A 57084-nucleotide genomic window follows, 5' to 3' on the forward strand; every position below is an offset into this window, starting at 1 on the left:
GCCAGCGCGACATGGCCGCGCTGCATGCGGTGTTCCTGTCGTTCTCCGCGCAGACGCGGATGAGCGGCGTCGATCTGCCGGGCCGCGAAATCCGCAAGGGCGCAGCCGACGCGATCAAGCGCTATATGGAGGCGCGCAATGGCAGCGTGCCCGCTGAAGTCGACAGCATCGTCAACGAAATCGCACGCCGTGGCAGCACGCCGCTCGTCGTCGCCGAGTTGCGCGACGGCATCTCGCGCGTGCTCGGCACGATCGAGCTGAAAGACATCGTGAAGGGCGCCATTAAGGAGCGCTTCGCCGAGCTGCGCAAGATGGGCATCAAGACCATCATGGTGACGGGCGACAACCGGCTGACGGCTGCGGCGATCGCTGCGGAAGCCGGTGTCGACGATTTCCTGTCCGAAGCGACGCCGGAAACGAAGCTGACGACGATCCGTGCGCATCAGGCGGAAGGGCGGCTCGTCGCGATGACGGGCGACGGTACGAACGACGCGCCGGCGCTCGCGCAGGCCGACGTCGCGGTCGCGATGAACACGGGCACACAGGCCGCGAAGGAAGCCGGCAATATGGTCGATCTCGATTCGAATCCGACGAAGCTCATTGAAGTCGTCGAGATCGGCAAGCAGATGCTGATGACGCGCGGGTCGCTGACGACGTTCTCGATCGCGAACGACGTCGCGAAATACTTCGCGATCATCCCAGCCGCGTTCGCGACCACGTATCCGCAACTGAGGGTGCTCGACGTCATGCGCTTGACGTCGCCGTCGTCGGCGATTCTGTCTGCAGTGATCTTCAATGCGCTCATCATCGTCGCGCTGATACCGCTCGCGCTCAAGGGGGTGAAGTATCGTCCGCTTGGCGCATCGGCACTGCTGCGTCGCAATCTGCTGATTTACGGACTCGGAGGCATTCTCCTGCCGTTTCCGTTCATCAAGCTGATCGACGTCATCCTGAGCGCGCTCGGTTGGGCATAACGGGAGACCGATATCGTGAGGACGCTGATTCGACAGGTGCTCGTACTATTCGCCGCTCTGACGGTGATCACGGGTGGTTTGTATCCGCTCGTCGTGACCGGAATCGGGCAAGTCGTGTTTCCGTGGCAGGCGAACGGGAGTCTGCTAAAGCGAGACGGAAAGGCGGTCGGCTCCGCCGTCATCGGTCAGCAATTCGACGCGCCGCAGTATTTCTGGGGACGTCTGTCGGCGACCACGCCGAATCCGTACAACGCGCAGAGCTCGAGCGGTTCGAACCTGGGGCCGACGAATCCGGCGCTTGCCGACGAGGTGAAAGGTCGGATCGATGCGCTCAAGGCCGCAGGAACGGACGTGTCGAAGCCTATACCCGTGGATCTCGTCACGTCGTCGGGCAGCGGGCTCGATCCGGACATCACGCCAGCCGCAGCGGCCTATCAGGCGGAGCGGGTGGCGAAGGCGCGAGGCTTGTCGGTCGATCACGTCAGTCGCCTGATTGCCGACAACACGAGCGGACGCCAACTTGGCGTACTGGGCGAGCCGCGCGTCAACGTGCTGAGGCTGAACCTGGCACTCGACGCAGTGCAGCCGATGCGCTGACGACCGATGGGGGCAGCCGAGAACGATTCGGCGGATGCCAATGGAGAGGTACCGCGATTGCGTGATTGTCCTGCGATCTGTCTCCCGGTGAGCGGCGCGTTTCGGAAGCCGGTTCATTGTAGGCCGGCGGCGGCTATGTGAGCCGAAGTCGGCGGTGGCTGGCTCGACAAAACGGCGTTTGCCGAGCGTGAGCCGAGGGAGGAGGCAACGAGATGGCATTTTCGTCTGCTGCAAGGCACGGACGATCGATTCGAACCCATCGGCAAGGTCGGCCATGATCGAACCGGCCGTTACTGTCGTGCTGATCGATGACGAGACGTGCATTCGACATTTTGTAAGCACGGCGCTCGCGCGAGAGGGCTTGGCTGTCTTCGATGCCGGCACGGACGCGCGGGGATTGGATGAGATTGCGCGGCGACATCCGGATCTCCTCATCGTCGACATCAATTTGCCGGACATCGATGGCGTGGATCTGATCAGGGAGATCCGCTGCTCGTCGCGTGTACCGTTGATCGTTTTGTCGTCGCGGGATCGGGAATCCGACAAGGTCGCCGCGCTGAATGCAGGAGCGGACGATTATCTGACGAAACCGTTCGGGTTACCAGAATTGGTCGCACGAATCCAGGCGCGCCTGAGGCGGCTGGCTAGCAATCCGCGCCATTGGGAGGGTATCGTGCGTTTCGGATGCGTCACGATCGATCTCGGCGAGCGGAGAGTGATGCGCGAGGGCGGAACTGTCCATTTGAGCCGTACGGAATATCGACTGATCGCATTGCTCGCGCAACATGCCGGACGACTGTTGACGTATGACCAGTTGCTGACGGAGATATGGGGACCGTCGCATACGCAAGGCCAGCATTATCTGCGCGTTTATGTCGGGCATTTACGTCAGAAGCTGGAGCGTGACCCAGGGCAACCGGAGCACATCTTGACGGAAGCTGGCGAGGGATACCGGTTGGTCGGGGTGCAGTAGCTGCGCGTTGTGGATGATGGGCGGCTTCTGGGGGGCGGTGCATCCCGATCGTTTCTTGTCGTGCAGGCTCTTGAGGGTGGCTTCTCGCCGTCGCGCAGGCCACGCATTTTGCCCAATCCAGTACGTTCTCGATTCGGCTGCGCAGGCGCGATGCGGTCTCGTTTTTCGTTAGCCAGATCGGCCTCAAGCACTCGACGCACGAGGTCCGTGTGGATGTCGGCCGGGCGCAATGCGCCGATGATGGAATAGGCGTAGGTCGCGAGGGTGTTCCGTCCACTGTTGCATGTGCTTCGGATTCACCCATCCGCACTGCGTGCCTCGATAAACGCCGTGGCGTACTGCTTGAAGCGCGCGGGCTGCGTCGATCTTGCGGCGGGCCTTCTCCTGCTTGCGCAGCATCGCAGGATCGTTGCCGCCCTGCACGGCCGCGCGATGCTCGTTCCGTGCCGCTCCGCTCTTGCGGCCTCTAGCGTGACGCGTGGGTACGGGCCGATCTGTATCAAGCCTTCGCGGCCGTCCGGCTTCATGTACCGGAACTGCCAGTACTTCAATCCGTTGGGCTTGACGAGCAATGCGAGACCGCCGCCATCGCTAAGGCGATAGACGCGTTCGCGCGGCTTGGCCGCGCGGCATTGCAGGTGACGTAAGAGGCTCTCAGGCATTGTCGTTATAGGTCCAAAAAGTACCCGGAAAAGTACCCGGCAAAATTTGGAATTTTACGACTTTTCTTGGACGCTCACGAAAGCTTGGATGGCCAGCAAACCCTTGTCTGGCTTGGCTTTGCGGCATTTCTTGAGAGGCGGGGAAAGCGTGTCCTGGCGGAAGCGGTGAGATTCGAACTCACGGACGGTTGCCCGTCGCTGGTTTTCAAGACCAGTGCCTTAAACCACTCGGCCACGCTTCCAAGGCAGTGCATTGTAACCGAAATGACGCGCGAATCGATCGCGGCAACCCGGCCGATTCGCGCCGCCGCGCGGCCGCTCGCTCGTCGGTTATCCGCCGATCATTCGTCGCGCAAGAAGAGCGCCTGGAGATCGTTGAGGAAGCGTTGGCCGAGCGGCGTCGGCGCGATGCGCGTGTGATCGTGCACGATGAGGCTGCGCCGCTCGGCTTCCGCGAGCGCGGGCCCGATCGCGGCGAGCGACAGGCCGGTGCGCTCCGCGAAGCTGTGCGTGGGCACGCCTTCGACGAGCCGCAGCGCGTTCAGCATGAACTCGAACGGCAGATCGCGCGGCCCGACCTCGCGCTCCTCCTGCACGGCCGCGCCCGCTTTTGCCTGCTCGATGAACGTCGCAGGATGCTTGTAGCGCGCCTGGCGCAGGATCCGGTTCGGAAACGACAGTTTCGTGTGCGCGCCCGCGCCGATCCCGAGATAGTCGCCGAAGCGCCAGTAGTTCAGGTTGTGCTTGCACTGCCGATGCGGCTTCGCGTAGGCGGACACCTCATAGCGCTCGTAGCCCGCCTGCGCGGTGCGCTCGTGCAGCCAGTCCTGCATGTCGGCCGATGCATCGTCGTCCGGCACGACGGGCGGGAATTTCGCGAAGTACGTGTTCGGCTCGAGCGTCAGGTGATAGAGCGACAGATGCGGCGGCGCGAACGACAGCGCGGTCTCGAGATCCGTGCGGCATTCGTCGAGCGTCTGGTTCGGCAGCGCGAACATCAGGTCGAGATTGAAGTTGTCGAACGTGCGTGCGGCGATTTCGACCGCGGCGCGCGCCTGCGCGGCGTCGTGGATCCGGCCGAGCGCCTTCAGATGAGCCTCGTTGAAGCTCTGGATGCCGATCGACAGGCGGTTTACGCCGCTCGCGCGGAATTGCGCGAACTTCGCCGCCTCGAACGTGCCGGGATTCGCTTCGAGCGTGATCTCGGCGTCCGCATCGAGCGGCAGGAGCGCGCGCACGTCGGACAGCAGCCGGTCGAGGCCCGCCGCCGACAGCAGGCTCGGCGTACCGCCGCCGATGAACACCGTATGCACCTGGCGCCCCCAGACGAGCGGCAGCGCCTGCTCGAGGTCGGCGCGCAGCGCGTCGAGATAGCCGTGCTCGGGCAGCGCGCCGCCGTCCTTCCATTCGTGCGAGTTGAAGTCGCAATACGGGCACTTGCGCACGCACCACGGGAAGTGCACATACAGCGCGAGCGGCGGCAGCGACGCGAGCCGGATCTTGCCGGGCGCGGCGAACGTCGCGACGACGCGCGCGCCGTTGGCGGCGTCGCTCATCGAATCTCTCCCAGCCGCGCGACGAGCGACTTCAGCGCGAGCGCGCGATGGCTCACCGCGTTCTTCGCGGCCGGATCGAGCTCGGCTGCGGTCGCGCCGAGCGCCGACACGAGGAAGTGCGGATCGTAGCCGAAGCCGTGCGCGCCGCGCGGCGCGTCGACGATCTCGCCCGCCCAGCGGCCTTCGGCGATGATCGGCTCCGGATCGTCCGCGTGGCGCACGAGCGCGAGCACGCAGCAGTAGTACGCGCGCCGGTCTGCGACGTCGCGCAATTGTTCGACGAGATACGCATTGTTCGCCGCGTCGCTCTTTTCGCGGCCGGCGCGCTGCGCGTAGCGCGCCGAATAGACGCCCGGCGCGCCGCGCAGCGCGGCCACGCACAGGCCCGAATCGTCGGCGACGGCGGGCAGACCCGTCGCGCGCGACGCATGGCGCGCCTTCGCGAGCGCGTTCTCGACGAACGTCACGTGCGGCTCGTCCGCTTCGGGCACGCCGAGTTCGCCCTGCGGCACGACGTCGATGCCGGCCGTCGAGAAGAGGGCGGCGAACTCGCGCAGCTTGCCCGGATTGTTCGAGGCGAGGACGATACGCGAGCGCGCGGCGTCGGTCGATGCATGCGACATCTCAGGCCTCCAGCGCCGCGCGCTGCAGACGCACGAGCTCGCCGATGCCGGCTTGCGCGAGGTCGAGGAGCGCGTTCATCTCGGCGCGCGAGAACGGCACGCCTTCCGCGGTGCCCTGTACCTCGACGAAACCGCCCGAGCCCGTCATCACGACGTTCATGTCGGTGTCGCAAGCGGAGTCTTCGTCGTAGTCGAGATCGAGCACCGGCGCTCCGCCGAACACGCCGACCGAGATCGCCGCGACGTAGTCGGTGATCGGCGAGCGCGCGATCTTGCCTGCCGCGACGAGCTTCGTCACGGCATCGTGCGCGGCGACGAACGCGCCCGTGATGCTCGCCGTGCGCGTGCCGCCGTCGGCCTGGATCACGTCGCAGTCGAGGTGCAGCGTGCGCGGGCCGAGCGCGTCGAGATCGAATACCGCACGCAGCGCGCGGCCGATCAGTCGCTGAATTTCCTGCGTGCGGCCCGTCTGCTTGCCGCGCGCCGCCTCGCGGTCGCTGCGCGTGTGCGTTGCGCGCGGCAGCATCCCGTATTCGGCGGTGAGCCAGCCCTGGCCGCGGTCGCGCAGGAACTCGGGCACGCGCTCGGCGACGCTCGCCGTGCAGATCACCTTCGTGTCGCCGAATTCGACGAGCACCGAGCCTTCGGCATGCTTCGTGTAGCGGCGCGTGATGCGCACGTCGCGCAGTTGGTCGGCGCGCCGGCCGCTCGGGCGTGGGGAGGAATTCGTCATCGGGAGCAATGTGCTTGAGGGGAAATCAGGATTTTACCGCGCGCACGGCGCGTCGGTCCGGCGGGTCCGGCCCGCAAAAATGGGATAATGACCGTTTCGCGCCCCGCGCCTCGTAAGCGCCGGGCGTCTCGAATCCTCCTGGCCCGCTGGGCCATCAAACGACGGGACGAACGATGATCTACAGCATGACGGGCTATGCGAGCGCGACGCGCGATCTCGCGACGGCCTCCGGCAACGGCGGCACGAGCGTATCGGTCGAATTGCGGACCGTGAATTCGCGGTTCCTGGACCTGAATTTCCGGATGCCGGACGACGTGCGCGCGTGCGAGCCGGCGCTGCGCGAGATGCTGATGAACAAGCTGTCGCGCGGCAAGGTCGACGTGCGCATCAACCTGCAGCGCGGCGACCAGAACGTGAACGCGGGCGCGCTGAACCAGGCGGCGCTCAACCAGCTTGCCGAGCTCGAGCGCGCCGTGCTCGACGCGTTTCCAGGCGTCGGCCGCATGCGTGCGGGCGAGATCCTCCGCTGGCCCGGCGTGCTCGCCGAGAGCGGCGTGTCGGCCGACGCGCTGCGCGACGCGGTGCTCGCGTGCGGCAAGGAAGCGATCGGCGAGCTCGTCGTCGTGCGCTCGCGCGAGGGCGCGCAGCTCGCGACGATGTTGCTCGCGAACGTCGCCGAGATGGAGGCGATCGTCGCGCGCATCATGCCGCTCGTGCCGGAGCTGATCGAGAAACATCAGCAGAAGATCGTCGAGCGGCTGCAGGAAGCGCTCGGCATCGCCACGCCGGAAGGCAGCGCGCCCATCGCATCGCGCGAGGAGGCAGCCGAGCGAATCCGTCAGGAAGTGACGATGTACGGCATCCGCATCGACATCGCCGAGGAGCTGTCGCGCCTTACCGCGCATCTGAACGAGACGCGCCACGTGATCGAGAAGGGCGGCCGCGTCGGCAAGCGTCTCGACTTCATGATGCAGGAGCTGAACCGTGAGGCGAACACGCTCGGCTCGAAGGCGGCGGCGAAGGAGCTCGCCGACGCGTCGATGGCGCTCAAGCTGCTGATCGAGCAGATGCGCGAGCAAGTGCAAAATCTGGAGTAGCGCAACATGACTGATTCGAACCGCGACGGCGCGGCAGCGCACACGCTGCACGCCGGCGTCTATCCGGGCAATCTCTTCATGGTCGTCGCGCCGTCGGGGGCGGGCAAGTCGACGCTCGTCAACGCGCTCTTGTCGAAAGATTCGGAGATCTGCTTATCCATTTCGTACACGACGCGCAAGCCGCGTCCGGGCGAGCAGGACGGCGAGCACTATCACTTCACGACGGTCGACGATTTCCGCGAGCGTCACGCGCGTCACGAGTTTCTCGAGAGCGCCGAAGTGCACGGCAACTACTACGGCACGTCCCGCGTCTGGATCGAAGAGCAGATGAAGAACGGCCACGACGTGCTGCTCGAAATCGACTGGCAGGGCGCGCAGCAGGTGAAAAAGCAGTTCCGCAACGCGGTCGGCATCTTCATCCTGCCGCCGTCGCTCGTCGCGCTCGAGGAGCGCCTGAAGAAGCGCGGAAAGGACGAGCCGAACGTGATCACGCGGCGCCTGCTCGCCGCGGGCAGCGAGATCGCGCATGCGGCGGAAGCGGAGTACGTCGTCATCAACGAAACCTTCGAGCATGCGCTCGCCGAGCTCGAATGCATCGTCGCCGCAACGCGCCTGCGCTTCACGTCGCAATATGCGCGGCACGCCGAACTTTTCATCGAGCTCGGCATTCATCTGCCGCATGCCGAGTGACGGCGGCGCACGAAGCACATAAGGTAGAATAAGCAACATATTCAGAAGGAACGACCCAACATGGCTCGCATTACCGTTGAAGACTGCCTGAAGCAGATTCCGAACCGCTTCGAACTGGCGCTCGCCGCCACTTATCGCGCGCGGCAGCTCGCGCAAGGCCATACGCCGAAGATCGAAAGCCGCGACAAGCCGACGGTCGTCGCGCTGCGCGAGATCGCGGCCGGCCAGGTCGGTGTCGAAATGCTGAAGAAAGTGCCGGTTTAAGGCACACTCGGATTTCTTCAGCCATGTAGTCCCCGCGCAACCGACGTGCGAACCAAGGAGGCGAAAATGAGCACCACACCATCGTCCGCCTCCTCGGAGGCCGGCCACGCCGAGGCCACCGCACCGTCGCCCGCGCGTCAATACATCGACGCGGTCCTCGAACAGTCGTTTCGCCATCTGTTCGGGCCGACCGCAACGCCGGAACAGCCGCGCAAGCACGGCGTCGTCTCCATCGCGAAACTGACCGCCGCGCTTGCCGACTACCTCAGTCCCGAGGAAATCAAGGAGGTCAAGGCGGCGTTCCACTTCGGCGACGAAGCTCACCTCGGTCAATATCGCCAGAGCGGCGAACCTTACATCACCCATCCCGTCGCCGTCGCGGAAATCTGCGCCGGTTGGAAGCTCGACGCCCAGGCGATCATGGCGGCGCTTTTGCACGACGTGATGGAAGACCAGGGCGTGACGAAGAGCGAGCTCGCCGAGCGCTTCGGCCCGAAGGTCGCCGAGCTCGTCGACGGTCTGTCGAAGCTCGACAAGATGGAGTTCAGGAGCCGCGAGGAAGCGCAGGCGGAGAACTTCCGCAAGATGCTGCTCGCGATGGCGCGCGACGTGCGCGTGATCCTCGTGAAGCTTGCCGACCGCCTGCACAACATGCGCACGCTAGGCGCGGTGCCGGTGGAAAAGCGCCGCCGCGTCGCGCGCGAGACGCTCGACATCTATGCGCCGATCGCGCACCGCCTCGGCCTGAACAATACGTATCGCGAGCTGCAGGACATGAGCTTCGCGAACTTCAATCCGAATCGTTACGCGACGCTCGAGAAGGCGGTGAAGGCCGCGCGCGGCAACCGTCGGGAAGTGATCGGCAAGATCCTCGAGTCGGTGCAGCGCGCGATGGCGGATGCGAAGATCGGCGCCGAGATCACCGGCCGCGAGAAGACGATCTACAGCATCTACAAGAAGATGCGCGACAAGCAGTTGTCGTTCTCTCAGGTGCTCGACGTGTACGGTTTCCGGATCGTCGTCGAGCATCCGCTCGACTGCTACACGTGCATCGGCGTGCTGCACGCGCTCTACAAGCCCGTGCCGGGCAAATTCAAGGATTACATCGCGATCCCGAAGGTCAACGGCTATCAGTCGCTGCACACGACGCTCGTCGGCCCGTTCGGCGCGCCGATCGAGTTCCAGGTGCGCACGCGCAAGATGCACGAGATCGCGGAAGCCGGCGTCGCCGCGCACTGGCTCTACAAGAACGGCGGCGCGGATCTGAATGATGTGCAGAAGCGCGCGCACCAGTGGCTGAAGTCGCTGCTCGACATCCAGAGCGAGGCGGGCGATTCGAGCGAATTCCTCGAGCACGTGAAGATCGATCTGTTTCCGGATGCGGTCTACGTGTTCACGCCGAAGTCGAAGATCATGGCGCTGCCGCGCGGCGCCACCGCGCTCGACTTCGCGTATTCGATCCACAGCGATCTCGGCAACCAGTGCGTTGCCGTGAAGATCAACAACGAGCTGCTGCCGCTGCGCACCGAGCTGAAGAGCGGCGACATCGTCGAGGTGATCACTGCGCCGTACTCGAAGCCGAATCCCGCGTGGCTCGGTTTCGTGCGCACCGGCAAGGCGCGCTCGGCGATCCGGCATTACCTGAAGACGATGCGCCTGAACGAATCGGTGCAACTGGGCGAGCGGCTCGTCGACCAGAGCCTCAAGGGCTACGGGCTCGCGCTTGCCGACGTCACGCCCGAGGCATGGGAAAAGCTCGTCCAGTGGACGGGCAACAAGAGCCGTCAGGAAATCTTCGCGGACATCGGCCTCGGTCGCCGCGTGGCCGCCGTGATGGCGAAGCGCATCGAAGTGCTGATGAGCGGGCGCGACGCCGACGACGATCTGCCGCGCGCCGAACGTCATGCGGCGAACCATGCGCCGCCCGTCGTCATCACCGGCACGGAAGGAATGTCGGTGCAGCTGTCGGCGTGCTGCCGGCCGATTCCGGGCGACGACATCATGGGCTACATCGGCATCGGGCTCGGGATGGCGATCCATACGACCGCGTGCCGTGTCGCGCAGCGGATCCACCGGCGCGATCCGGGCCGCTGGATCGACGTCGCGTGGGCGCCGCAGCCGGGACGTCTGTTCGACGTCGCGGTGAAGGCGCTCGTGAAGAACGCGAAGGGGATCTTCGCGCGCGTCGCGGCCGACATCACGTCGGCCGACGCGAACATCGTCCATATCGCGATGGACGAGGATCTGACGCACGAATCGACGGTGCTGCGCTTCGTGATCCAGGTGAGCGACCGCGTGCACCTCGCGAACGTGATGCGCCGCGTGCGCACGAATCCGGACGTGATGCGGATCATGCGTGAGCGTTCGAACGACGACGTCGTGCATGCGCGGCACGACGGCGGAATGCGGATCGATCGCGAACGGCAGGACTACTAGCGCGAACCGTGCCCGAGAGGCGAGTGCGGCGTGTCGTCGACGGCGGCCTTGGGCCGCCATTTTCATTGTGCGCCCAGCATGGGCGCAATCTTGTGGGTGCAAGTCCCACCATGAGTTGACCACAGCGAATGAAGCGAAGCGCAACTGCGTGCGGGTGACCAAGCGTGGAGCGAAACCGCGAGCCGATGGACAAGAACCGGATAGAAGGCGGTGCCGATCAGGGCGAGCAGGCAATGAACTGTAAAGCGCTCGTGGTCAAGGGTCGGCGGCGTAAATCCGGCGGTTGTGAGGAGATCCGACGTTCACAGCTACGGCTTCCGCCCGGGACGCCGGGCGCGTGACGCGGTGCTGATGGCACAGCGGCACGTGCGGCGGCTAGCGGGTGGTGGTTGATGTGGATCTGGAGAAGTTCTTTGATCGGGTCAATCACGACATTCTGATGGAAAGGCTGTCGAGTCGGATCGACGACAAGGCCGTGTTACGGCTTGTTCGTCACTACCTTGTAGCCAGGATCATGGATGGCGGGGTGGTCATGGAGCGTCACGAAGGTACGCCGCAAGGCGGGCCACTATCGCCGCTGCTGGCCAATGTGCTGTTGGACGAGGTGGACCGGGAACTGGAGAAGCGAGGCCGCCGCTTCGTGCGCTACGCCGACGACTGCAATGTGTATGTGCGTAGTCGCAGCGCGGGCGAACGGGTGCTGGACGGTTTGCGCAGGCTCTACGACCGACTCCACCTGCGGGTCAATGAGGCCAAGACGGCGGTTGCTCAGGCGACCGGTCGTAAGTTCCTGGGCTACGAACTGTGGCGCAGTGCGGACGACCGGATCAAGTGCGCGGTTGGGGGGGGGAGGTGAGCGGGCGGCATATGCCGGCTCCGTAGCGGGCTGGTGACGCGGCAGCGCACCGCGCGCGTACAAAAACAAAAGGCCTTCCCGGAGGAAGGCCCTTCATAAATGGTGCGGCTGGCAGGATTTGAACCCACGACCCCTTGGTTCGTAGCCAAGTACTCTATCCAACTGAGCTACAGCCGCACGCAAAGCGGTACAACTTTGAACTGCAAAAGACTCTCTCGGGAGAAAGCCCTCGAAAAAGTGGCGCGGCTGGCAGGATTTGAACCCACGACCCCTTGGTTCGTAGCCAAGTACTCTATCCAACTGAGCTACAGCCGCACGCAGAAGAAAGATTATAGCAAACAAATTTAAAAAGGGAAGTCTTTCGCGGCGATTTATCGGATGAAGCTGTTCGTGTAACCTTACAGCATCCGATAGCCGTTGAAATTGCGTCATGAACAAAGCGTTTGTGAAGGAGTCGGACGGAGACGACGACGACCTCGAACACGCGCAGGCAGCCATCCCGCCTGGCGCGAAGAACTACATCACGCCGGCGGGCCACAAGCGCCTGCGCGACGAGCTGCTGCACCTGATCGACGAGGAGCGCCCGGAGGTGGTGAAGCTCGTGTCGTGGGCGGCGTCGAACGGCGACCGCTCGGAGAACGGCGATTACATCTACGGCAAGCGGCGTCTGCGCGAAATCGACCGCCGCATTCGCTTTCTGACGAAGCGGCTCGATCTTGCCGAAGTTGTCGATGCGAGCCGCCAGGAGAACGCGGACCAGGTGTTCTTCGGCGCGACCGTCGATTACGCGACGCAGGATGGCGCTGAGCATACGGTGACGATTGTCGGCGTCGACGAGGTCGATCTGGATCGCGGACACGTAAGCTGGATCTCGCCCGTTGCGCGCGCGCTGCTGAAGGCGCGCGTCGGCGATACGGTCACGCTGCTGACGCCGGTCGGTCCGGAGCCGATCGACGTGCTCGACGTCCGCTATCCGGCGCCGGGCGCGGCATAAGCGTAGTCGAGGGAGGGCGCTTCGCTTCTCGTGCGTCTGCGGCGAATGCGGATCGGCCGATGCGCTGTTCGCGAGCGGGGGCGGCGGAGGTTGTGCCGACAGCGTGACCGCGGCTGCGTAGCGCGTCTGCTCTACGCGACAGAGCATGAAAAAAGCGCCCCATTCGAGGCGCTTTTGATTGGTGCTGAACCGCGATCGATTAGAAGCGGTGACGCAGGCCGGCCGTGACAGCGACCTGCTTTTCGCTCGACGACATGCCGCCGATGCCGTTGATGTAAGCACCGAGGCCCGTGCCGTCGCTGTTGACCTTCTGATACACGCCTTGCAGGTACACGTCCGTGCGCTTCGACAGCGCGTAGGCCGTTTGCAGGTTGAACTGGTTCCAACCCGGGTGTTGGTTCTCGATGAAGCCCGCAGTGTACGTGTACGAGCCCGAGACCGTCCAGGCCGGCGTGATCGCGTAGCGTCCGTTCACTTCATAGTTGTTGAAGCGCATGAACGTGCCGTCGAGCGCGATGCCATCCGCAACGCCCGATGCGCCCGCGCTGATCGCCGTCGCGCGGTTGACTCGCGATTGCGTGAACACGAAGCCGGCCGTCGCCGGGCCGTACGTGTAGTTCAGGCCGCCGCCGAACACGCGCTGGCGCTTGCCGACGAACGTGTTGTCGAGTGCGACGGCGCCCGACGCGTTGGAAACCGCCGGACCGAAGTTGTTGTTCAGTTGCAGGTAGCCGGCGCCGATGTTGAAGCCGGCGTAGCTGTACGACACGCCGGCGCTATACGCCCGGTTGTTCGTAAACTGGTCGCTGTTCGAGAAGCCGTACAACGCGCCGAACTTCAGGCCGGCCCAGTTCACGCTTGTATATTTGACCGCGTTGTTGATCCGGAACGAATTGTTCAGGTTGTCGTTGTCGAACGGATGGGCGAACTGCGTACCGCCGAATTGCGTGCCTGTCAGCGACAGCGGCCCGATGTAGTCGACGACGCTGTCGTATTGACGGCCGAGCGTCAGCGTGCCGTATTGGTCGTGCGACAGGCCGACGAACGCCTGGCGGCCGAATTCGCGACCATTCTGCTTCAGCGTGCCGTTATTGATGCCGAAGCCGTTTTCCAAGACGAAGATCGCCTTCAGGCCGCCGCCGAGATCTTCGGCGCCGCGCAGGCCCCAGCGGCTGCCGTTGACCGAGCCGGTGGATTGCGACCACGCGCTGTGGCCGCCTTGGTTGTTCGTGTAGGTGATGCCGGCGTCGATCAGGCCGTACAGCGTCACGCTGCTTTGCGCGTGGGCGGCCGTCGCGAAGACGCCAGAGAGAGCGGCAACGATGAGGGTCTTTTTCATTGGGTTTATCTCCGTCCGAAACAGGGTGGATGACGATATCTGACCTGTTCTTCGATGTTCCCGGCCGCTGCTGCGAGAAATGGAGCCGGGGCATGTGTTGGGCGTGCACCGACGCCCGTCATCAAGCTATCCGCAGTGTAAAAGAGCGTTGCCGAAAGTCGAGGAATTCAGTTTAAGAAATAATGTATTTTCTTTTCGGCAATAATAGGGGTATCGGCGAAAACCCTTATGAGGCAAGGCTTCGAGCCTCATCGGGGGAATATTTTTCCGCCCCCGAACCTGCGATAGCGTTGCGCGACAGCGACAATGTGCGGGGAGACGACCGGGTGTGCGTCGCGTAAGAATGTGATTGTTGACGCTTCGACAATAGAGGTTTGTGGGGAGTACGACTAATGAAAGGGAGTCAACTCGTTATACTGCAGCTTCTGCTTACCTAAGCAGACTTTTTCGTTGACGGAAAAGATCTCCAAACCTTTGTCGGCGCGACTTTCCGGTCGCGCTTTTTTTTCGCCTGTCTATTGTTCGTACCAACGCCTGCGGCGCTTGGGCGACTGCGTGTCGGCTTGTTCCTCTCGCACCGGCATGGTGGGTTGCGCCCAGTCTTCCATTACATAGTGACGCGCATCGAGCGGTGACGCGAGCAGGTTTTGCCAGTGATCGCCGTGCCATGTCGCATCGAATTCGCTGGCGAATGTTGTGGACGCCGCTGGTGTGCGGCCCGCCGAATTGCTGCGGCGCGCAATGCCGAGCCGATGTGCGAAACGTTTGATGCCGTTCAGCATGACAGTCTCCCGCGCCCTTAGAGGCGACGGTCAGCATTGCAAAGGTTTTTGCTCGCCGCAACCCGGACAAATACCGAGCCAAGGCCGATTCGCTTGATCGCGGTAGATTTTTCTTTTGCGGAATTAAATGGCGAACTGCCCCGGTAATAATGACAGGTGTTGTTGCGGTTAATTAATTTCTCGCTTCGAGTGTACCGATTCCAGTTGTATTTGTATCAAATCGCATAAGAGGTCATCAAAAATTTTCTTGACTGAATTGGATTCCCCCATTTATAAAAGCACCACCAAGCTTGCGATGCTTCCCGTACGTCGAATGAGGGGGTTGAGGAAGTGCCGGGGCTTTGTGTGACGATATAAGGGCGTAGCCCGTGTTTATTTTTATTTAGTGGGGAACTAGGAATATGGATACCGGTATCGTGAAATGGTTTAACGATGCTAAGGGCTTCGGCTTTATTACGTCGGACAATGGCGGCGAGGATTTGTTTGCCCATTTCTCCGAAATCAAGATGGACGGCTTCAAGACCCTTAAAGAGAATCAGCGTGTTTCGTTCGAAGTGAAAACCGGTCCGAAAGGCAAGCAAGCCGCGAATATTCAGGCGCTTTGAACGCCTGAAACGCACCGAGGGCCGTGCAAACCCCCGCCTATGCGGGGGTTTTGGTTTTTCGGGTGGGTAGAATAGGGATTGCTAGCGCCGCGGGCTGTCCCCCCGCGTCCATCCGACAAAACACGAAGCACCGTCTGCCCGCCATCCATGTCCGCCTCGCCGCTGCTCCACCCTGCAATCGACGCGCCGCTCGCGTTCGTCGATCTTGAAACCACCGGCGGCTCGGCCGTCGAGCATCGCATCACCGAAATCGGTGTCGTCGTCGTGAGCGCGGATCACGTGTCGACCTGGGCGACGCTTGTCAATCCACTGCAGGCAATCCCGCCGTTCATCCAGCAACTGACGGGCATCACGGACGACATGGTGCGCGACGCGCCGACGTTTGCCGACATCGCGTCCGCATTATTCGAGCGACTCGACGGCAAGCTCTTCGTGGCGCACAACGCGAGCTTCGACCGCGGTTTTCTGCGCGCGGAATTCGAGCGGGCGGGCTTTGCGTTCAATCCCGACGTACTCTGCACGGTGCGGCTGTCGCGTGTGCTCTTTCCGCGCGAGCCGCGCCACGGGCTCGACGCGCTGATCGAGCGCCACGCGCTCACGCCATCGGCGCGCCACCGGGCGCTCGCCGACGCGGATCTCATCTGGCAGTTCTGGCAGAAATTGCACGACGCGATACCGGGCGAGCGGCTGCGCGAGCAAATCGAGCGCACGACGCGCCGTTTCAGGCTTGCGGGCGAGTTCACGGAAGCGCACCTGGAGCGCGCGCCCGCCGGTTGCGGCGTCTACGCACTGTTTGGCGACGACGATGTGCCGCTCTACGTGGGCCGCAGCGTCCGGGTCCGGCAGCGGCTGCGCGCGCTGCTGACGGGCGAGCGGCGCTCGTCGAAGGAAATGCGGCTGGCGCAGCTGGTTCGGCGAGTCGAGTGGCGCGAGACGGGCGGCGAGCTCGGCGCGTTGCTGGTCGAGGCGGATTGGATCGCCTCGCTCACGCCGTCGTTCAACCGGCGGCCCGACCGAAGCGCGGCGCGCCCGGTTCGCGACGCGAACTGGCCGTTCGACGGGCCGGTCGCGTTCGAGGAGCGCGGTGCATCGAGCATCTTCCACGTGGTCGACCGCTGGCGCTATGTCGGCGCCGCTTTTTCCATCGAGCAGGCTGCGGCGGTCGCGGCTCAAGCGCGCGAAGCGAGCGAACGCGGAGCGGACGCCACACCGGCAGTGCGCCGCATTCTGCAAACGCATCTCGCGCGCGGGCTGCAGCTGATTCCGCTTGCGGGCACGGCGCCCGCCGACGCTCAGCCGACGGCGCTTGCGCCGCCCGCCGTGCAGACCTGCGACAGCGCGGTGCCGAGCGCGTCCTTCTGGCCGGAATCGTAGCGCGTCAGTGTTTTCCAGTTCGCGACGCTGCGTGCGAGACGCGACGGACAATCCGGCGCGTCTCGCAGCGGCGCGACGCGAACGAGCGCAGCGATCAGCGATTGCGTCAGCCGATCGAGCTGTGGCCGCGTGCTCGTCGCGAGATCGGGCGCGGGGCGTTCGGGACCGTGCGTCGCGCGCCAGGTCGCAAAGAGCGCGTTCTGCACCTGCTTGCTCGCCGTGATTTGGTCGTCGAAAAAGGCGCGGGCGTAGGTGGGATCCACGCCGTTCGCCGCCGCGCGTCGCTCGACGTCGGCAAGGAGCGCCGCTTCGCGTGGTGGATCCGAGATCGGCTTCTTGTTGATCCACTTCCAGTGAGCGACGGGCTCGGCGAGCGCGAGGCGCTGCGACGCGAGTGCGACGAGGTTCGTGAGCGCGGTGTCGTCGCCGTCGGCGGCGGCGATGCGAGGTCCGGTCAGCACGGCGAGGCCGAGCGCGGCGGCGGCCAAGCTTGCGCGAAGCGACAGTTTCATGGCGAAAAATGACAATGCCGGCTTGCAGGAGCCGGGCGATGAAAAAACAGAAGAATAAGCGAAGACGTTGCGCGGCGACGCGGCGCAAGCAGGAGATCAGCCGACGCAACAACTCCGACCCGGCTGGCCGATGCGGCCCGGGTTCAGCGCGGCTTGCCGAGACGAGGAAGCGGTGGAGCGCACGGAAGCGTTCGCGAGCACGCGACGGTTCACCGGCCCGAGCGCGCCGTCAGCGAACGCACGGTCACTTCGGCGTGCACAGCTTGTGCTGTTCGTCGAAGAACGCGCGCACATGCTCGGGCAGCTCGGCGAGAAACTCGACGGCCACGGGCTCTGGGTCCGGGCTCATCACTTTCTCGGGCGGCGGGATGCGGGTTGGCCTTTCGTCCATAATCTCTCTCCTTGGGTAGGATGATTATCGATCGCAAGCTTTGCTTTGTGCCAGCGTTCAATCGTTAGATTTTGTCTATGTTGCTTAAACGGCACATGCGTTTGCGTTGATCGGCAGCAATGCGCGATCCCGCACGGATGCGCATCCTACGCAGCGCAATCGCGAACTGCCTTGTTATACTGCGCGCCTCTTTTTATCGAGCTGCGATGAAACGTTCGACGCGATGGATGAGCCTCGTATGGCTGGCGCTGGTACTCAACGTACTGTCGCCCGTCATCGGCTACGCGCGCGCCGCCGCGAACGCGTCCGACGCGCCGTTCGCGCTCGATTTGTGCAGCGCAGCGGGCGCAAAGCGCATCGTCGTCGACGGCGGGACGCGCCAGGACAACGGCTCGCTCGCGCACGGCGCGCATTGCGTCTACTGTCCCGGCTTCGCTGCCAACGTCGCGCTCAGCTCGAGCGCGCCCGCGTTGCCGGGCTTCGTCCGCGCATTCGCGTATGCGAGCCGCGTCGAGCGGCCCGCCGTCTTCTTCCGCCGCGGCGTGCGCATCGCGCAGCCGCGCGCCCCGCCTGAAACCGTCCCGGTCTGATCCCTGCAATTCGCTCGCGCGTCACCACGCGTGAGCGCCGTCGCGCGCGCGGTACCCCCGCGCCATGTCCGCACTTCTTCTTCGCGAAGACCGGCATGGCGCGCGTTCGCGTTCGCGGCGATTCGTCGACCCCGTTTTCAGGATTTGCTTGTCCATGTCCAATGCTCTTGCCGCGTACGTCGCGCGCCGGCGGCTTGCGGCCGCCTGCCTCGCGTCATTCGCCTGGCCCGTCGCCCATGCGGCGCCGACGGGCACCGCGCCTACCGATTCAACGTCCGACGCCGCCGCGGCGACGACGACATCCGGGAAAACCTTGGATGTCGTCACCGTCACCGCGCAGCGTTCCGCATTCGCGCCCGACACGCCTGGCGTCGTCGAGGCGCTCACACGCGAGCAGATCGACTCGCACGTCAACGTGACGACCGAAGACGCGCTCAAGTACGCGCCGAACCTGATGGTGCGCCGGCGCTACATCGGCGATCGCAACTCCGTGTTCGCAGGCCGCGACTTCAACGAGTTGCAGAGCGCGCGCGGGCTCGTCTACGCGGACGGCCTGCTGCTATCCAATCTGCTCGGCTCGAGCTATTCGTACCCGCCGCGCTGGTCGCTGATCCAGCCAGACGACATCGCACGCGTCGACGTGCTGTACGGCCCGTTCTCCGCGCTCTACCCGGGCAACGCGATCGGCTCGACCGTGCAGATCACGACGCGCAAGCCGGAGCGGCTCGAGGCGTCGGTGTCGACGCAGTTCTTCACGCAGCGCTACCGCGACGGCTACGGCTTCGCCGACAGCTTCGGCGGCAACCACCAGACCGCGCGGATCGCCGACCGGATCGGGCGCTTCTGGTACGCGCTGTCGCTCGACCGGCTCGAAAACGACGGTCAGCCGATGCAGTACGCGAGCCCGAACGGCGCGTACGACTCGAGGCTCGGCGCGCCGGTGCCGGTGACGGGCGCGGTTTCCGACGTTGGCCCGAACGGCCGGCCGCGGACGATCGTCGGTGCGCAGACGATCGAGCGCACCGAGCAGCTCAACGAGACGCTGCGCTTCGGCTATGCGTTCACCGATCATATCGACGCGACGGTCACGCTGGGACATTGGGAGAATCACTACAGCCAGCACGGCGACACGTTCTTGCGCGACGCGGCGGGCAACCCCGTATATGGCGGAAACGTGTCGTTCGGCGGGCGCAATTACACGGTGTCGCCGACCGCGTTCGCGCCGCAGAACGGTGACCAGGAGAACTGGCTGTACGGACTCGGGCTCGACGCGCGGCTCGCGTCGGGCTGGAAGCTGTCGGCGAGCGCGTCCGCGTACGATGTGTCGCGAGACGTGCTGCGCGCGGCGTCGAGTGCGCCCCCCGCCGCGTGGGACGGCGGCGCGGGCACGGTGTTCCGCGGCGACGGCACCGGCTGGCGCACCGTCGATCTGCGCGCGGAATCGCCCGACGTGCGCGGGCATCGCTTCTCGTTCGGCTATCACTTCGACACTTATTTCCTGCGCAACGCGACCTACAATACGGCGAACTGGTTGAACGCGGTGCCGACGACGCTCGCGAGCAGCTATGGCGGCAACACACGCACGCAGGCGCTGTACGCGCAGGACGCGTGGCGCTTCGCGCCCGGCTGGCTCGCGACGCTCGGCCTGCGCTATGAGCGCTGGGACGCATACGGCGGCGAGCTCGGCAACGCGAACGCGACGCTCGGCTATGCGGATCGCGGCGCGACTGCGCTGTCGCCGAAGCTCGCGCTCGAATGGCAGCCCGCGCACGCGTGGCGCTTCCGGTTGTCGTTCGCGACGGGCACGCGCTTTCCGACCGTCTCCGAGCTGTTTCAGGGAACGATCTCGAACAACGCGATCGTCAACAACAACCCGAACCTGCAGCCGGAAAAGGCGATCGACTGGGACTTCACGGCCGAGCGCGACGTCGGTTTCGGCGTCGTGCGCGCGAGCGTGTTCCAGAGCGATCTGCGCAACTCGATCTACAGCCAGACGACGGTCGTCGGCGCATCGACGTACACGAACATCTCGAACGTCGACCGCGTGCGCGTGCGAGGCGTCGAGCTCGCGTTTTCGGGGCAGGACGTCGGGATCAAGGGACTCGACGTCGACGCGAACGTGTCCGCGACAAATGCGCAGACGCTTGCCGACACGGCGAATCCGAACTATGTCGGCGCGCGCTGGCCGCGAATCCCGCGAATGCGCGCGAACCTGCTCGCGTCGTACCGCTTCGACGAGCACTGGATGACGAGCGTCGGTGTTCGCTATTCGGGGCGCCAGTACAACACGCTCGATAACAGCGACGTGAACCCGAACGTGTACGGCGGCACCAGCTCGTTTACGGTCGTCGACCTGAAGGCGCGCTATCGGTTCGATCGCCACTGGCTCGCGTCGTTCGGCATCGACAACGTCACCGACCGCCGCTACTACGTGTTCCACCCGTATCCGGGCCGGACGTTCTATGGAGAGTTGAAATGGTCGCTGTGAAGCACTTTCTCTCGGGCGGCGCGCTGTTCGCGTTCGCATGCGGTGCGCTCGCGCACGATGTGCAGCCGGCGGCGGGCGCGTCCGTGCCGCATGCCGCGCACATGGCGATGGACTCCATGACAGCGGGCTCGACGCAAAAGGCGCCGCTCGCGACGGGGGCCGCATTCGATGCGCGTCATCGGCTGTGGATCACATGGGTCGAAGGGCAGCACGTCGTCGCCGCGCATTCGGACGACGCCGGGCGCACGCTGTCCGCGCCCGTGACGGTCAACGCGCTGCCCGAACCGGTCTACACGAGCGCCGAGAATCGGCCGAAGGTCGCCGCGAGCCCGGACGGACGCGCGATCTACGTCACGTGGTCGATGCCGCTCGACGCGCCGTATACCGGAATGGTGCGCTTCTCGCGCTCACTCGACGGCGGCGCGACGTGGTCGGTGCCGATCACCGTGCATCGCGACCGGCAGGCGATCACGCATCGCTTCGACATGCTGACGGTCGATCCGCAAGGCCGAATCTTCGTTGCGTGGATCGACAAGCGCGATCTCGTCGCCGCGCAGCGGGCAGGGCGCTCTTACGACGGCGCGGCGATCTACTACGCGGTGTCGACCGACGGCGGCGCGACGTTCGAGCCGGAGCGCAAGGTGACGGATCACACGTGCGAATGCTGCCGGATCGCGATGGCGATCGATCCCGGCGGCCGCGTGCAGGCCGCGTGGCGCAACGTGTTTCCGGGGCAGATCCGCGACCATGCGCTCGCGATGCTGCCCGCATCGGCGGATCGCGCGATCGAGCCCGTGCGCGCGACGTTCTCGAACTGGCACGTCGAAGCGTGTCCCGATCACGGGCCCGCGCTTGCGATCACGACGGACGGCGTGCGCCATCTCGCGTGGTTCGGCGTGGTCGACGGCAAGGCCGACGTGTTCTATTCGAGGCTCGACGCGAACGGTGTGCCGCTCGGCACGCCGTTCGCGTTCGGCGACGATCCGGCGACGCCGAACGAGCAGGCGTCGCACGCGGCGCTCGTCGCGCAACGCGACACGCTGTGGCTCGCGTGGAAGGCGTTCGACGGCGACGCGATGCGCATCAGGCTGCGCCGCTCCGACGACGGCGGCGCGCATTGGGGCGCGCCGCGCACGCTCGCGGAAACGTCGGGCGCGAGCGACAACCCGCAATTGCTGCTCGACCGCGGACGCGTCTATCTGTCATGGCGCACGCGCAACGACGGCTATCGTTTGATCGATGTGGAGGAAAAGCGATGATGCGCATCGTCTTCTTGTTCGCGGCGCTCGTCGTCACGGCGTCGAGCGCCGCGGCCGAGCCGCAGCCGCTGCGCGCGGCGGACGTCGCGCCGCTTTATGCGAGCGGGCGCGGCGCGCCGCTCGTCGTCGAAGTCTGGTCGCTCGACTGCGGCTATTGCCGCGAGAACGTCGCGCATCTCGTCGAATGGCAGCGGCGACATCCGCAGGTGCGAATCGCGCTCGTCTCGCTCGATTCGCTCGACGAGCATGCACGGCAGCTCGTCGACGCGCTCGCGCAGATGAAGTTGCCCGAGAGCGTCGCGCAATACGCGAACGCCGAGCCGATGCCGGAGCGGTTGCGTGCGGCGCTCGATCCAGGCTGGCGCGGCGAGCTGCCGCGTACGCTATGGATCGGTGCGGACGGCGCGCGGCGTGCGAAGAGCGGGCTGCTCGCGCCGGGCGTGCTCGATGCGTGGCTGCAACGTCGGGATAACTGAAGATCGGCGTGCTGAAAGCGCTGTCGTCGGCATGCCGGAATCATTTCGGCTTGCCGACAGTTTACACGGCGGCGCGTGGCGTCTTGCGCGTGAATGCGCGATCGCGTACGAAGGCTTTTCGAGCAAGGGGGCGATCGAAAGATCGGTGCGCGTGGAGGAAGAAGACGCGGCGCGGCCGCGGAGATGGAGGGAAGGCGGGGAAAGCGCCCGGCGGCCATGCGGCGCGCCGGGCGACGTACACGTCAGGCTCGCTTGAATAGCCGGATCACGAACAACAGGATGACGGCGCCGATGACGGCGACGATGATCGAGCTGATGAACCCGCCGCCGATGTGAATGCCGAGAATGCCGGCGAGCCAGCCGCCGATGACTGCGCCGACGATGCCGACGATGATGTCCACGAGCAGCCCGAAGCCGCCGCCCTTCACGAGCAAACCGGCAAGCCAGCCGGCAATTGCGCCGATGATGAGCCACATAATCAAGCCATGAGCCATGGTGGTCCTCTCCTTTGTTAACTTCCACGAATTAACCGACGTCGGGCGATGCCTGTGACGTGACGCGGATCACACGCCGATCCCGGAGCGTCGCACACGCAATTTACTGCAATAGACGGGTCAGGATCGTTAAGTAATGTTACGCACCTCGTCCGGATTGACCAACTATTTTTTTGCGAGCCGGATTTTGGTGAGCGGATTGAAATAAAAACGTAAGGAAAACTTGCGATCGATTCTCTTGCAGACATTCGATCGCATCAGCGAACGATACGCATGCGGCATCGCAGCGAGCTGCCGAATCGTTCGCGCTGCAAAGCGTTCCAACGGTAGCGGGTGCGGGACGGGCGCACCGTGCGGTGCGTCACTGTTCATGGGGCGAACGAATCGCGGGCGCGATCCTTTAGATCGAGACGCTTTGATGCGGAGCCGTTTGATGCTGTGCTGAACGTGCCGCTTTCAAACGGATGGGATCGCGGCGAAGGGCGGCATATCCGGGACGGCGCTGAAGATGCGGGAAGGGGACGGACGAGCGACTTCGCCGACGATCTTCGGCCGTCTCGGACGAATACGTTTTGTCGATTCATGAAGATCCTCGCTCGCGTTGAGTTGTGCTCGAGCGCCCGACAAGAAAAAGCGAAGTTGTGGAACTCCGTCTTTCCTTGTCCTTTGGCGATCTTCGCGTATTGGCCGGATGTCGGGGGGCGCAGATCTATCGTCGTCGCGGAGATATTGGTCTTGGGATCGCTCGTCCGAGGATGCGCGCGACCGGCGCGTCGCTTCTTCGTGACGCGATGCCGTAGGTGCAAGGCGTATCCGGAAGCCGGCATCGAAGTCGTTCGCTCATCTTCGCCGGAGGTCGTCGTGCTCGAAACCCGTCGCTCGCCGGATGTCGTATCGATCGCGGTCACGCTGGTTCTATGCCTTTGCTGGGGCTCGCAGCAGGTCGTCATCAAGATGACCGCACTGCGCGGCGATGCGCGCTTGTCAATGGCGTCGCTGCGGCGAACGCGATGCACGCACGGCTACGGGAAAGCGGACGCACAAATCGAAAAGGGCCGCGACGCTTTCGCGTCGCGGCCCTTGAATCTGTTGGTGCCGGAGATAGGAGTCGAACCTACGACCTTCGCATTACGAATGCTCGTATGAAATGACTGTGCGTTACAAAACAAAGGCTTATCGAGAGTCGGGTGCTGCTCCTGCACGAGTGCCAATTGCGTCGTCGCGCGCCTCTGTGACTTCGGCTGACGAATTGGTGTTCTCGGGCGAGGCGTCGGAGATTCGTGATTTGAAAAAGGTGCTCGCTGAACTGGATCGCGTGCCGGGCGAGGTCGTGGTGCGTGGGTGGGTGTATGAGGTGTCCAACATCAATTCACGCAATTCGGCCTTCAGCATCGTGGCGAGCCTGTTTGGCGGTATTCCGGGTTGGGGCGGCAAGCTGAGTTTGTCGAACGGTTCAACGGATGCCGATCCTACGGCGCTGCGCTTTTCGAGTTCGATGCTCGATGTGGCGATTTCGGCGCTCGATGCCGACAGTCGATTCAAGCAAATCAGCGATCCGCACGTGCGTGTGAGCCAACCGCGGATACCTTTTCGGCCGACATGTTCGCGAGCTATCGAGCTAAGCGACTCGAAGCTGGTATTAGTGCGTCGAATATGAACCGGGAGCACGCTACGCTGCGGGCCGTGTTTAACGAGCTTTCCCGCCTTGGCTTGTGGGAGCGCGAGAATCCGCTGGGAAAGCTGCGACAGTTCAAGGTGCAGGAGCGGGAGCTATCGTTTCTCGATGCCGAGTCGATCCGTGTGTTGCTTCGCGAGTTGCAGGCGTCCAGAAACCCTGGGGCTGAGCTGATTGCGATCGTGTGCTTGTCTACAGGCGCGCGGTGGTCTGAGGCTGAGACGTTGACGCGCAGTCAAGTTCGGAACGGCCAGATACAGTTCTCCAGGACGAAAAGTCGGCGTACTCGTGCGGTTCCGATCGACGACAGGTTGCAGCAGCGTATGTTGGCTCATGCGGATGCACATGGGCGCGGTGTCCGGATTTTTTCGACGGCGTTCTCGGCGTTCCGCGAAGCCGTCGAGCGGGCTGGGTTAGAGCTTCCGGCCGGGCAGTTGACGCATGTGTTGCGGCATACCTTCGCGAGCCATTTCATGATGAACGGCGGTAACATTTTGACGCTGCAGCGAATATTGGGGCACGCTAACCTGACGATGACTATGAGGTATGCGCATCTGTCGCCGGAGCACCTTCAGGAGGCGAAGATGCTGAATCCGGTATCTAGGTTAGATGGTCGGTTGACGGCTTTCGGGGCGAAGGATGGGGACGAACAATATGAAGCGAAGAGACCTGTATGCGCAAGCGCTGAGCAATATGGAGGCCACGACGCATGACCTGTGCGGCCGTATTGATCCACCTGTGATGACCACTTTTGCGCGAACGGCTCACGGTTTTCGCTACGCGGAGCAGGGCGCCCGGCAGGCGATTGTTCAGAAGATGGCGAGGGTCGTGAGCGGACTTAGGGCGGTGCTGCTCCTGCTCGATGAGGGCTACATTCAAGAGCAGGCTGCGGTTTGCCGCATGGTGGATGAGGCTTGCGAGGATGTTAGCTTTCTGGCGCTCGGGCTGCTTCTCGGGGAAACGGACTTACACCGCCAGTTTCTCGAAGAGTTTTTCCTGGAGGACTTCGAGGACGCTGATAGGCCGCACGACACGCGGATCAAACGGCCAAGTATCCGTCGATCGCGGATTCACGCTTACCTTTCGAGTAATCCTGTTGCCGGGCCGAATCCGAGCGGCGGTGTGGCGGCGATGCAGGCGATTCACAAGACGAATTCGGGGTTCGTGCACGGGGCGTCGCCGCACTTGATGGAAATGTATGGCGGTCAGCCTGCCCGGTTTCATATGGCGGGAATGCGTGGAACGCCGTTTTGGGGTGATCACGCTGCTGACGTCTGGAACTATGTGTATCGAGCGATCGTAAGCTTTGCTATGGCCGCACGGGCTTTTGGTGACGACGCGCTGTTTGCGAAGATTTACGCGTACTCGAAGGAGTTCGAGAAAAGCGAGCCTAGGTAGCGGGAGAGGGTTGGCGGTGCGCTTGTCCGCGCGTTGACACTTCGTTGACAGGCTGGAAGTAAAAAGGGCCTAGCCTTGCGGCTAAGCCCTTGAATTACTTGGTGCCGGAGATAGGAGTCGAACCTACGACCTTCGCATTACGAATGCGCTGCTCTACCAACTGAGCTACACCGGCAACAAAGAAATAAAATTATAGGGAGCTAGCGGCGGGCTGGCAAGAGGGTTTGGCAAAAAAATCGGTATTTTTTGTCGATGCCGGTAACTGCCTGATTCGACGGGCATGCGGGCGATCGATTCAGGCCGGTTTGCCGGCATTCGACTGGCTCGCATCGATCAAAACGCGTGCTCCCGCTGCGAAGGGCATCGTGCGAGCGACGCCTTGTTCACGCGTCACCCGGCCGAGCGGGCCCCGCATGCCGCACAGATCGCATGCGAAAGAGCGGGGCGGCGCCCGACCGGCGCGATTCCGCGTTACGGCTGGGCGTCTTCGTGATAGCGCGTGACGCGCTCGACTTCGTTCTTCGAGCCGAGGATCACCGGCACGCGCTGGTGCAGGCCGGTCGGCTGCACGTCGAGGATGCGCTGCAGGCCCGTCGTCGCCGCGCCGCCCGCCTGCTCGACGATGAACGACATCGGGTTCGCTTCGTACATCAGGCGCAGCTTGCCCGGGCGGTCCGGCGTGCGCTTGTCGGCCGGATACATGAAGATGCCGCCGCGGTTCAGGATCCGGTGCACGTCGGCGACCATCGACGCGATCCAGCGCATGTTGAAATTCTCGCCGCGCGGGCCGTCGGCGCCTGCGTTCAGCTCGTCGACGTAGCGTTTCACCGGGTCGTACCAGTGGCGCGCGTTCGACGCGTTGATCGCGTATTCGCGCGTGTCCTCCGGAATGCGCAGGTTGCTCTGCGTGAGCACCCACGAGCCGACTTCGCGGTCGAGCGTGAAGCAGTTCACGCCGTTGCCCGTCGTCAGCACGAACACGGTCTGTGGGCCGTATACCGCGTAGCCCGCGGCGACCTGCTCGGTGCCCGGCTGAAGGAACGACTGCTCGGTCGCCTGATGGCCGTCCGGACAGCGCAGCACCGAGAAGATCGTGCCGATCGACACGTTCACGTCGATGTTCGACGAGCCGTCGAGCGGATCGAACACGAGCAGGTATTCGCCGCGCGGGTAGTTCGACGGGATCGGGAAGAACGTCTCCATTTCCTCCGACGCCATCGCGGCGAGGTTGCCGCCCCATTCGTTCGCGTCGAGCAGGATTTCGTTCGACAGGATGTCGAGCTTCTTCTGCACTTCGCCCTGGACGTTCTCGCTGCCGGCCGTGCCGAGCGCTTCGCCCAGCGCGCCCTTGCTCACGTTGTAGCTGATCGCCTTGCACGCGCGCGCGACCACTTCGATCAGAAGGCGTAGGTCGGCGGGGAGGTTGTTGGTCTCACGCTGCTGCTCGATCAGATACTTGGACAGCGTGGTGCGTCGGGTAATGGACATGGGGACTCCGAGAGGCTGACGAATGCGTTCGATGTTGGGATAGGAATAGGCTCGATTTTACCCGCCGTGCGCGGCGGCCGACGGTTTTTCGGCGAAAGCGGGTCGGAACGGCGCGCCGCGCGCCGCCTACAGCAGCTCGATCTCGGGCAGCGACGCCGCGCTCGTCTCGCGCATCGTCGCGACGAAATCGGCCGCGTACGGGCGCGGCGAGAACGCGGGCAGCGTCGCCGCGTAGAGCTCGCCCGACAGCGTCGAGCCGTTTGCGCGCAGCACCGGGCGCGCGCTCACGTAGCGCTTGTCCAGGTAGGTCGCGACCGCCCACAGCGGCAGCGCCGCGACGCCTCGCCGGCTCGCGACGAGCTGCAGGATCGCGACCGTCAGCTCCGACGTGCGCCGCTTCGGCTCGATGCCGGCGGGCTTCAGCACCTGCCTTACGATGTCGAGCATCTCGTCGGGCACCGGATACGTGATGAGCGTCTCGTCGCGGAAGTCGTCCGCGGCGAGCGACGCGCGCTGCGCGAGCGCGTGGTCGTTGGCGACGAGCCCGACGATCTGGAAGCGAAAGAGCGGGTGATAGTCGACCGCCTCGCCGGCGTCGGCCTCGGCGACGATCGCGAGATCCGCGCGGTCCTGATGCAGGAGGCCGATCGGGTCCGCGTGAAAGCCCGACACGATGTCGAGCTCGACTTCCGGCCAGCGCTGCCGGAACGCGTCCATCGCGGGCATCAGCCAGTCGAAGCACGTGTGGCATTCGACCGCGATCCGCAGCGCGCCATCGGTGCCGAGCGCGAGACGCGCGATGTCTCGCTCGGCCTCCTCGATCGCGGGCACGACCTGCTCGGCGAGTGCGAGGAGGCGCTTGCCCGCCGCGGTGAACGTGAGCGGCGCGGACTTGCGAACGAAGAGCGGCAGCCCGAAGTGCGTTTCGAGCGCCTTCAACTGATGCGACAGCGCCGACTGCGTCAAGCACAGATACTGGGCGGCGCGCGACAGGTTGCCGGTGTCGCGCAGCGCGACGAGCGTCTGCAGATGCCGGAATTCGAGCGGGGAACGGATCATTGCGGAAAACTTGGCCGGTGACGATGTTGAAAAATATTCATGTTGTTCGGCAAAAACTTTCGTTTGAGTAATGATAGGGCAAATCCGATACTACCGGTCACTTCTGGAGGATCGAGATGAGCACTGCACACATCCTGGGTTTTCCGCGCATCGGCGCGCAACGCGAATTGAAGTTCGCCCTCGAGCGCTATTGGCGCGACGGCGCCTCGGCCGACGCCGAACGCGCGCTTGCCGACACCGGCCGAGCGTTGCGCGCCGCGCACTGGCGGGCGCAGCGCGACGCCGGGCTCGATTGCATGACGGTCGGCGACTTCGCCTGGTACGACCACGTACTGACGACGCTCGCGCACGTCGGCGGCCTGCCGCCGCGGTTCGGCTTCGACGCCCGCGCGCTCACGCTTGCCGACTACTTCGCGGCCGCGCGCGGCAACGCCGCGCAGCCGGCGATGGAAATGACGAAGTGGTTCGATACGAATTACCACTACCTCGTGCCCGAGTATTCGCCGGCGACGTCGTTCGGGCCGGGCGTCGAGTGGCTGTTCGACGAGGTGCGGGAGGCACGCGCGCTCGGCCATTCGGCGAAAGCGGCGCTCGTCGGCCCACTCACGCTGCTGTGGCTCGGCAAGGCGCGCGACGGGCTCGCCGATCGCCTCGAGCTGCTGCCGCGCCTGCTGCCGGCGTACCGTTCGCTGCTCGCGCGGCTGAAGGAAGAGGGCGTCGATTGGGTGCAGATCGACGAACCGATCTTCGCGCTCGATCTGCCCGCCGCGTGGCTCGACGCGGCGCAGCCGACCTACGAAGCGCTCGTGCCGGACGCGCCGAAGCTGCTCGTCGCGACGTATTTCGACGATGCGAGCGAGCATGCGGCGCGCTTGAAGGCGCTGCCCGTCGCGGGCCTGCACATCGACCTCGTGCGCGGCGACGCGCAGCTCGACGCGTTCGTCGCCGATTATCCGGCCGACAAGGTGCTGTCGTGCGGGATCGTCGACGGCCGCAACGTGTGGCGCACCGACCTCGACCGTTCGCTCGCGCGGCTCGCGCCGGTGCGCGACGTGCTCGGCGAGCGGCTGTGGGTCGCGACGAGCTGCTCGCTGCTGCACGTGCCCGTCGATCTCGCACACGAGCCGAAGCTCGACGATGAGCTGAAGTCGTGGCTCGCGTTCGCGGTGCAGAAGACGCGCGAGGTCGCGGCGCTGCGCGACGCGCTCGTGAAGGGGCGCGCGGCGGTCGCGGCGGAATTCGACGACGCGGCGGCGGCCGCCGCCGCGCGGCGCACGTCGGCGCGCATCCACAACCCGCTCGTGAAGCGCCGCGTCGAGGCATTGACCGGCGCCGACGCGCGCCGCGCGAGCGCGTATCCGGCGCGCGCGGCCGCGCAGCGAGCGCGCTTCGACCTGCCGCCGTTGCCGACGACGACGATCGGCTCGTTCCCGCAGACGCAGGAGATTCGCCGTGCGCGCGCGGCGTTCAAGCAGGGCGTGCTCGATCATCTCGGCTATCTGGAAGCGATGCGCGAGCAGGTGCGCATCGCGATCGACAAGCAGCTCGCGTACGGACTCGACGTGCTCGTGCACGGCGAGGCGGAGCGCAACGACATGGTCGAGTACTTCGGCGAGCTGCTGTGGGGCTTCGCGATCACGAGCAACGGCTGGGTGCAGAGCTACGGCTCGCGCTGCGTGAAGCCGCCGCTCGTCTACGGCGATGTCTATTTGCCGGAGTCGATGACGGTCGGCTGGGCGACCTATGCGCAGAACCTGACGACGAAGCCGGTGAAGGGGATGCTGACGGGGCCCGTGACGATGCTGCAATGGTCGTTCGTGCGCGACGACCAGCCGCGCGCGACGACCGCGCTGCAGATCGCGCTCGCGCTGCGGCAGGAGACGCTCGATCTCGAGAAGGCCGGCATCGGGATGATCCAGATCGACGAGCCGGCGCTGCGCGAGGGGCTGCCGCTGAAGCTGCGCGAGCGCGCCGCGTATCTCGACTGGGCGGTGCGCGCGTTCAAGGTCGCGTCGTCGGGCGTCGCCGACGCGACGCAGGTCCACACGCACATGTGCTATTCGGAGTTCGGCGACATCCTGCCGTCGATCGCCGCACTCGACGCCGACGTGATCTCGATCGAGACGACCCGCTCGAACATGGAACTGCTCGACGCGTTCGAGACGTTCGAGTATCCGAACGAGATCGGGCCGGGCGTCTACGACATCCATTCGCCGCGCGTGCCCGGCGCGGACGAGATCGAGCGGCTCATCCTGCTCGCGCTCGAGCGGATTCCGGCGGAGCGCTTGTGGGTGAATCCGGACTGCGGATTGAAGACGCGCGAATGGCAGCAGGTCGACGCGGCGCTCGCCGCGATGGTCGAAGCGGCGAAGCGCGTGCGCGAGACGGTCGCGCAAACGGCGCTCGTGTGATTCGACGCGGCAGCGCGTAGCGATGGGCGCGCGGCGCATGTGCGCGCCGCGCGTCGACGCGTTCATGCCGCGTGGACGTTGCGCGATTCGTATCGATTCGAATCGATTCGCCGGTTCGACGAAAAGGCCGGCATCGCATGACGCGATACCGGCCTTTTCGTTTTCGTCTACCGCTGGAAAATACGGCGCGCCGTCAGGCGAGCGCCTTCTCGACGATCTCCCGCACGTCGCGCGACTGCGCGTTCGCGGCGACGCGTTCGAGCGCGTCGCGCATCTTGTCGCGCAGCGCCGGCGTGAAGCGCCGCCACATCTCGAGCGCGCGCGCGAGCCGCGCGGCGACCTGCGGATTGAGCGCGTCGAGCGCGAGCACCTGGTCGGCCCAGAACGCGTAGCCCGAGCCGTCGGCCGCATGGAACTGCGCGGGGTTCGCCGAGCAGAAGCCGAAGATCAGCGAGCGCGCGCGGTTCGGATTCTTCAGGTTGAATGCCGGATGCGCAAGGAGCCTGCGCACGACGTCGAGCGTCGGATGCTCGGGCGTTCCGCGCCGCGTCGCCTGCATCGAGAACCACTTGTCGATCACGAGCGCTTCCTTCTCGAAGCGGCGATAGAAGTCGTCGAGCGCGTGATCCGCCGACTGCGCGGCGTCGGCCGAGCCCGCGGCCGACGACAGCAGCGCGACGAGCGCGGACGCGCGGTCGGTCATGTTGTTCGCGGCATCGTATTGGGCGTTCGCGAGACGGATCGCATCGGCCGGCTCGTCGAGTTCGGCGAGGTACGCGAGCGCGAGGTTCTTCAGCGCGCGGTGGCCCGCGTCGTCGGGCGTCGGCGCATACGCGCCCGGCGTCTGGTGGCGTTCGTGGACCGCGAGCCAGTCGCCGCGCAGCGCCGTGGCGAGCCGGCGGCGCACGAACTGGCGTGCGCGATGGACGGCGGCCGGATCGGCTTCGGTCATCTGATCGGCGAGGTAAGCCTCCGACGGCAGCGTGAGCGCGAGCTCGCGGAACGCGGGCGACAGCGTGTCGTCGGTCAGCACGCGCCTGAACGCGGTGATGAACGCATCGTCGAGTGTGAGCGGCTGTTGCGCAGCCGCGCGCGCGGCGAGCGTCAGCAGCGTGCGCGTCGCGAGGCGCTGGCCGGCTTCCCAGCGGTTGAACGGATCGCTGTCGTGCGCGAGCAGGAACGCCAGTTCTTCGTCGCGGTAGTCGTACTCGACGATCACGGGCGCGGAGAAGTTGCGCAGCAGGGACGGCAGCGGCGCCTCGTCGACGTCGACGAACGTGAACGTCGTCTCGGATTCGGTCAGCTCGAGCACGCGCGTCGTGCCGGACGCGGCCGCCTCGCCTTCGACGCGCAGCGGCAGATCGCGGCCGTCGGCGCCGATCAGACCGATCGCGAACGGGATCAGGAGCGGCCCGTTCTGCGTTTCGCGCGCCGCGGGCGCGGCGTCGCCGTAGCCTTGCCGCAGCGTCACCGAGTAGCGCTTCGCGGCGGCGTCGTACGCAGTCCGGACCGTCACGCGCGGCGTGCCCGCCTGGCTGTACCAGCGCTCGAACTGCGCGAGGTCGCGGCCGTTCGCGTCGGCCATCGCGTGACGGAAGTCGTCGCACGTGACCGCCTGCCCGTCGTGACGCCGGAAGTACAGATCCATCCCCTTGCGGAAGCCATCGCGGCCGAACAGCGTCTGGTACATCCGCACGACTTCCGAACCCTTCTCGTAGACAGTCATCGTGTAGAAGTTGTTGATCTCGACGTAGCTCTCTGGCCGCACCGGGTGCGCCATCGGGCCCGCGTCCTCGGCGAACTGAAGCTGGCGCAGCACGCGCACGTCCTCGATCCGCTTGACCGCGCGCGCGGCCGCGTTCTCGCCGCCGCCCGCCGACATGTCGGCCGAGAATTCCTGATCGCGAAACACGGTCAGGCCTTCCTTCAGGCTCAACTGGAACCAGTCGCGGCAGGTCACGCGGTTGCCGGTCCAGTTGTGGAAATACTCGTGGCCGACGACCGATTCGATGTTCGCGAAGTCGACGTCGGTCGCCGTCTCCGGATTCGCGAGCACGTACTTCGTGTTGAAGATGTTGAGCCCCTTGTTCTCCATCGCGCCCATGTTGAAATCGCCGACGGCGACGATCATGAAGCGGTCGAGATCGAGCTCGAGGCCGAAGCGCTTCTCGTCCCAACGGATCGAGTGGATCAGCGAATCCATCGCGTGGCGGGTCTTGTCGAGATCCTGCGGCTCGACCCATACCTGCAGCAGTTTTTCCTTGCCGCTGCCCGACGTGATCTTTTCCTCGAGCCTGACGAGCTTGCCCGCGACGAGCGCGAACAGGTAGCTCGGCTTCTTGAACGGGTCTTCCCATTTCGCGAAGTGGCGGCCGCCCGGCAGTTCGCCGGAATCGACGAGGTTGCCGTTCGACAGCAGCACCGGGTACGCGGCCTTGTCCGCGCGCAGCGTGACCGTGTACGACGCCATCACGTCGGGGCGGTCGACGAAGTAGGTGATGCGCCGGAAGCCTTCCGCCTCGCACTGCGTGAAGAAGTTGCCGCTCGACACGTAGAGGCCGGACAGCGTCGTGTTCGATTCGGGCGCGCATGCGTTCTCGATCGTCAGCTCGAACACGTCGGGCACGTTCTCGATGGTCAGGCCGTGCTCGTGCGCGCGCACGGCGTCGTACGGCTCGCCGTCGACGCGCGCGCCGACGAACTCGAGCGCTTCGCCCATCAGCTCGAAGTGCGGCGCGGGCGCGGCGTCCGGGTTGCGGCGCACGCGCATCGTGTTCTTGACGATCGTGCGCGCGGGCTCGAGATCGAATTCGAGCGCGACGGCGTCGATCAGGAACGCAGGCGGCGTGTAGTCGCTACGGCGGATCACGGCGGAGGGGGCGGCGGTATCGGACATGTCGATCGTGGGCGTAAGAAAGAGAGGGGGCGCGCCGATCGGGCGGCGCGGCAACAAAAACCCATTGTACAAAGCCTTTGCACGCGGTGCGCGGGACGAACTTTTCGGCGGCGCGAACGGTCTTTGTATTATCGGCGCGGCGCTCGCGCGACGGCGTATGATCCGGTCATCGCGACGTCCGGCCAGCCCGCGCGGTGCCACCGACTAAGAGGACGAACATGAAACGCAATCCCATCATCCGCGGCGCGGCGCTCGTCGCGGGTGCCCTGATCGTGCTGCTGTCCGGCTGCACGTCCTATGTCGCGACGCAGGTCACGGCGTTCTCGAACTGGAGCGGCAGCGACGCGACGCGCAGCTACGCGTTCGTCCGGACCGCCGAGCAGCAGAACAGCCTCGAGCAGTCGACTTACGAGCAGATCGTCGGCAACGAGCTGTCGACCTACGCGTTCACCCGCGTGCCGACGAAGGACGCGCGCTACCTCGTCGGCCTCGCGTACGGCATCAAGAGCGACTGGGTGTCGGTGCCGCAGCCCGTCTACTACGACCCGTGGTTCGGCCCCGGCCCGTACTGGCGCGGCGGCCCCTGGGGGCCGTTCGGCCCGTGGGGACCGTTTCCGGCGGGCTACGTGAACCAGAGCTACCAGATCTTCCAGCGCTCGCTCGAGATCCGGATCACCGAGCGCGCGACGGGCAAGGAGGTCTACAACGTCGCGGCGCGCAACGCGGGCGACGGTTCGTCGCTGCTGCAGGCGATGCCGTATCTTGCCCGTGCGGCGCTCGCCGACTTCCCACTCGGCAACGGCACCGTGCGTACGGTGCGGCTGCCTGTCGACAAGAACGGCGCGCCCGCGCCGATGCCTTCGAACGAGCGCGCGGCGCCGGCCGCGCCCGCATCCGGCGCCGCTACGGTGCCGGCGCGTTGAACGGACGACCTGGCGAGGCGGAAAGCCGATGAAGCGGCAAGTCACGATGCGGCACTCGGCAGCGGGCGCTGCGCCGGGCCGGCAGACAACGGGCCGCAGCCTCCGCTGTGAGCCGCTGCAGTGCGCCGTGGGGCTGCGCCAGCGAATGTTCCGCCGGCCTGATGCGGCTTTCGTGCCGTCAAGCGCCGCCGTGGACGAACGCGAGCGCGCCGAGCACGATGAACAGGACGGCCGCGATGCCGTGGACGAGCTTCGTCGGCAGCCGGTGCGCGAAACGGTCGCCGAGCAGGATTGCCGGCACGTTCGCGAGCATCATTCCGAACGTCGTGCCGGCGACGACGCCGATGTAATCCTGGAAGCGCGCGGCGAGCGCGACGGTCGCGATCTGCGTCTTGTCGCCCATTTCCGCGAGGAAGAATGCGACGAACGTCGCGCCGAACACGCCGAGCCGCGAGCGGTTCGCGTTCGCCTCGTCGGCGTCGAGCTTGTCCGGCACGAGAATCCACAAGCCCATCCCGATGAACGAGATCGCGAGCGCCCAGCGCATCACCGACGGCGTCAGATACACGCCGAGCCACTCGCCGAGCGCGCCGGCGAAGCCGTGGTTGATCAGGGTTGCGGCGAAGACGCCGACGATGATCGGCAACGGCTTGCGGTAGCGGGCGGCGAGGACGAGGGAGAGCAACTGGGTCTTGTCGCCGATTTCGGCGAGGGCGACAGCGCCTGTCGAGATCAGGAAGGCTTGAGTCACGGAACGGATATCCCTGGGCCTGGTTGAACGCGAGCGACGATTCGCCGCGCGCCGGGCCCATCTACGGCGTGCGGTGAACCATCGGTCTCGCCAGGCCTTGCGGGCTGCGTCCGCCATGGCCGCGACGGCCAAGTCTGTTGACGGACGCCTCCGTCACGAGCGCGCCGGGCGGCGTCGGCTCGGGCGGAGCGGCTACTCCCCAATGAGGAGCGGATTCTAGCACGCCTTTTTTGCATGAAGGGATGCATTGTTGCGGTTCGTCGCCTCGGGCGGAGCAACGCGTGCAATTGATGCGGTGGGGGATGTCGCAGGCGCAAGCGTGTGTCGACGGACGCGGGCGGCATGGGCGAAAGCGGAGCAAACGTGGGCGACGCGCGGTCGTGAAAGAAATGCAGGGACGCGCCGGTCGCGTTCGATTCGAATTCGAGGGCATGGACGCGTGCGGGCGCGAGGCGGTCCGGCGAGGCCGCGAGCGGGAGCCGCGTTCGTCGGCGGCGTTTCGATGCGTGCCCGCGCGTGTCGGTCTCTGCGCTGTCGCGGCTGCTGCACCGCAGCGTCGTGCGGGATCGCCATTAGAACGTCAATCGAACGTCAGTCGATGCGCGCCGATGCAGCCGGACCGCCGCCGTGTTTCCTCGCCGAACGGCCCGTCTTCTACACGCGCATTCAGCGCGCGTCCGCGCCGTCGCGCCGATGCACGCAGCGGCCCGCCGCGTACGTGCGGTAGACCGCGCGATCGTCGCCGAGCAATGCGAGCGCGAACAGCAGCTCTTCGAGCGATTCCGCGCGCGCCGTGCGGCGCGCGAGAAGCGGCGTCGCGGCCGGATCGATCACGACGAAGTCGGCTTCCGTGCGCGGCGCGAGCGTGCCGATCGTGTCCGCGAGATCGAGCGCGTGCGCGGCGCCTGCCGTCGCGAGCCAGAACATCCGCGTCGCGCTCAGATGATGGCCCGTCATCCGTGCGATCTTGTGCGCCTCGTTCATCGTTTGCAGCATCGAGAACGACGTGCCGCCGCCGATGTCGGTCGCGAGCGTAACAGCCATCCGCTGCGCGTTCGCGCGATCGAAATCGAACAGGCCGCTGCCGAGGAACAGGTTCGACGTCGGGCAGTGCGCGGCGATCGCCCCCGTTTCCGCGAAGCGACGGCGATCGGCGTCGTCGAGATGGATGCAGTGGCCGTACACCGCGCGGCGGCGCAGCAGGCCGTAGTGATCGTAGACGTCGAGATAGCTGCGGCGCTCGGGGAACAGCGCGGCCGCCCAGCGGATCTCGTCGAGGTTTTCCGCGACGTGGCTCTGGATGAACACGTCCGGATTGCGCTTCGCGAGCGCGCCGCACGCTTCGAGTTGCTCGTGCGTCGACGTCGGCGCGAAGCGCGGCGTCAGCGCATACAGTTGCCGGCCGTGGCCGTGCCAGCGGCCGATCAGCTCGGCGCTGTCGTCGTAGCCCGACTGCGCGGTATCGCGCAGGAATTCGGGGCAGTTGCGGTCCATCAGCACCTTGCCCGCCACCATCCGCAGGCTGCGCGCGTCGCTCGCCTCGAAGAACGCGTCGGCCGACTGTTTGTGCACCGTGCAGTAGACGAGCGCCGTCGTCGTGCCGCACGCAAGCAGCGTATCGAGGAAGAACGCGGAGACCTCGCGCGCATGCGCGGGATCGGCGAAGCGCCGCTCGGTCGGGAACGTGTAGCGGTCGAGCCATGGCAGGAGGCCCGGCGCGGGCGACGCGATCATTTCGGTCTGCGGATAATGGACGTGCGTGTCGATAAAGCCGGGCACGATCAGCTTGTCGCGCATCTCGACGAGGGTCGCGCCGGGTGCGAGACACGGCGCGAGCGCCGCGTGCGCGCCGGCCGCGACGACGCGTCCGTCGTCGACGATCAGCAGACCGTCTTCGTCGTACGCGGCCATGTCGGCCGACTGCGCGGGATCGCCGTTGAACGTGAGGAGGCGCGCGCGGAAAGCGGTTTGAGTCATCGTAGGGAATCCGTATCGATTGAAGTCAGAGCCGCGCGACGAGAAGAACCGACAGCGCAGCGACGACCCACATCGCCGGCTTCACGTCGTGGCGGCGGCCCGTGAAGAGCTTCAGCACGACGAACGCGAGGAAGCCGTAGGCGATGCCTTCGGTGATCGAGTACGTGAGTGGAATCAGGATCATCGCGAGGAAAGCGGGGATCGCCTCGTCGAAGCGATGCCATTCGATCTTCGTGATCGATTCCATCATGAACACGCCGACGAGCACGAGCGCGGGCGCCGTCGCGATCGCGGGCACGAGCGAGAGCAGCGGCGACAGGAACAGGAACGGCACGAAGCATAAGCCCGCGACCACCGCGACGAGGCCCGTGCGGCCGCCCGCCGAGATGCCCGCCGCCGATTCGATGTACGCGTTCGCGGGGCTCGTGCCGAGCGGCGCCGACACGACGGCCGAGAACGCGTCGACGATCATCGATTGGCGGATGTTGCGCGGATTGCCGTCGCGATCGCGCAGGTTGCCGGCTTCCGAGATCGCCATGAACGTCGACAGCGCGTCGAAGAACGCGGTGAACAGCATCACGAAGATGAACGGCCAGTATGCGAACTTCAGCGAGCCGAGCAGATCGAGCTGGCCGATCGCCGAGAAGTCCGGCGCAGAGACGAAGCCATTCCAGTTGACGAGGGTCTTCGTCGCGATCGCGGCGGGCCAGTAGGCGCTGCCGTCGCCCCACAGGCGGCCGATCGGAATCGCGAGCAGCGTCGTCGCGACGATGCCGAGCATGAGCGCGCCCGTCACGCGGCGCACGACGAGCACGGTCGTGATCGCGAGGCCGACCAGGAACGTGACGATCACCGGATTGAGCGATGTCGCATGGACGATCGTCACCGGATCGCCGACGATGAACTTCGCGTTCACGAGCCCGATCAGGCTGATGAAAAGGCCGATCCCGCACGACACGGCGTGCCGCAGGTTGGCCGGAATCGCGTCGACGACGAGCTTGCGCGCGTTGAACGCGGCGAGCGTCGCAAACAGCACGCCTGCCCAGAATACGCAGCCAAGCGCGGTCTGCCACGGCATCTTGCCGCCGTGGACCATCACGAACGTGAAGAGCGCGTTCATGCCCATGCCCGGCGCGACGAGCACCGGATTGCGTGCGTAGAGACCCATCGCGCAGCTGCCGAGGAAGCTGACGATCACGGTCGCCGTCAGCGCGGCCGGAAACGGCACGCCCGCCTGTGACAGGATGCCGGGATTGACGACGATGATGTACATCGCGGTCAGGAACGTCGTCGCGCCGGCGACGATCTCGGTGCGCAGCCGCGAGCCGGACTCGCGGATGCCGAAATGGCGCTCGAGCGCCGGGCGTTTCGCGGGCGCGGCCGTGCCTTGATAGAGGTCCATCGTCAAGCTTTCCCCAGTGTCTCGTGTCGAGCGCATCGCGTCGCAACGCGCGCGCGTTGTGCGGTCGTCAGGCCGCGTGCCAGTGCGCGTCGAGCTTCGCGATCAGCGCCGCGCGGTCGCCGGCGTTCACGAACGACGCTTCGAAGCCGTTCCTGATCACCGTGTAGACGTCTTCGTCGCCAAGCTTCAGCGCGTCGACGGTCGCGAAGTAGTTTTCATTGACGTAGCCGCCGAAATACGCGGGATCGTCGGAGTTGATCGTCACCGCGACGCCGCGATCGAGCAGGTCCTTCAGCGTGTGCTTCGTCAGGTCGTCGAACACGCGGAGCTTCAGGTTCGACAACGGGCAGACGGTGAGCGCGATCTTCGCGTTCGCGAGGCGCGCGACGAGCGCCGCGTCTTCCGAGCTGCGCACGCCGTGATCGACGCGATCCACTTTCAGCACGTCGAGCGCTTCCGTCACGTATTCGGGCGGGCCTTCCTCGCCCGCGTGCGCGACGAGCTTGAGGCCCCGCTCGCGCGCCTTGTCGAACACGCGCGCGAACTTCGACGGCGGATTGCCGCGCTCGGACGAGTCGAGGCCGACGCCGATCAGGCGATGCGCATAGCGGTCGAAGAGGGGCAGCGCCGCTTCGAACGTCGCGAGCGCATCTTCCTCCGAAAGGTGGCGCAGGAAGCACAGGATCAGTTTGCTCGAGAAGCCGCGCGGCTCGGCGTCGGCGAGCGCGCGATCGATGCCCGCGACGACCGTCTCGATCGGCACGCCGCGCTCGGTGTGCGTCTGCGGATCGAAGAAGATCTCCGCGTGCGCGACGTGATCGGCGAGCGCGCGCTCGACGTACGCGGCCGTCATGTCGTAGAAGTCCTGCTCGGTGAGGAGCACGCTCGCGCCCGCGTAGTAGATGTCGAGGAACGACTGCAGATCCGCGAATGCGTACGCGGCGCGCAGCGTGTCGATCGAATCGTACGCGAGCTTCACGTCGTTGCGCTGCGCGAGCTTGAAGATCAGCTCGGGCTCGAGCGAGCCTTCGATGTGGATGTGCAGCTCCGCCTTCGGCGCGCGGGCGATCTTGTCTTTGAGTGTCGGGGTCATTGTGGTATCGGTTGTCGCATCTTGGTTTGAATGACGGCGATTCAGTACGCGCCGGTGCCGGATGGCGAAGGCGACGCGGCCGGATGCTCGTGCGCGCGCCGTGCATCGACGGTCTGCAGGATCTGTGCGGCGACCGCGATCGCGATGGCCTCGGGCGCCTTGTCGACGATGCCGGGCACGCCGATCGGGCATTGCATCCGCGCGATCTGCAGCGGATCGATCCCGCGCGCGGCGAGCCGATGCTCGAACTGCATCCGCTTCGTGCGCGAGCCGATCATCCCGAAGTACGCGTAGTCGCCGCGCATGAGGATCCGGTGCGCGAGCTCGAGATCGCGGGCGTGATTGTGCGTCATCACGACGAAGTACGCACCGGGCTCCGCTTCGTCAACCGCTTCGTCGGGGGCATCGTTCGCGTCGAGCGCGAGGTTGCGGATGCCCGCGAGCGAGTCGGGCGGCGGGAACTGCGCGTCGCGCTCGTCGACCCAGCGCACGTGACATGGCAGCGTCGCGAGCACGCGCACGAGCGCCGCGCCGACATGCCCGGCGCCGAACAGCACGACCGAGAACGCGCGTGGCGCGATCGTCTCGGTCAACAGCGCCGCGCCGCCCGTGTCCCACAGCAGGCAGTCGGGGCGCGCGGCGCCTGGCTCGGGCTCGCTCAGCATCACCGCGTCGGGGTCGGGGCCGAACGATACGCTGCGCACAGTCGGCGCGCCCGCCGCCGTGCGCTTCGCGAGCGACGTGACCCAGCCGAGGTCGGCGATGTCGAGCCGCTCGAATGCGAGCATGACCGCGCCGCCGCAGCATTGGCCGAGGCTCGGGCCGAGCGCGAGCCGCTCGAGCCGGCGCGCGTGCGGCGCGCGCGCGCCTTCCTTGAGCAATTGTCGTGCGATCTCGATCGCCTTCCATTCGAGATGGCCACCGCCGATCGTATGGCGCGCGGCGTCACGCGTGACGAGCATCTTCGTGCCCGCGTCGCGCGGCGCGGAGCCGTCGACGCGTGCGACCGTCACGAGGACGGCCGCGTCGCCGCGGGCGAGCAGATGCTGCAGGTCGGTGAGCCAGGTTTCCATCCGGCGCTTCTCCAGAATCAGACCGTGACGGCCGGGCGGGCGGCGGTTGCCGCGTGGATGACGCGTCGCGCTCGTGTGGCGCGGGCGGTGTCGAGATTCGTCGCGTGCGGCGTCAGTCGAGGGGCGGCTGCGGCGATAACGCAGCGGCGCTTCGTGCCGCGGTGCAGCGATCGCGGAATCGCAGCGGAAGGCCGCGGCACGCGGAACGGGAAGCTGATGCCGTTAGCCCGGTCGCCAAAATCGATGCGGCACGCGCCGAAAACCCGGCAAAGGCGAGTGGTGTCGCGCGTCGCATGCGCGACGCATCGGCTGACGTCGAACGTTCGGATTCGCGGCGAACGGGCGCGATGCGCGTCGTCGGCAGGCCGGACGCCTCGCGTGTCGTCGCGCGGGGCGGCGCGAACGAGGCCGCGGCGGGAAATGCGGATGGTTTGCGTTGTCATGGCGAATCCACGGGACATTGCGGATCAGGCGCGCGTTACGCTGGGTCGAGAGGCTCCCGCCACGCGCACGTAGATCGCCATCCGGAAACGAAGATAGCACCGCAAAAATGCGGCGGTATGGCGTGGCGATGATGCGGGCTATTCGGCGGCGATCATGATGCACATAGGATTCGCGCGCCGGGCCGAAGTTGCCGGGCGGCGGGAAACCGTCGCGCTGCGCGGTTTGCGGCCGATTGGGGAAGCCGACGCGGCGCCCGCACGAGCCCGCTGCGTCGGCGCGGCGGGCGAAGCGGCCTGAAACGTGCGCGACGGCGGCGGCGGGGCGGGATCGCCCGCCGCTTCGCGGCCGCGCAGCGGACGTCAGCGCAGCCGGCCGCGGTGGCGCAGCAGGCTCACCGCGACGGGTACGACGATCAGCACGAACGCGATCAGCGCCCAGCCGGGCAGCAGAATGCCGAAGATCGGCGGATAGACGGTCTCGCACAGCCCGGCGACCTTGAACACGCCCGGCAGCCAGTGCGCGGGCGGCAGACTGTCGACGATCGGCTGCAGCGCATCGAAGCCGCAGCTGAAGCCCGGGTTCATCTGCACGTACAGGTGGCGCGCGGCGGTGCCGACGCCCGCGGCGGCCGACAGCACGATGAGCGCTTCGAACATCGCGATGCCGGCGCCGCTCGTCATGCCCGCGCCGAGAAACGCGAATATCGCGATCAGCAGGAAGAAATAGCGCTGGATGATGCAAAGCGGGCACGGATCCTCGTTCTTCACATATTGCAGGTACAGCGCGCCGGCCAGGAGCGCGAGGCATACGAGGCCGAGCAGCACGAGCAGTCGTCGTTCGCGGCGCAGCGAGAGCGTCAGGTTGTTCATCGAAACGGCATTCCTTCGAGCGGTCGGGAAAATGAATCGTCGGATTTTAACGCGAACGCCGCGTCGTATTCCGACGGCGCGGCGTCGAGCGCTCGGGCGGCGTCAGCGGATCGTCGCGAGCACGGCCTCGGCCGCCTGGCCGATCGCGAGGAGCGCGTCGTCGTGGTGCGGCGCGGCGGCGAGCATCAGGCCGACGGGCGCCGTATCGCGCGGATGGCACGGCAGCGACAGCGCGCACGCGTCGAGGAAGTTGAACGCGCTCGGGTTGCGCAGCACGAGTGCGTTCGTGCGCGTGAACGCGTCGTCGTCGCGCTCGAGCTCGTCGATGCGCGGCGGCGCGACGGGAACCGTCGGCGCGACGAGCGCGTCGAAGCGCTGCCATACGGTGCGCGCCGCTTCGTCGATGAGCGCTGCGCGCGCGGCGACGAGATCGAGATAATCGGCGGCGCTCGCCGGCTCGCCCTTCAGTATCCGCGCGAGCACGCGCGGGTCGTACGCGTCGCGATGGCGCGCGATGAGCGGGCGATGCCACGCGTACGCCTCGATTGACGAAAAGCCGAAGCGGTTGATGTCGGGCAGCCGCTCGAGCGGCGCGAAGCGCGCTTCCGACACGATCGCGCCCGCCGCTTCCAGGTGCTTGAGCGCCGCGTCGAGCGACGCCGCGACGTGTGCGTCGACGCCGTCCGTCACATAGTTCGTCAGCACGCCGAGCCGCACGCCTTCGAGCGGACGCGCGGCGGGCACGTGCGGCTCGAGGCCGGCGAGGATCCGGTCGACGAGCGCGCAGCATGCGACCGACACGCCGATCGGGCCGAAGGAATCGAGCGTCGTCGACAGCGGCACGCCGCCTTGCTTCGGAATCCGGCTCGCGGTCGGCTTAAAGCCCGTCAGCCCGCAGAGCGCGGCGGGGATCCGGATCGAGCCGCCCGTGTCGGACGCGAGCGCGACGGCCGCCATTCCGTCCGCGACGGATGCGGCCGCGCCCGACGACGAGCCGCCCGCGATCCGCTCGTCGCCCGGTACGCCGCGCCGGTACGGCGAGCGCGGGGTGCCGAAGTGCGGATTCAGGCCGAGGCCCGAGAACGCGAACTCGCTCATGTTCGTGCGGCCGACGGGCACGGCGCCCGCGCGCTTCAGGCGGGCGACGGCGATCGCGTCGACGTTCGCGGGCGGCGCGTCGTCGAGCACGCGCGAGCCGGCGCGCGTCACCTGGCCCTCGATGTCGAACAGGTCCTTCACCGACACCGGAATGCCCGCGAGCGGCGACAACACGGTGCCTGCCGCGCGCAGCCGGTCGTGCGCGTCGGCGGCCGCGCGCGCGCTTTGTGCATCGACCTCGGTGAACGCGATCGCGCCCTGGCCTGCCGGATCGGCGATCCGTTCCAGCGCGGCTTCGACGAGCGCGCGGCTCGTCGTCGCTCCGGCGGCGAGATCGGCGGCGAGCCGGGCGAGCGGCGGGAAGGGGGCGAACGTGGTCATGGCGGTATCGGGTTCGATTGGGTTGGCGACGTGCCGCGCGAAGCGGCTCGGCACGGTGCGTGGCGCAGCCGCGAACGTCAGGACGCGGCGGCCGGGTTCGGGCATTGTAGAACAGCGTTGCGGCGCGAGGGCGAGGGGGCGGCGTGCGTTGGCTCGTTGCGTGGAATGCGCGGATCGCCGCGCGCCGAAGCGGCGGGATGCCGGATCGGGCGCGGTCGGAAACGGCGTCGGACGCTGATTCGTGAGCGGAATCGTTGGGATACGCCAACGACGCTCGTGCACGATTGCTCATGCTTGTCGCCGGCCGTCGATATCACGTTTGAGCTGAGCACGGGGCCGAAGCGCCCGAACGGTGCTCGTCCTGCCGCGCCGACGCGCCTGTCATGCGGCCGCGCGCCGCTTCGTACGCCGAAAAATGCACGATGTCGCGCGATGGCAACGGGCATCGACACGCATTCGACACAGCATTGCAACAATACTGACGAAATTCTGTCGGTTTGCCGCCGATCGTGTACTGAAGGATAATGAATTCTTGTTGATTCTCCGCGTGACCGACGCGCCAGACCTCCGTCATGAGCGAAAACACGTCCGCAAGAGCCGATCAGTCCGGTTCTGCTTCCCCTTCCGTCGCGACGTCTTCCGGCCACGCCGGCTCGGACTCTTCGCCGTCCACCGTTTCCGACAAGCCATCAGCGGGCGCGACCGTCCACGTCGGCGCGTTCGCCGCGCAGATCGCGGCTGCGCAGGACGTCGGCGATCCCGGCGCCGCGCCGACCGACACGATCGCCGAGCCGGGTGCGCCCGGCGTCGCTGCGGGCGGTGGGGCCGCGCAGCCGGCCGCAGCCGCGGCGGCGTCCGGTTCGGCCGCAGCCGGCGCCGTATCCTCCGGCGCGACTGGAGCCGGCGCATCGATGTCCGGCACCACGGCGGCCACGGCCAAGAACGGCTCGCCGCCGCCCGGCTTCGGCGCGCAACCCGATTTCGAGACGCCGCGTCCGCCGCCCGCGAGCGCCGCTTCGCCCGCGCCGCCCGCCTACCTGAAACAAAGCGACACGCCGTGGTCGGTGTTCGGCCGGATCGTTGCCGCGCGTGCGCGCCGGCTGTTCGACCGCGCGGGCCAGCGGATCACGCAGCGCACGCTGCGCATCGGCGTGTCGGCGCGCATCTTCCATCCGGAGCCGGGTGCGCCCGGGCTGCGTGGCAAGACGCTGCAGTATCTGGAGGAATCGATCGCGCATTGGGTGATGTCGCGCAACGTGCTCGTGTTCATGATTCCGACTGTCGGCCATCAGGGGATGCTGCATCCGAGCAACATCCGGCTGCGCGACTACGCGAAGCATCTCGACGGCCTCTTGCTGCAAGGCGGCGCCGACGTGTCGCCGCAGACCTACGCGGCCGCCGACGCGCGCCCCGAGTGGCCCGGCGATCGCGTGCGCGACATGTACGAGCTCGAGCTGCTGCACGAGTTCATCGAGTCGGGCAAGCCGGTGCTCGGCGTGTGCCGCGGCTGCCAGCTCATCAACGTCGCGTTCGGCGGCTCGCTCTATCAAGACATCGCGAGCGACGTGCCGACGGCGGGCGTGCACGTGAGCGAACACTACGACCAGCATCGGCACGCGATCCGCTTTCCGGACGGCTCGACGCTCGCGAACATGTTCCCCGGCCGCCGCGAGGCGATCGTCAACTCGATCCACCATCAGGCGATCCGCGATATCGGCCGCGATCTGAACATCGAAGCGGTATCGGCGGAAGACGGGATCATCGAAGGGATCCGCTATCGCCGCGCGCCGTTCGTCGTCGGCGTCCAGTGGCACCCGGAGTTCCATCGTGCGGGCGGCCCCGAGCTGCTCGACTGCACGCCGCTTCTCGACACGTTCCTGAGAGCGGCGCGCGAGACGCGGCTGTAACCGGCGCGCGACACGAAATCGGCGCAGGAAGAATGGCGGGCCGCACCGAGGTGCGGCCCGTCGTTCGTTTGGCGTCCGGAGCGTCGGCATCCTGTCGCGCGATCTCGCAACGGCGCAATGCGACGGCGCATCGTCCGCACGAACTGGCGGAAAAGCCCCGGGATATCCACTGGTTTTCAGATTCCTTTCGGATGACTTCGCAAGCGACGCTTTGACGCATCCCGTCGTCGTTCGCAGTAAGATGGCGAGCGCTGTGCAGCGCATCATCGATCTGCACCGCCCCTGGCGCGCCGGGGCAAGAAACACGATGTGATACGCGCCGCGGCCGCCTGGGCGGCCGCGGCGCAGCCTTATCGAGAGAGACATGTCTACAGCGTCCCCCGCAGTTCAGCAGGAATCCAAGGCCAAGACCGTGTTCCGCGTCGTCAGCGGCAACTTCCTGGAGATGTACGACTTCATGGTCTACGGCTACTACGCATCCGCGATCGCCAAGACCTACTTTCCGAACGGCAACGCGTTCGCGTCGCTGATGCTGTCGCTGTCGGTGTTCGGCGCGGGCTTCCTGATGCGTCCCGTCGGGGCGATCGTGCTCGGCGCGTACATCGATCATCACGGCCGCCGCAAGGGCCTGATCCTGACGCTCGCGTTGATGGCGCTCGGCACGCTGACCGTCGCGACGATTCCGGGCTACGCGACGATCGGCGTCCTCGCCCCGATCCTCGTGCTGCTCGGACGGCTGCTGCAGGGCTTCTCGGCGGGCGTCGAGCTGGGCGGCGTGTCGGTGTATCTGTCGGAGATCGCGACGAAGGGCAACAAGGGCTTCTACACGTCGTGGCAGTCCGGCAGCCAGCAGGTGGCCGTCGTGTTTGCCGCGTTCGTCGGCGTGCTGCTGAACCGCGCGCTGCCCGTCGAGCAGATGACGTCGTGGGGCTGGCGCATTCCGTTCCTGATCGGCTGCTTGATCGTCCCGTTTCTGTTCCTGATCCGCCGCTCGCTGAAGGAAACCGACGAGTTCCTCGCGAAGCGCCACCGTCCGGGCATGGGCGAGATCATGAAGTCGATGCTCGAAAACTGGGGCGTCGTGCTGGCGGGCATGGGGATGGTCATCATGACGACGGTGTCGTTCTACATGATCACCGCGTACACGCCGACATTCGGCAAGGAGGTGCTGCATCTGTCGGCGATCGACGCGCTCGTCGTGACCGTCTGCGTCGGGCTGTCGAACCTGGTCTGGCTGCCGCTGTCGGGCGCGCTGTCCGACCGGATCGGCCGCCGTCCGGTGCTGATCGCGTTCACGGCGCTCACGATCCTGACCGCGTATCCGGCGATGCAGTGGCTCGTCGCATCGCCGTCGTTCCTGCGGCTGCTGTCGGTCGAGCTGTGGCTGTCGTTCCTTTACGGCTCGTACAACGGCGCGATGGTCGTCGCGCTGACCGAAGCGATGCCGGTCGACGTGCGCACAGCGGGCTTCTCGCTCGCGTACAGCCTCGCGACGACGATCGGCGGCTTCACCCCGGCGATCTCGACGCTGTTGATCCACGAGACCGGCAACAAGGCGGCGCCGGGCCTCTGGCTGGGCCTCGCGGCGATCTGCGGGCTGATCGCGACGCTCGTGCTGTACCGGTCGCCGGAAGCGCGCGGTCAGTACAAGACGACTTGAGCGGACGAGCAGCTCGGCACAAGCGGGCTGCGGCGGACGAAGCGAAAAAACGGGGCGTTCGGCGCTCCGTTTTTGTTTTGGCGAGGCGGTGCGCCGTGGTGACGGGGCGGTGCGGCGTCGCCGGAACATGTGGTGGCAGGGCGTGCCGGCGTGAAGGTACGACATCGATGACGTTGCGGTTTGAAGGCTCGATGCGCTGATGGCTCGGCGGCTCGGCGGCTCGGCGGCGAGAAGGCGAGAAGGCGAGAAGGCGAGAAGGCGAGAAGGCGAGAAGGCGAGAAGGCGAGAAGGCGAGAAGGCGAGAACGTTCGACAGCACCGCACCGTGGCCGTGCGACGATTCGCCGATACGAAGCCCGGACGAACAGCGCACGCACGAACGCGCGACCGCCCTCCGTCAGCCGCGCGCGATTTCGCCCGCGACCGTCGCGACCACGTCTTCCCAACGCCCCGGCTCCGACTGCCTGACGAGCCGCGCGTGCGGATACCACGGGCTGTCGTCGCCCGTGCTCCAGCGCCAGTCGGCGGCGACGGGCAGCATCAGCCACAGCGGCTTGCCGAGCGCGCCCGCGAGGTGCGCGACCGCCGTGTCGATCGATACGATGCCGTCGAGCCGATCGACGAGCGCGGCCGTCGCCGCGAAATCGGTGAGGCCGTCGAACCGATGGATGCGCGCCGCATGCGGATGCGCATCGAGCGCCGCACGCTCGGCGTCCGACAGCGCCGGCTGCAGCGCGATCCAGTCGACGTCGGCGAGCGCGAAGAGCGGCGCGAGCGCATCGAGCGGCAACGCGCGGTTTTCCTGCACTTGCGCGCTGCCGGACCACGCGATCCCAAACTTGCGCTTCGCCTGTCCGCCGAGCGAGCCGCGAAAGCGGCGCCGCGCCGCGTCGGGCACGTCGAGATACGGCGTGGGCGACGGGATCGCGTCGTATTCGAGGCCGAGCGCGAACGGCAGGCTGAGGAGCGGGCAGACGAGGTCGGCGGCTGGCGTTCTCGCCGCGTCGGTGGATATGACGTTCACGCGCCAGCGCGCGGCCATCGGCTCGACGAGCGGCAGCAGCGCCGGCTGGACCTGCAGGATCAAGCGTGCGCAACGCTCGCGCACGAGCGGGACGAGCCGCACGAACTGCAGCGTATCGCCGAAACCCTGCTCGGCGCGCACGAGCAGCGTGCGGTCGCCGATCGGCTCGCCTTGCCAGCGCGGCAGCGGCCCGAGCGGCGCGGCGCCCGGCAACGCATGCCGCGCTTCGTACGCGGGCAGGCCACGCGCGAAGTCGCGCAGCGTGAGCAGCGTGACCGCGCGGTGCATTTGCGCGAGCGAGTGCGCGGGATCGAGCCGCAGTGCCTGATCGAACGCGCGCAGCGCCATCTCGTGCGCGCCGAGCGCATGGTGCGCGGTGCCCAGGTTGAGCCACGCGAGCGCGAACGACGGATCGAGTCCGACCGCGCGCTCGTAATGCGGCAGCGCGTCGCGATGACGGCCGAGCGCCGCGAGCGCGTTCGCGAAACTGAACAGCGCGAGCGGAAAGCGCGGCTGCAGCGCGAGCGCGGATTCGAACGCGGGCAGCGCCTCCGCATGCCGGCCGACCGCGTCGAGTGCGTTGCCGAGATTGAAATGCGCGGCGACGAAGCGCGGCTCGGCGGCGAGCGCCGCGCGAAAATGCGCGACCGCTTCGTCGGTCTTCCCGAGCGCGGCGAGCGCCATCCCGAGGTTGTTGTGCGCGCCCGCGTGGCCGGGACGCAACTCGAGCGCGCGGCGGAACGCCGCAAGCGCGTCGTCATGCCGGCCGAGCGCGTTGAGCGCGTTGCCGAGGTTGTTGTGGATCGACGCGTCGCCGGGCGCGAGCGCGAGCGCGCGCTCGAACGCGTCGACGGCGTCGTCGTGGCGCTCCTGCGCCGCGTAAGCGTTGCCGAGGTTGTAGTGCGCGAGCGGGAACGCCGGCGCGAGCGTGAGCGCGTTGCGAAAGCGCTCGATCGCGTCGTCGAGCCGGCCGAGCGCCTTGAGCGCGTTGCCGAGATTCAGCTGCAGCGCGGCGTCGTTCGGGCGCAACTCGACAGCGCGGCCGACGAGATCGGCCGCTTCTTCGTGCCGGCCCTGCTGATGGTGCAGCACGCCGAACAGGTGCAGCGCATCGGCGTCGTTGGGGTTGGCCGCGAGCGCTGCCCGATAGCCGTGTTCGGCATCGTCGAGCCGGCCTGCGCGGTGTGCGGCAAATGCGCGGTCGAAAGCGGATTCCATGACGCGAGTCAAGCGAGAAACTTCGCATTTTCCCATACCTCGGACGGCGGCGGCCGTTTCGGCCGCGCTATGGATGCGGCGGGGCGGCGGGCGTAGACTGCGGATGTTGCGTATCGACGAGGTCTTTATGGCAGTCGTTCCGCTCGCCACTCCTCCCGTCCTGATCGTCGGCGCGGGTCCGACCGGGCTCGCCGCCGCGCTCTGCCTCGCGCGCGCCCGCGTGCCGGTGCGGATCGTCGACAAGGCGGCGCAGCCCGCGCGCTATTCGCGCGCGATCGGCATTCAGGCCAGAACGCTCGAGCTCTTCGAGCAGCAGCGCGTCGTCGAGCGGTTCGTCGAGCTCGGGCATCGCGCGCGCGTCGCGATCCTGTATTCGGGCGGGCAGCGCATCGCCGAGCTCGACTTCGATCCGTTGCAAACGCGCTATCCGTATCTGCTGTTTCTCGATCAGACCGTCACCGAGCGGCTGTTGACCGAGCATCTCGCGACGTTCGGCGTCGACGTCGAGCGCGGCGTGACGCTCACGCGCTGCACCGATCCGGAAGGCGCGCTCGACGTCCGGCTGCGCCACGACGAAGGCTGGGAGGAGAGCATGCAGCCGTCGTATGTCGTCGCGGCGGACGGCGCGCACAGCACAGTCCGGCATCTGCTCGACGTCGATTTCGTCGGACATGCGCTCGAGCAGACGTTCATGCTTGCCGATCTCGACGTCGGCGCCGACTGGCCGGACGATGAGATTCATTTGTTCGCGACGGGCGACGGCCTTGCCGGATTGTTTCCGATGGGTAGCGGCCGCTACCGGCTCGTCGCGGACCGCCCGCCGCGCAACGGCGCGCTCGACGACGAGCACGGGCCGTCGCTCGAGCTGTGCCGCGACGTCGTGCGTGCGCGCGTGACGCCCGAACTGAAGATCGGCGATCTCGCGTGGTCGTCGTACTTTCATCTGCACAGCCGGATGGTCGCGAAGCTGCGTCACGGGCGCGTGTTCTTCGCGGGCGATGCGGCGCACGTGCACAGCCCGGCGGGCGCGCAAGGGATGAACACGGGCATCCAGGAGGCGTTCAATCTCGGCTGGAAGCTCGCGCGGGTGCTTGCCGGCAATGCGCCCGAGCGTCTGCTCGACACCTACCATGCCGAGCGCCATCCGATCGAACGCGACGTGCTGCGGCAGACGAGCTTCGCGACGCAGGTCGTCGAGGCGGACCGCGGGCCGCTCAAGCTGTTGCGCGAGCATGTCGTGCCGATTCTCGCGTCGTTCGGGCCGCTGCGGGACGCGGCGCGCCGCACGGTCAGCGAGCTCGCGATCCAGTATCGGAAGAGTCCGCTTACGCTCGAGCGCGCGTTCGACGGCGGGCCGCGCGCGGGCGAGCGTGCGCCGGACGCGCTCGTGCACGTGCTTGACGGGCCGCTCGGCAAGGCGCCCGGCGTCGCGCGCCTCTTCGACTTGCACGATCCCGCGCATTTCACGCTGCTCGTGCTCGAACCGCGCGCGGACATCGACGACACATTGCCGTCGGATCCGGGGGAAGACGGCCGCGCGCTCGCCGACGCGCTCGAGCGGATCATGCCGGGCGCGGTGCGCTGCTGGCGCGTGACGGATGCGGAAGGTGAAGGCGCGCCGCTCATGAGCGACGCGTATGGGCGCACGCGGCCGGTGTTCTATCTGCTGCGGCCGGACGGCTACGTCGCCGCGCGCGGCCGCCCGGCGGCCGACACGGACGCGTTGCTGCGCCATTGCGAGACGTGGTTCTCGGGGATGCGGCTCGAGACTTGACGAAGACGGCGCGCGCGATGTGCGCGGCGCCGACACAGACATGGAGGCGTGCGACGATCGGCGCCGCCGCCGCGTCGTCGTCTGCTCCTGATGCGAGCGATCATTGCGCCGTCGTCGCGTCGCATCCGCATACGCCCGCCGCGATGCCGCGTCCTACGCCGCGCGCGGCGGCGCGGGTGCGGGCTCGAGCGACGCGCGGTGCTTGTCGATCGCCTCGCGAACGATCGGCGCGACGCTTCGCGCGGCCTCGTCGTGCGGATCGTCGAGCGCCGCGAGGAGCGCGCGCCGCATCCGCGGCTCCCAGAAGCGCCGGATGTGGTCGGCGACGCCCGCGACGGCCTCGTCGTGATCGGGCATCGACGCGAAGAACGCGCCGATCTGGTTCGCCATGTCGATCAAGTGTCGGCTTTCCATTTCGACCTCACTTGCCCGTTACCGGCGCGGGCGCCGCGGTGCGCCGCTCGAGCAGCGCGAGCTGCTCCGCGCTGAAGCGCGTGTACGCGCGCTGCCATTCGGACGGTTGCGCGACGGGCGCGACCTGCACCGCCGTCACCTTGTACTCGGGGCAGTTGGTCGCCCAGTCCGAGCTGTCGGTCGTGATCACGTTCGCGCCGGATTCGGGGAAATGGAACGTCGTGTAGACGACGCCAGGCTGCATCCGCTCGGTGACGAGCGCGCGCAGCACCGTCTGCCCCGCGCGCGATTCGACGCCGACCCAGTCGCCCGTCCTGATTCCGCGATCGTTCGCGTCGTGCGGATGGATCTCGAGCCGGTCCTCGTCGTGCCAGCGGACATTGTCGGTGCGGCGCGTCTGCGCGCCGACGTTGTATTGCGACAGGATCCGGCCGGTCGTCAGGATGAGCGGATAGCGCGGCGTGATTTTCTCCGGCGACGCGATGTACTGCGTGATCATGAACTTGCCCTTGCCGCGCACGAACTGGCCGACGTGCATCGTCGGCGTGCCTTCCGGCGTGGCGTCGTTGCACGGCCACTGGACGCTGCCGAGTTCGTCGAGCAGCGCGTACGACACGCCCGCGAACGTCGGCGTGAGGCGTGCGATCTCGTCCATGATCTCGGACGGATGCGCGTAGTGCATCTCGTAGCCGAGCGCGCGCGACAGCATCAGCGTCACTTCCCAGTCCGCAAAGCCGGACAGCGGCTTCATCGCGCGGCGCACGCGCGAGATGCGGCGCTCGGCGTTCGTGAACGTGCCGTCCTTTTCGAGGAAGGTCGCGCCTGGCAGGAACACGTGCGCGTACTTCGCGGTCTCGTTGAGGAAGATGTCCTGCACGACTAGGCATTCGAGCGACGACAGCGCGGCCGCGACATGTTGCGTGTTCGGATCGGACTGGACGATGTCCTCGCCCTGGCAGTAGAGGCCCTTGAAGCTGCCGTCGAGCGCCGCGTCGAACATGTTCGGGATGCGCAGGCCGGGCTCCGGCTGCAGCGTCGTCGACCAGGCTTCGTCGAAGAGCGCGCGCACCGCGGCGTCGCCGATGTGCCGATAGCCGGGCAGCTCGTGCGGGAACGAGCCCATGTCGCACGAGCCCTGTACGTTGTTCTGTCCGCGCAGCGGGTTCACGCCCGCGCCCTCGATGCCGAGGTTGCCCGTCGCCATCGCGAGGTTCGCGATGCCCATCACCATCGTCGAGCCTTGCGCATGCTCGGTCACGCCGAGCCCGTAGAAGATCGCGGCGCGTCCGCCCGTCGCGTAGAGGCGCGCGGCGGCGCGCACGGCGTCGGCCGGCACGCCCGTGACGTCCGCCGTCGCCTCCGGCGAATTCTCCGGCCGCGCGGCGAACTCACGCCACGCGTCGAATGCGTGCGGCTCACAGCGCTCGGCGACGAACGCATCGTCGACGAGCCCTTCGGTGACGATCACGTGCGCGAACGCGTTGATCAGCGCGACGTTCGTGCCGGGCCGCAGTTGCAGGTGATGGACGGCCTTCACGTGCGGGCCGTCGACGAGATCGATCCTGCGCGGATCGACGACGATCAGCTTCGCGCCTTCGCGCACGCGGCGCTTCAGGCGCGAGCCGAACACCGGATGGCCGTCGGTCGGATTCGCGCCGATCACGACGATCACGTCGGCCGAGCCGACCGACGCGAACGTCTGCGTGCCCGCCGATTCGCCGAGCGTGGCCTTGAGTCCGTAGCCCGTCGGCGAATGGCAGACGCGTGCGCAGGTGTCGACGTTGTTGTTGCCGAACGCCGCGCGCACGAGCTTCTGCACGAGGTACGTCTCTTCGTTCGTGCAGCGCGACGACGTGATGCCGCCGATCGAATCGCGGCCATGCTCGTCCTGGATGCGGCGGAACTGCGCGGCCGCGTAGCCGATCGCCTCGTCCCAGCTTACTTCGCGCCACGGATCGGTGATCTTCTCGCGGATCATCGGCGTCGTGATGCGGTCCTTGTGCGTCGCGTAGCCCCACGCGAAGCGGCCTTTCACGCACGCGTGGCCTTCGTTCGCGAGGCCGTTCTTGTGAGGCGTCATCCGCACGACCTGGCCGCCTTTCATTTCCGCCTTCAGCGAGCAGCCGACGCCGCAGTACGCGCAGGTCGTGACGACCGCATGCTCGGGCTGGCCGAGCCGCGTGACGCTCTTCTCGACGAGCGTCGCGGTCGGGCACGCGGCGACGCACGCGCCGCACGATACGCACTCCGAATCCATGAACGCATCGCCCGCGCTCGCCGCGACGCGCGATTCGAAGCCGCGCGCGGCGATCGTCAGCGCGAACGTGCCCTGCGTTTCCTCGCACGCGCGCACGCAGCGATTGCAGACGATGCACTTCGACGGGTCGTAGCTGAAATACGGATTCGACTCGTCCTTCGCGTCGCTCAGATGGTTCTTGCCGTCGAAGCCGTAGCGCACCTCGCGCAGCCCGACGACGCCCGCCATGTCCTGCAACTCGCAATCGCCGTTCGCCGCGCAGGTGAGGCAGTCGAGCGGATGATCGGAGATGTAGAGCTCCATCACGTTGCGGCGCAGGTCCTGCAGGCGGTCGCTTTGCGTGCGCACCTTCATGCCGGCCTCGACGGGCGTCGTGCACGACGCCGGATAGCCGCGCCTACCTTCGATCTCGACGAGGCACAGGCGGCACGAGCCGAACGGCTCCAGCGAATCGGTTGCGCACAGCTTCGGCACGTTGACGCCGGCCTCGATCGCCGCGCGCATCACCGACGTGCCGGCCGGCACCGTGACCGGGCGGCCGTCGATGTCGAGCGTGACGTCGGTGTCGGTGTGGCGCCGCGGCGTGCCGTAGTCGGTGTCGTCGAACGGATCGGCGCGACGCGCAGGCGCTGCGCGCTTGCACGCGCACTGGCCCGAGCCGCAGCCTTGCCGGGACGAATCGAATGCGGAGGAAGTCATCGGGTTTCCTTCTGTCAGGCCGCGGCCGGCGCGGCGCTTGGCGCGTGCGCGGCGAGGCCGAAATCTTCGGGGAAGTGATCGAGTGCGGACAGCACCGGGTACGGCGTCATGCCGCCCATCGCGCAGAGCGAACCCGCGGTCATCGTGTCGCACAGGTCGCGCAGCAGGCGCACCTGCTTTTCCGACGTGTCGCCCGCGCGGATCTTCGCGATCGTCTCGACGCCGCGCGTCGAGCCGATCCGGCACGGCGTGCACTTGCCGCACGATTCGAGCGCGCAGAAATGCATCGCGTACTCGGCGAGCTCGGCGAGGTTCGACGTGTCGTCGTGTAGCACGATGCCGCCGTGCCCGACGACGGCGCCCACCGCCGCATACGCTTCGTAATCGAGCGGAATGTCCCACTGGCTGTCGGGCAGGTACGTGCCGAGCGGGCCGCCGACTTGCGCGGCGCGCGCGGGGCGGCCGCTCGCGGTGCCGCCGCCGAAGTCGAACAGCAGCTCGCGCAGCGTGACGCCGAACGCGAGCTCGACGAGTCCGCCGCGCTTCACGTTGCCCGCCAGCTGGAACGGCAGGGTGCCGCGCGAGCGGCCCATTCCGTAGTCGCGGTAGAACGCCGCGCCGCGCGCGAAGATGATCGGCGCGGTCGCGAGCGTGATCACGTTGTTGATGACGGTCGGTTGTCCGAAGAGTCCCGCGAGCGCGGGCAGCGGCGGCTTCGCGCGTACGACGCCGCGCTTGCCTTCGAGCGATTCGAGGAGCGCCGTTTCCTCGCCGCAGACATAGGCGCCCGCGCCTTTCGCGACGTGCAGCTCGAACGCGTGCGCCGTGCCGAGCACGCTCTCGCCGAGCCAGCCGGCGTCGCGCGCGCGGGCGATCGCGTCGTCGAGCGTCGCGATCGCATGCGGATATTCGCTGCGCACGTAGATGTGGCCGATCGTCGCACCCGTCGCGACGCCCGCGATGATCATCCCTTCGATCAGACAGTACGGATCGCTCTCCATGATGAGGCGATCGGAGAAGGTGCCGGAATCGCCTTCGTCCGCGTTGCAGACGACGTACTTCTGCGCGGCCGCGGCCTGGCGCACGGTCCGCCACTTGATGCCCGCCGGAAATGCTGCGCCGCCGCGTCCGCGCAGGCCCGATTCGACGAGCGTCTCGCATACGGCCGCGCCGTCTAGCGCGAGCGCGTTCTTCAGACCTTCGAGGCCGCCGTGCGCGACGTAGTCGTCGAGCGACAGCGGATCGGTGATGCCGATCCGTGCGAACGTGAGCCGTTGCTGGCGCTTCAGATAAGGGATCTCGTCGACGATCCCGACGCGCGCCGGGTGTGCGCCGCCGTCGAGCCAGCCGGCATCGAAGAGCGCGGGGACGTCGGCCGCCGTGAGGTTCGCGTAGCCGACGCGGCCCGCCGCGGTGCCGATTTCGACGAGCGGTTCGAGCCATAGCAACCCGCGTGAGCCGTTGCGCACGAGCTCGATTGTGACGCCGCGCCGGGCCGCCTCGGCCTCGATCGCGCGCGCGAGCGCGTCGGCGCCGACCGCGAGCGCGGCGGAATCGCGCGGCACGTGGATGCGCGTGCTCATGCGGGCTCCTTTGCGTGCACGGCCGCGTCGACGAGCGCGTCGAAGCGCTCGGCGGTCATCTTCGCGTGCAGTTCGTCGTTGATCGTGAGCGACGGCGACTGCGCGCAGAGGCCCAGGCAATAGACCGATTCGAGCGCGATTTCTTCGCCGTGCTCGCCGTCGATCCGGCAGCGGGCGCGCGCCTGCGCGTGCGCGACGAGCGCCTCGCCGCCCATGCTGCGGCACGCTTCCGCGCGGCAGAGCCGGACCGTCACGCGCGCGGGCGGTGCGGTGCGGAAGTGGTGGTAGTAGGTCAGCACGCCGTGGACTTCGGCGCGCGACAGATTGAGCGCCTTCGCGAGCGGCTCGACGCACGCGGGCGGCACGTAGCCCGCATCGTCCTGGATCGCATGCAGGATCGCGACGAGCGATTTGCCGGGTAGCGCGTGCGCGCGCACGAGCGCGTCGGGCGCGGCGGTATTGGGGGACATCCAGTTGCCTCCTCCGAAGTCATATATGCGCTTTGTGTTCATATGAGGCGCAAATAGGCTTTGAGATATTGATGTGGGTCAACGATAAATCGATAGAATAATGGTCGCAATAGGAAATGGAATTACATAAATGATTCGAGTCGAATGCGACGCGCATTTGATCGTGCGCGACAACGACGGCCGCACGGCGAGCCTGACCGACGTCGCACCGCTCCTCGAGCTCGTCGCGGCGACGGGCAGCATCGCGCAGGCGGCCGAGGCAAAAGGGCTGTCGTACCGGCACGCTTGGGGGTTGCTGCGCGCGCTGGAGGCGTGCGTCGGCGGCGCGCTGATCGAGACCGTGCGCGGCAAGGGTTCGTCGCTGTCGGAACTCGGG

The 57084-nt window shown here is 66.6% G+C and carries 49 protein-coding genes, 4 tRNA genes, 2 pseudogenes and 1 riboswitch (1 of these 56 only partly in view); of the genes and pseudogenes, 25 read left to right on the top strand and 30 right to left on the bottom strand.

What is annotated here, in order from left to right:
• The 3 genes from kdpB to WS69_RS07685 form a co-directional block, all read left to right on the top strand.
• A partial coding sequence (gene kdpB / locus WS69_RS07675; RefSeq protein WP_082716033.1) for a potassium-transporting ATPase subunit KdpB occupies positions 1–974 on the top strand: 974 nt, incomplete at its 5' end.
• Positions 975–989: 15 nt separating this feature from the next.
• Positions 990–1571, top strand: coding sequence for a potassium-transporting ATPase subunit KdpC (gene kdpC, locus WS69_RS07680; RefSeq protein WP_059470207.1), 582 nt, complete (start codon positions 990–992; stop codon positions 1569–1571).
• A gap of 274 nt (positions 1572–1845) precedes the next feature.
• On the top strand, positions 1846–2544 hold the full coding sequence (locus tag WS69_RS07685) for a response regulator (RefSeq protein WP_059470208.1): 699 nt from the start codon (positions 1846–1848) through the stop codon (positions 2542–2544).
• Between the two features lie 133 nt (positions 2545–2677).
• Here the strand turns inward: WS69_RS07685 and WS69_RS35630 are convergent.
• The 6 genes and pseudogenes from WS69_RS35630 to rph all read right to left on the bottom strand — a co-directional run.
• A pseudogene (locus WS69_RS35630) lies at positions 2678–2829 on the bottom strand (phage integrase central domain-containing protein); the annotation flags it as partial.
• Between the two features lie 11 nt (positions 2830–2840).
• Entirely contained in the window at positions 2841–3206 is a 366-nt protein-coding gene (locus WS69_RS34585) for an Arm DNA-binding domain-containing protein (protein WP_226382759.1), read from the bottom strand.
• A 154-nt stretch (positions 3207–3360) separates the two neighbouring features.
• Positions 3361–3448 (bottom strand) — tRNA-Ser (locus tag WS69_RS07695).
• A 99-nt stretch (positions 3449–3547) separates the two neighbouring features.
• The gene (gene hemW, locus WS69_RS07700) at positions 3548–4762 is read right to left on the bottom strand and encodes a radical SAM family heme chaperone HemW (protein WP_059470209.1); all 1215 of its coding nucleotides are present in this window, start codon (positions 4760–4762) and stop codon (positions 3548–3550) included.
• Positions 4759–5385 (bottom strand): RdgB/HAM1 family non-canonical purine NTP pyrophosphatase, encoded by a 627-nt coding sequence (gene rdgB, locus WS69_RS07705; protein WP_059470210.1) that lies wholly within the window; start codon positions 5383–5385, stop codon positions 4759–4761. Before rdgB ends, hemW begins: the two co-directional genes overlap by 4 nt.
• 1 nt (position 5386) lies before the next feature.
• Positions 5387–6118, bottom strand: a complete 732-nt coding sequence (gene rph, locus WS69_RS07710; protein ID WP_059470211.1) for a ribonuclease PH — start codon at positions 6116–6118, stop codon at positions 5387–5389.
• 173 nt (positions 6119–6291) lie between these two features.
• On the opposite strand from rph, the gene WS69_RS07715 reads away from it, so the two are divergent.
• The 5 genes and pseudogenes from WS69_RS07715 to WS69_RS07735 form a co-directional block, all read left to right on the top strand.
• Positions 6292–7215 (top strand): YicC/YloC family endoribonuclease, encoded by a 924-nt coding sequence (locus WS69_RS07715; protein ID WP_059470212.1) that lies wholly within the window; start codon positions 6292–6294, stop codon positions 7213–7215.
• 6 nt (positions 7216–7221) lie between these two features.
• Positions 7222–7905, top strand: coding sequence for a guanylate kinase (gene gmk / locus WS69_RS07720; protein WP_059470213.1), 684 nt, complete (start codon positions 7222–7224; stop codon positions 7903–7905).
• A gap of 60 nt (positions 7906–7965) precedes the next feature.
• On the top strand, positions 7966–8169 hold the full coding sequence (gene rpoZ, locus WS69_RS07725) for a DNA-directed RNA polymerase subunit omega (protein ID WP_006025620.1): 204 nt from the start codon (positions 7966–7968) through the stop codon (positions 8167–8169).
• Positions 8170–8235: 66 nt separating this feature from the next.
• Complete coding sequence (locus WS69_RS07730; RefSeq protein WP_059470214.1) at positions 8236–10605, top strand: RelA/SpoT family protein; 2370 nt, start codon at positions 8236–8238, stop codon at positions 10603–10605.
• 303 nt (positions 10606–10908) lie between these two features.
• Positions 10909–11437 (top strand): annotated as a pseudogene (locus WS69_RS07735) (reverse transcriptase domain-containing protein); the annotation flags it as partial.
• 124 nt (positions 11438–11561) lie between these two features.
• Here WS69_RS07735 and WS69_RS07740 read toward each other — a convergent pair.
• Positions 11562–11638, bottom strand: a tRNA-Arg gene (locus WS69_RS07740).
• Between the two features lie 61 nt (positions 11639–11699).
• Positions 11700–11776 (bottom strand) — tRNA-Arg (locus WS69_RS07745).
• A 115-nt stretch (positions 11777–11891) separates the two neighbouring features.
• On the opposite strand from WS69_RS07745, the gene greB reads away from it, so the two are divergent.
• Positions 11892–12455: a transcription elongation factor GreB gene (gene greB, locus WS69_RS07750; protein WP_059470215.1), complete on the top strand. Its 564-nt coding sequence runs from the start codon at positions 11892–11894 to the stop codon at positions 12453–12455.
• A gap of 199 nt (positions 12456–12654) precedes the next feature.
• Here the strand turns inward: greB and WS69_RS07755 are convergent, their stop codons facing one another.
• Positions 12655–13794 carry a porin gene (locus WS69_RS07755; RefSeq protein ID WP_059470216.1) on the bottom strand — a complete coding sequence of 380 codons (1140 nt, stop codon included), beginning with the start codon at positions 13792–13794 and terminating at the stop codon, positions 12655–12657.
• Positions 13795–14309: 515 nt separating this feature from the next.
• The gene (locus WS69_RS30460; RefSeq protein ID WP_082716034.1) at positions 14310–14576 is read right to left on the bottom strand and encodes a hypothetical protein; all 267 of its coding nucleotides are present in this window, start codon (positions 14574–14576) and stop codon (positions 14310–14312) included.
• A 401-nt stretch (positions 14577–14977) separates the two neighbouring features.
• On the opposite strand from WS69_RS30460, the gene WS69_RS07760 reads away from it, so the two are divergent.
• Positions 14978–15181, top strand: a complete 204-nt coding sequence (locus WS69_RS07760) for a cold-shock protein (RefSeq protein ID WP_010105623.1) — start codon at positions 14978–14980, stop codon at positions 15179–15181.
• A gap of 147 nt (positions 15182–15328) precedes the next feature.
• The gene (locus WS69_RS07765; protein WP_059470217.1) at positions 15329–16555 is read left to right on the top strand and encodes an exonuclease domain-containing protein; all 1227 of its coding nucleotides are present in this window, start codon (positions 15329–15331) and stop codon (positions 16553–16555) included.
• Here the strand turns inward: WS69_RS07765 and WS69_RS07770 are convergent.
• Both WS69_RS07770 and WS69_RS34050 read right to left on the bottom strand, forming a co-directional pair.
• Complete coding sequence (locus WS69_RS07770) at positions 16474–17067, bottom strand: chorismate mutase (RefSeq protein ID WP_059470218.1); 594 nt, start codon at positions 17065–17067, stop codon at positions 16474–16476. The two genes, WS69_RS07765 and WS69_RS07770, sit on opposite strands and share 82 nt — an antisense overlap.
• A gap of 244 nt (positions 17068–17311) precedes the next feature.
• The gene (locus tag WS69_RS34050; protein WP_038750945.1) at positions 17312–17458 is read right to left on the bottom strand and encodes a hypothetical protein; all 147 of its coding nucleotides are present in this window, start codon (positions 17456–17458) and stop codon (positions 17312–17314) included.
• Between the two features lie 206 nt (positions 17459–17664).
• On the opposite strand from WS69_RS34050, the gene WS69_RS07775 reads away from it, so the two are divergent.
• The 4 genes from WS69_RS07775 to WS69_RS07790 all read left to right on the top strand — a co-directional run bounded on the left by WS69_RS07775 (position 17665) and on the right by WS69_RS07790 (position 22271).
• Positions 17665–18048, top strand: coding sequence for a DUF2946 domain-containing protein (locus tag WS69_RS07775; RefSeq protein ID WP_059470219.1), 384 nt, complete (start codon positions 17665–17667; stop codon positions 18046–18048).
• 154 nt (positions 18049–18202) lie between these two features.
• Positions 18203–20536: a TonB-dependent receptor gene (locus tag WS69_RS07780; protein WP_059470220.1), complete on the top strand. Its 2334-nt coding sequence runs from the start codon at positions 18203–18205 to the stop codon at positions 20534–20536.
• Positions 20524–21795 carry a sialidase family protein gene (locus tag WS69_RS07785; RefSeq protein ID WP_059470221.1) on the top strand — a complete coding sequence of 424 codons (1272 nt, stop codon included), beginning with the start codon at positions 20524–20526 and terminating at the stop codon, positions 21793–21795. The genes WS69_RS07780 and WS69_RS07785 overlap by 13 nt, the downstream gene beginning before the upstream one ends.
• Positions 21792–22271: a TlpA family protein disulfide reductase gene (locus WS69_RS07790; protein WP_059470222.1), complete on the top strand. Its 480-nt coding sequence runs from the start codon at positions 21792–21794 to the stop codon at positions 22269–22271. Before WS69_RS07785 ends, WS69_RS07790 begins: the two co-directional genes overlap by 4 nt.
• 242 nt (positions 22272–22513) lie before the next feature.
• On the opposite strand, the gene WS69_RS07795 is transcribed toward WS69_RS07790, so the two are convergent.
• Complete coding sequence (locus tag WS69_RS07795; protein WP_025990481.1) at positions 22514–22765, bottom strand: GlsB/YeaQ/YmgE family stress response membrane protein; 252 nt, start codon at positions 22763–22765, stop codon at positions 22514–22516.
• 438 nt (positions 22766–23203) lie between these two features.
• Between WS69_RS07795 and WS69_RS33080 the strand changes: the two genes are divergently transcribed.
• From WS69_RS33080 to WS69_RS07810, 4 genes are read left to right on the top strand one after another with little or no spacing between them, the layout of a single operon-like run.
• Complete coding sequence (locus WS69_RS33080) at positions 23204–23911, top strand: hypothetical protein (RefSeq protein WP_156437995.1); 708 nt, start codon at positions 23204–23206, stop codon at positions 23909–23911.
• 1 nt (position 23912) lies between these two features.
• The gene (locus WS69_RS30465; protein ID WP_197419224.1) at positions 23913–24422 is read left to right on the top strand and encodes a hypothetical protein; all 510 of its coding nucleotides are present in this window, start codon (positions 23913–23915) and stop codon (positions 24420–24422) included.
• Positions 24365–25153 (top strand): phage integrase, encoded by a 789-nt coding sequence (locus WS69_RS07805; RefSeq protein WP_442854893.1) that lies wholly within the window; start codon positions 24365–24367, stop codon positions 25151–25153. Before WS69_RS30465 ends, WS69_RS07805 begins: the two co-directional genes overlap by 58 nt.
• Entirely contained in the window at positions 25095–25838 is a 744-nt protein-coding gene (locus tag WS69_RS07810; RefSeq protein ID WP_231747093.1) for a hypothetical protein, read from the top strand. The genes WS69_RS07805 and WS69_RS07810 overlap by 59 nt, the downstream gene beginning before the upstream one ends.
• 99 nt (positions 25839–25937) lie before the next feature.
• Here WS69_RS07810 and WS69_RS07815 read toward each other — a convergent pair.
• From WS69_RS07815 to WS69_RS07825, 3 genes are all read right to left on the bottom strand, one after another.
• A tRNA-Thr gene (locus WS69_RS07815) sits at positions 25938–26013 on the bottom strand.
• Between the two features lie 296 nt (positions 26014–26309).
• Positions 26310–27326: a class 1 fructose-bisphosphatase gene (locus WS69_RS07820; protein WP_059470225.1), complete on the bottom strand. Its 1017-nt coding sequence runs from the start codon at positions 27324–27326 to the stop codon at positions 26310–26312.
• A 126-nt stretch (positions 27327–27452) separates the two neighbouring features.
• On the bottom strand, positions 27453–28385 hold the full coding sequence (locus WS69_RS07825; RefSeq protein WP_059470226.1) for a LysR family transcriptional regulator: 933 nt from the start codon (positions 28383–28385) through the stop codon (positions 27453–27455).
• A 116-nt stretch (positions 28386–28501) separates the two neighbouring features.
• On the opposite strand from WS69_RS07825, the gene metE reads away from it, so the two are divergent.
• Entirely contained in the window at positions 28502–30796 is a 2295-nt protein-coding gene (metE, locus tag WS69_RS07830) for a 5-methyltetrahydropteroyltriglutamate--homocysteine S-methyltransferase (protein WP_059470227.1), read from the top strand.
• 193 nt (positions 30797–30989) lie between these two features.
• On the opposite strand, the gene pepN is transcribed toward metE, so the two are convergent.
• Complete coding sequence (gene pepN, locus WS69_RS07835) at positions 30990–33692, bottom strand: aminopeptidase N (protein WP_059470228.1); 2703 nt, start codon at positions 33690–33692, stop codon at positions 30990–30992.
• A 218-nt stretch (positions 33693–33910) separates the two neighbouring features.
• On the opposite strand from pepN, the gene WS69_RS07840 reads away from it, so the two are divergent.
• Positions 33911–34615 carry a DUF4136 domain-containing protein gene (locus tag WS69_RS07840; protein WP_059470229.1) on the top strand — a complete coding sequence of 235 codons (705 nt, stop codon included), beginning with the start codon at positions 33911–33913 and terminating at the stop codon, positions 34613–34615.
• Positions 34616–34793: 178 nt separating this feature from the next.
• Here WS69_RS07840 and WS69_RS07845 read toward each other — a convergent pair whose 3' ends face one another.
• The 8 genes from WS69_RS07845 to WS69_RS07880 form a co-directional block, all read right to left on the bottom strand.
• Complete coding sequence (locus WS69_RS07845; protein ID WP_059470230.1) at positions 34794–35366, bottom strand: TMEM165/GDT1 family protein; 573 nt, start codon at positions 35364–35366, stop codon at positions 34794–34796.
• A gap of 76 nt (positions 35367–35442) precedes the next feature.
• Positions 35443–35579, bottom strand: a riboswitch (yybP-ykoY riboswitch).
• A 453-nt stretch (positions 35580–36032) separates the two neighbouring features.
• The gene (guaD, locus tag WS69_RS07850) at positions 36033–37343 is read right to left on the bottom strand and encodes a guanine deaminase (RefSeq protein WP_059470231.1); all 1311 of its coding nucleotides are present in this window, start codon (positions 37341–37343) and stop codon (positions 36033–36035) included.
• A 25-nt stretch (positions 37344–37368) separates the two neighbouring features.
• Positions 37369–38745 carry an NCS2 family permease gene (locus WS69_RS07855; RefSeq protein ID WP_059470232.1) on the bottom strand — a complete coding sequence of 459 codons (1377 nt, stop codon included), beginning with the start codon at positions 38743–38745 and terminating at the stop codon, positions 37369–37371.
• Between the two features lie 67 nt (positions 38746–38812).
• Positions 38813–39838: an adenosine deaminase gene (locus WS69_RS07860; protein ID WP_059470233.1), complete on the bottom strand. Its 1026-nt coding sequence runs from the start codon at positions 39836–39838 to the stop codon at positions 38813–38815.
• A gap of 41 nt (positions 39839–39879) precedes the next feature.
• Positions 39880–40911: a xanthine dehydrogenase accessory protein XdhC gene (gene xdhC, locus WS69_RS07865; RefSeq protein ID WP_059470234.1), complete on the bottom strand. Its 1032-nt coding sequence runs from the start codon at positions 40909–40911 to the stop codon at positions 39880–39882.
• 17 nt (positions 40912–40928) lie between these two features.
• On the bottom strand, positions 40929–41354 hold the full coding sequence (locus tag WS69_RS07870; protein ID WP_059470235.1) for a hypothetical protein: 426 nt from the start codon (positions 41352–41354) through the stop codon (positions 40929–40931).
• 360 nt (positions 41355–41714) lie between these two features.
• Positions 41715–42224 carry a disulfide bond formation protein B gene (locus WS69_RS07875; protein WP_010105562.1) on the bottom strand — a complete coding sequence of 170 codons (510 nt, stop codon included), beginning with the start codon at positions 42222–42224 and terminating at the stop codon, positions 41715–41717.
• 102 nt (positions 42225–42326) lie between these two features.
• The gene (locus WS69_RS07880) at positions 42327–43703 is read right to left on the bottom strand and encodes an amidase (RefSeq protein ID WP_059470246.1); all 1377 of its coding nucleotides are present in this window, start codon (positions 43701–43703) and stop codon (positions 42327–42329) included.
• A 572-nt stretch (positions 43704–44275) separates the two neighbouring features.
• Between WS69_RS07880 and WS69_RS07885 the strand changes: the two genes are divergently transcribed.
• Together WS69_RS07885 and WS69_RS07890 are read left to right on the top strand one after the other, a co-directional pair.
• On the top strand, positions 44276–45610 hold the full coding sequence (locus tag WS69_RS07885) for a gamma-glutamyl-gamma-aminobutyrate hydrolase family protein (protein WP_059470236.1): 1335 nt from the start codon (positions 44276–44278) through the stop codon (positions 45608–45610).
• Between the two features lie 364 nt (positions 45611–45974).
• On the top strand, positions 45975–47270 hold the full coding sequence (locus WS69_RS07890; RefSeq protein WP_059470237.1) for an MFS transporter: 1296 nt from the start codon (positions 45975–45977) through the stop codon (positions 47268–47270).
• A 396-nt stretch (positions 47271–47666) separates the two neighbouring features.
• Here the strand turns inward: WS69_RS07890 and WS69_RS35270 are convergent, their stop codons facing one another.
• Positions 47667–49511, bottom strand: a complete 1845-nt coding sequence (locus WS69_RS35270; RefSeq protein ID WP_059470238.1) for a tetratricopeptide repeat protein — start codon at positions 49509–49511, stop codon at positions 47667–47669.
• Between the two features lie 127 nt (positions 49512–49638).
• Between WS69_RS35270 and WS69_RS07900 the strand changes: the two genes are divergently transcribed.
• Positions 49639–51285: an FAD-dependent monooxygenase gene (locus WS69_RS07900; protein WP_059470239.1), complete on the top strand. Its 1647-nt coding sequence runs from the start codon at positions 49639–49641 to the stop codon at positions 51283–51285.
• A gap of 153 nt (positions 51286–51438) precedes the next feature.
• On the opposite strand, the gene WS69_RS07905 is transcribed toward WS69_RS07900, so the two are convergent.
• From WS69_RS07905 to WS69_RS07920, 4 genes are read right to left on the bottom strand one after another with little or no spacing between them, the layout of a single operon-like run.
• Positions 51439–51699: a formate dehydrogenase subunit delta gene (locus tag WS69_RS07905; RefSeq protein ID WP_010116492.1), complete on the bottom strand. Its 261-nt coding sequence runs from the start codon at positions 51697–51699 to the stop codon at positions 51439–51441.
• Between the two features lie 7 nt (positions 51700–51706).
• A complete protein-coding gene (gene fdhF, locus WS69_RS07910; protein ID WP_059470240.1) occupies positions 51707–54655 on the bottom strand; it encodes a formate dehydrogenase subunit alpha in 2949 nt (982 codons plus the stop codon).
• 14 nt (positions 54656–54669) lie between these two features.
• A complete protein-coding gene (locus WS69_RS07915) occupies positions 54670–56238 on the bottom strand; it encodes a formate dehydrogenase beta subunit (protein WP_059470241.1) in 1569 nt (522 codons plus the stop codon).
• The gene (locus tag WS69_RS07920) at positions 56235–56708 is read right to left on the bottom strand and encodes an NAD(P)H-dependent oxidoreductase subunit E (protein WP_059470247.1); all 474 of its coding nucleotides are present in this window, start codon (positions 56706–56708) and stop codon (positions 56235–56237) included. The genes WS69_RS07915 and WS69_RS07920 overlap by 4 nt, the downstream gene beginning before the upstream one ends.
• 130 nt (positions 56709–56838) lie before the next feature.
• On the opposite strand from WS69_RS07920, the gene WS69_RS07925 reads away from it, so the two are divergent.
• Positions 56839–57084: the beginning of a substrate-binding domain-containing protein gene (locus WS69_RS07925; RefSeq protein WP_059470242.1), read on the top strand. The gene runs 861 nt beyond the window's last position; the window shows 246 of its 1107 coding nt (coding positions 1–246); its start codon is at positions 56839–56841; its stop codon lies off the right edge, out of view.

It is taken from the genome of Burkholderia sp. BDU5, from assembly GCF_001522845.1.
Taxonomy (GTDB): Bacteria; Pseudomonadota; Gammaproteobacteria; order Burkholderiales; family Burkholderiaceae; genus Burkholderia; species Burkholderia mayonis.

Coding starts and splice junctions, on each gene's coding strand:
- WS69_RS07685 (WP_059470208.1), top strand. CDS start 1,846: ATGATCGAACCGGCCGTTACTGTCGTGCTGATCGATGACGAGACGTGC.
- WS69_RS34585 (WP_226382759.1), bottom strand. CDS start 3,206: ATGCCTGAGAGCCTCTTACGTCACCTGCAATGCCGCGCGGCCAAGCCG.
- hemW (WP_059470209.1), bottom strand. CDS start 4,762: ATGAGCGACGCCGCCAACGGCGCGCGCGTCGTCGCGACGTTCGCCGCG.
- rdgB (WP_059470210.1), bottom strand. CDS start 5,385: ATGTCGCATGCATCGACCGACGCCGCGCGCTCGCGTATCGTCCTCGCC.
- rph (WP_059470211.1), bottom strand. CDS start 6,118: ATGACGAATTCCTCCCCACGCCCGAGCGGCCGGCGCGCCGACCAACTG.
- WS69_RS07715 (WP_059470212.1), top strand. CDS start 6,292: ATGATCTACAGCATGACGGGCTATGCGAGCGCGACGCGCGATCTCGCG.
- gmk (WP_059470213.1), top strand. CDS start 7,222: ATGACTGATTCGAACCGCGACGGCGCGGCAGCGCACACGCTGCACGCC.
- rpoZ (WP_006025620.1), top strand. CDS start 7,966: ATGGCTCGCATTACCGTTGAAGACTGCCTGAAGCAGATTCCGAACCGC.
- WS69_RS07730 (WP_059470214.1), top strand. CDS start 8,236: ATGAGCACCACACCATCGTCCGCCTCCTCGGAGGCCGGCCACGCCGAG.
- greB (WP_059470215.1), top strand. CDS start 11,892: ATGAACAAAGCGTTTGTGAAGGAGTCGGACGGAGACGACGACGACCTC.
- WS69_RS07755 (WP_059470216.1), bottom strand. CDS start 13,794: ATGAAAAAGACCCTCATCGTTGCCGCTCTCTCTGGCGTCTTCGCGACG.
- WS69_RS30460 (WP_082716034.1), bottom strand. CDS start 14,576: ATGCTGAACGGCATCAAACGTTTCGCACATCGGCTCGGCATTGCGCGC.
- WS69_RS07760 (WP_010105623.1), top strand. CDS start 14,978: ATGGATACCGGTATCGTGAAATGGTTTAACGATGCTAAGGGCTTCGGC.
- WS69_RS07765 (WP_059470217.1), top strand. CDS start 15,329: ATGTCCGCCTCGCCGCTGCTCCACCCTGCAATCGACGCGCCGCTCGCG.
- WS69_RS07770 (WP_059470218.1), bottom strand. CDS start 17,067: ATGAAACTGTCGCTTCGCGCAAGCTTGGCCGCCGCCGCGCTCGGCCTC.
- WS69_RS34050 (WP_038750945.1), bottom strand. CDS start 17,458: ATGGACGAAAGGCCAACCCGCATCCCGCCGCCCGAGAAAGTGATGAGC.
- WS69_RS07775 (WP_059470219.1), top strand. CDS start 17,665: ATGAAACGTTCGACGCGATGGATGAGCCTCGTATGGCTGGCGCTGGTA.
- WS69_RS07780 (WP_059470220.1), top strand. CDS start 18,203: ATGTCCAATGCTCTTGCCGCGTACGTCGCGCGCCGGCGGCTTGCGGCC.
- WS69_RS07785 (WP_059470221.1), top strand. CDS start 20,524: ATGGTCGCTGTGAAGCACTTTCTCTCGGGCGGCGCGCTGTTCGCGTTC.
- WS69_RS07790 (WP_059470222.1), top strand. CDS start 21,792: ATGATGCGCATCGTCTTCTTGTTCGCGGCGCTCGTCGTCACGGCGTCG.
- WS69_RS07795 (WP_025990481.1), bottom strand. CDS start 22,765: ATGGCTCATGGCTTGATTATGTGGCTCATCATCGGCGCAATTGCCGGC.
- WS69_RS30465 (WP_197419224.1), top strand. CDS start 23,913: ATGACTGTGCGTTACAAAACAAAGGCTTATCGAGAGTCGGGTGCTGCT.
- WS69_RS07805 (WP_442854893.1), top strand. CDS start 24,365: ATGTTCGCGAGCTATCGAGCTAAGCGACTCGAAGCTGGTATTAGTGCG.
- WS69_RS07810 (WP_231747093.1), top strand. CDS start 25,095: ATGAAGCGAAGAGACCTGTATGCGCAAGCGCTGAGCAATATGGAGGCC.
- WS69_RS07820 (WP_059470225.1), bottom strand. CDS start 27,326: ATGTCCATTACCCGACGCACCACGCTGTCCAAGTATCTGATCGAGCAG.
- WS69_RS07825 (WP_059470226.1), bottom strand. CDS start 28,385: ATGATCCGTTCCCCGCTCGAATTCCGGCATCTGCAGACGCTCGTCGCG.
- metE (WP_059470227.1), top strand. CDS start 28,502: ATGAGCACTGCACACATCCTGGGTTTTCCGCGCATCGGCGCGCAACGC.
- pepN (WP_059470228.1), bottom strand. CDS start 33,692: ATGTCCGATACCGCCGCCCCCTCCGCCGTGATCCGCCGTAGCGACTAC.
- WS69_RS07840 (WP_059470229.1), top strand. CDS start 33,911: ATGAAACGCAATCCCATCATCCGCGGCGCGGCGCTCGTCGCGGGTGCC.
- guaD (WP_059470231.1), bottom strand. CDS start 37,343: ATGACTCAAACCGCTTTCCGCGCGCGCCTCCTCACGTTCAACGGCGAT.
- WS69_RS07855 (WP_059470232.1), bottom strand. CDS start 38,745: ATGGACCTCTATCAAGGCACGGCCGCGCCCGCGAAACGCCCGGCGCTC.
- WS69_RS07860 (WP_059470233.1), bottom strand. CDS start 39,838: ATGACCCCGACACTCAAAGACAAGATCGCCCGCGCGCCGAAGGCGGAG.
- xdhC (WP_059470234.1), bottom strand. CDS start 40,911: ATGGAAACCTGGCTCACCGACCTGCAGCATCTGCTCGCCCGCGGCGAC.
- WS69_RS07870 (WP_059470235.1), bottom strand. CDS start 41,354: ATGACAACGCAAACCATCCGCATTTCCCGCCGCGGCCTCGTTCGCGCC.
- WS69_RS07875 (WP_010105562.1), bottom strand. CDS start 42,224: ATGAACAACCTGACGCTCTCGCTGCGCCGCGAACGACGACTGCTCGTG.
- WS69_RS07880 (WP_059470246.1), bottom strand. CDS start 43,703: ATGACCACGTTCGCCCCCTTCCCGCCGCTCGCCCGGCTCGCCGCCGAT.
- WS69_RS07885 (WP_059470236.1), top strand. CDS start 44,276: ATGAGCGAAAACACGTCCGCAAGAGCCGATCAGTCCGGTTCTGCTTCC.
- WS69_RS07890 (WP_059470237.1), top strand. CDS start 45,975: ATGTCTACAGCGTCCCCCGCAGTTCAGCAGGAATCCAAGGCCAAGACC.
- WS69_RS35270 (WP_059470238.1), bottom strand. CDS start 49,511: ATGGAATCCGCTTTCGACCGCGCATTTGCCGCACACCGCGCAGGCCGG.
- WS69_RS07900 (WP_059470239.1), top strand. CDS start 49,639: ATGGCAGTCGTTCCGCTCGCCACTCCTCCCGTCCTGATCGTCGGCGCG.
- WS69_RS07905 (WP_010116492.1), bottom strand. CDS start 51,699: ATGGAAAGCCGACACTTGATCGACATGGCGAACCAGATCGGCGCGTTC.
- fdhF (WP_059470240.1), bottom strand. CDS start 54,655: ATGACTTCCTCCGCATTCGATTCGTCCCGGCAAGGCTGCGGCTCGGGC.
- WS69_RS07915 (WP_059470241.1), bottom strand. CDS start 56,238: ATGAGCACGCGCATCCACGTGCCGCGCGATTCCGCCGCGCTCGCGGTC.
- WS69_RS07920 (WP_059470247.1), bottom strand. CDS start 56,708: ATGTCCCCCAATACCGCCGCGCCCGACGCGCTCGTGCGCGCGCACGCG.